The organism is Streptomyces sp. NPDC039465 (assembly GCF_055639315.1).
In genome coordinates, this window is record NZ_JBVKAP010000001.1 from 28,424 (window position 1) to 84,162 (window position 55,739).

Genomic DNA, 55,739 nt, shown 5'->3' on the forward strand with positions numbered 1-55,739 from the left:
CCTGGACCAGGTCCATCGTTTCTTATTAGCGGCGTTCGGCTCCCCTTCTCTCACTCGCGTTGGCCGCCCCGCCGCCCACCCCCCCCGCTCCCCCCCCCGCCGCTGCTCGGGCGGAACCGGGGCCGGGCAGGTCAGCGGCGTCTGCGGTTTCCTCTGACCGACGCCCACAGCATGTCGCCCACCCCGACGATGGCGACCGCACCGATGAGCTGGAGCAGATGCCGTGTCCAGTCGATCCCCTTGGTCTCGTTGACTCCGATCCAGGTCGCGACGGCGTTGCCGAGAACACTGCCGAGAATGCCGAACACGGTCGTCAGCCACAGCGGGATCTGCTGCTTGCCCGGGAGGATCGCCTTGGCGATCAGACCCAGGACCAGACCCACGATGATTGCCCACAACCAACTCATGTCGCCTCCTCATGCGGCGCGGTGTGCGCATGTGGGCCCCAGTCTCGACCCGTCGGCCATAGGACGCATGTCGGACAGCTCCGTATGCGGGACGCCGTGGGCCGTTCGCCCCGCCGGGCGGACCCCCTCTCGTCGGCGCGGGAGGAGCGGGCGTACCGTGGAACAAGGTCCGGAACGGGGAGCGTCCGGCGCGGATGTCGGGTGGTGGAGCACGATGCGCAAGCATGGCGGAAGCGAGGTCTTCCGGATCACCGGAGCCCGTCAGGGACTCGCCGACGATGTGCGTGGCCGGCAGCGCCGGTATGTGATCTCGATGTCCGTGCGGACGGTCTCGGTCGTGCTGGCCGCCGTGCTGTGGAACGTCGAGCGGCATGTGGCGATCGTGGCGCTGGCACTGGGTGTGCTGCTCCCCTACATCGCCGTGGTGATCGCGAACGCCGGCCGGGAGAACGCGCCGTCGCTCCCCTCGACGTTCGTACCGACGCCGGTACGGCCGATGCTGGGCCCCGGACCGGAGGGCACGAGCCGCCCGGCCGACGGCGACGAGAGCATCGCCGAGGAGCACCCTCGCGAGGCGCACAGCCAGCGCTGATGCCGCTCCTGGGGGCGACCCGGGGTGTCGGGAACGATCACCAGCAGTGCGCAAAGCTCAAGACAAGCTCAGATCAATCGTGAAGTTCCAGTGCACCGCACCCCGTTCCCCGTGACATACTTCGTACGCGCTCCGCATCCCCCGTCGGAGCGACGGACCGACGCCGGGCAGCTCCCCCCGTGGCTGCCCGGCGTCGCCATGTGTGGACAATGATCCAATGAGTGACGAGACCCCGATCTGCTCCGCGAAGGGCTGCCGCGTGGCCGCCGTGTGGGTGCTGGCCTGGAACAATCCGAAGCTGCACACTCCCGAGCGCCGTAAGACCTGGCTGGCCTGCGAGGAGCACCGCGAGCACCTCTCCCAGTTCCTGGGGGTGCGGGGGTTCCTCAAGGACGTCGTGACGCTCGCCGAGTGGGAGGCCCGTACGGAACCCGGCCGCTGACCGCCGGCATCGGCCCTGCGCCGGGCCCCTCAGCCGCCGATCGCCGACATCGGGCGCTCCGGCTGGAGGAAGCTCGGGTCGTCCAGGCCGGATCCGGCCTTCTTGCCCCACATGGCGACCTTCCATATACGGGCGATCTCCTCGTCCGGCGCGTCCGAGCGCAGCGCCGCCCGCAGGTCGGTCTCCTCCGTGGCGAAGAGGCACGTACGCACCTGGCCGTCGGCGGTGAGCCGGGTCCGGTCGCAGGCCCGGCAGAAGGGGCGGGTGACGGAGGCGATGACGCCGACGCGGTGCGGGCCGCCGTCCACGGTCCAGCGCTCGGCGGGGGCCGAGCCGCGGGCGTCGTCGCCTTCGGCGGTGAGGGTGAAGCGGGTGCGCAGCGACTCCAGGATGTCCCCGGCGGTGATCATGCCGTCGCGCTTCCAGCCGTGCTGGGCGTCGAGCGGCATCTGCTCGATGAAGCGGAGTTCGTAGCCGTGCTCCATGGCCCAGGCGAGCAGGTCGGGGGCCTCGTCGTCGTTGAGCCCCGGCATGAGGACGGCGTTGACCTTGACCGGGGTGAGGCCGGCGTCGCGGGCGGCGGCCATGCCGTCCAGCACGTCGTGGTGGCGGTCGCGGCGGGTGAGGGTCTTGAAGACGTCGGGCCGCAGGGTGTCGAGCGAGACGTTGACCCGGTCCAGGCCGGCGGCCTTGAGGGCGGCGGCGGTGCGCTTGAGGCCTATGCCGTTGGTCGTCAGGGACATCTTGGGGCGCGGCTCGAGCGCGGCGCAGCGCTCGACGATGCCGACGAGGCCGGGGCGGAGCAGGGGCTCACCGCCGGTGAAGCGGACCTCGGTGATGCCGAGGTCGGTGACGGCGATGCCGATGAGCCGGACGATCTCGTCGTCGGTGAGGAGGTCGGGCTTGGCCAGCCACTGCAGGCCCTCTTCCGGCATGCAGTACGTGCAGCGCAGATTGCACCGGTCGGTGAGCGAGACACGCAGGTCGGTGGCCACGCGGCCGTAGGTGTCGATGAGCACTGGGTGCCCCCTCCCCGGTAACCGGAAATCTGTATGAGGCGAGCCTACGTGAGGCCACCGACAACGACAGGGGCCCATTGCCACGAGGACCGGACCGGCCGGTTCGTAGAACTCTACGACGCGGCCGGCCGGCCGGTTTCGTACGGTGTCGGAGTCGCTGCGGTCAGTGGGCTCCGACGCCGGTGAGGGACTTGACCTCCAGCTCCGCGTACTTGCCCTTGTCGGGCTCCTCCTTGGACAGGAGCGAGCCGAGCCAGCCGAGCAGGAAGCCGAGCGGGATGGAGACGAGGCCAGGGTTCTCCAGCGGGAACCAGGCGAAGTCGACGCCCGGGAACATCGAGCTGGGCTTGGAGGAGACCACGGGCGAGAAGAGGACCAGGACGACCGAGGCGGTCAGGCCGCCGTAGATCGACCAGAGCGCGCCCTGGGTGGTGAACCTCTTCCAGAACAGGCTGTAGAGGATGGTCGGCAGATTGGCGGAGGCGGCGACGGCGAAGGCGAGGGCGACCAGGCCGGCGACGTTGAGGTCGCGGGCGAGGGCGCCGAGCGCGATGGAGACGACGCCGATGAGGACGGTCGCCCAGCGGGCGGCGCGGACCTCCTCCTTCTCGGTGGCGGCGCCCTTGCGGATGACGTTGGCGTAGATGTCGTGCGCGAAGGACGACGAGGAGGCCAGGGTCAGTCCGGCGACCACCGCGAGGATGGTGGCGAAGGCGACCGCGGAGATGACCGCGAGCAGAATCGCGCCGCCGGTGGAGCCGGCGCCGCCGCCGACTTCGAGGGCGGCGAGCGGGGCCGCGGTGTTGCCCGCCTTGTTGGAGGCGACGATGTCGCTGTTCTTGAGCAGGGCGGCGGCGCCGAAGCCCAGGACGATCGTCATCAGATAGAACGCACCGATGATCCCGATGGCCCAGTTGACGGACTTCCGGGCTGCCTTGGCGGTCGGCACGGTGTAGAAGCGGATCAGGATGTGCGGCAGACCGGCGGTGCCGAGGACCAACGCGATGCCGAGCGAGATGAAGTCGAGCTTGGAGATGCCGGTGGCCCCGTACTTGAGGCCGGGCTCCAGGAAGGCGGTGCCCTTGCCGCTGTTGGTGGCGGCGGCGCCGAGCAGGTCGGAGAGGTTGAAGTTGAACTTCAGCAGGATGAGGAAGGTGATGAGGAGGGTGCCGGCGATGAGCAGGACGGCCTTGACCATCTGCACCCAGGTGGTGCCCTTCATGCCGCCGATGGTGACGTACACGATCATCAGCACGCCGACCAGGGCGACGATGGCGATCTTGCCGCCGTCGCTGGTGATACCGAGCAGCAGGGAGACCAGGACACCGGCGCCGGCCATCTGAGCCAGCAGGTAGAAGATCGACACCACGATGGTGGAGGTGCCCGCGGCGGTACGGACGGGGCGCTGGCGCATCCGGTAGGCGAGGACGTCGCCCATGGTGAACCGGCCGGAGTTGCGCAGCGGCTCGGCCACCAGGAGCAGTGCGACGAGCCAGGCGACCAGGAATCCGATCGAGTAGAGGAAGCCGTCGTAGCCGAAGAGGGCGATGGCGCCGGCGATCCCGAGGAAGGAGGCGGCGGACATGTAGTCGCCCGAGATGGCCAGGCCGTTCTGGAAACCGGTGAACTGGCGTCCGCCGGCGTAGAAGTCGGCGGCGCTCTTGGTCTGGCGGCCGGCCCAGACGGTGATGAAGAGGGTCGCGACGACGAAGGCGCCGAAGAGGGTGATGATCAGCGGCCGGTGCTCGGAGGCGCTGCCGGCGGCCAGCAGGACGGTGGCGGGAGTGCTCATGCGTCGCCCTCCATACGGGACTTGATGGCCTCCGCCTTGGGGTCGAGCTTCTCGGCCGCGTGCCGTGAGTAGAGCCAGGCGATGAGGAAGGTGGTGAGGAACTGGCCGAGTCCGAGGACGAGGGCCACGTTGATGTTGCCGAAGAGCTTGGTGCCCATGAAGTCGCCCGCGTAGTTGGAGAGCAGGACGTACAGCAGGTACCAGGCGATGAAGGCCAGGGTCAGCGGGAAGGCGAAGGAACGGTACGTACGGCGCAGTTCGCCGAATTCCGCGCTCTCCTGCACCTCGACGAACGACTCGGTCGTCGGCTGGTCGGGGCGGGTCTCCGTACCGCCAGGGGGCGGCGGTGCATCGGTGGTCACGGAATCTCCTCGCGACGCGGGTGCGGTGGGCATGGACAAAAGGACCTCGCAGGGGGTGGGTGGCGATGCCACCTCGATGTTGCTCCTCCCCTGCGCAACGGCACGGAGGACGCGGCGAAGCGGTTCACCTTCGGCCTTTTTTCTTCACTGGGGTTTCTCAACTCATTGATGGGCCGTGATGATCGGCGATAGCTTCGCTCGTCATGCACCTGTCCACGCGCATCGGGCGTGTGGACAGCTCGTACACGGATGATGTGGAGAACCCATGGCTCATCTGGGATCCAGACGCGGTCGCGTACTCGCGCTGCCCGCAGGTCTGGCGCTCACGGCCTCGCTCGGCTTCCTTCCCTCGGGTGCGGCCTCGGCCGCCCCGGTGGACGACGTCCCGGCCGCCGTCACCACCGACGGCCCGAAGCTGTCGTACGTCGTCAACGTGAAGGGCGGTCACTCCACCGCCGCTTCCGTGAAGAAGGCGATATCCAGGGCGGGCGGCACGATCGTGATCGCCTACGACCGGATCGGCGTCATCGTCGTCCACTCCCAGAACCCGCAGTTCGCCCAGACGATCCGTCAGGTCAAGGGGGTCGAGTCGGCCGGTGCGACGCGCACCGCGCCGCTGTCGGTGCAGCGTGACACCTCGATCGGGGCGCAGGAGCAGCCGCTGACCTCCGCCGAGGCGAAGGCCGCCGCGGCGAAGGCCTCGGACGAGCAGGACCCCTTCGAGCCGCTCCAGTGGGACCTCCCGGCGATCAAGGCGGACAAGGCCCACCAGAAGTCGCTCGGCAGCGGCAAGGTCACCGTCGCGGTCATCGACACGGGCGTGGACGACACCCACCCCGACCTCGCGCCGAACTTCGACCGCGCCGCGTCCGCGAACTGCGTGACCGGCGCCCCGGACACCACCCCGGGCTCCTGGCGCCCCGGTCCGCAGGAGAGCGACCACGGCACGCATGTCGCCGGTACGGTCGCGGCCGCCAAGAACGGCGTCGGCATCACGGGCGTCGCGCCCGGTGTGAAGGTCTCCGGCATCAAGGTCTCGACCCCCGACGGCTTCTTCTACACCGAGGCCGTGGTCTGCGGGTTCATGTGGGCCGCCGAGCAGGGCGTGGAGGTGACCAACAACAGCTACTACACCGACCCGTGGCTGTACGCCTGCAAGAACGACGCCGACCAGAAGGCGCTGGTCGAGGCGGTCACCCGGGCGTCGCGGTACGCCGAGCGCAAGGGCACGGTCAACGTCGCCGCGGCCGGCAACTCCCGTACGGACCTGGCCGCGGACGAGGTGACGGACACCTCCAGCCCGAACGACACGAACCCGGTGACCCGGGTCGTCAACCCGCAGGAGTGCCCGGACTTCCCGGCCATGCTGCCGGGTGTCGTCACGGTCTCCGCCACGGGTGCCAAGGGCCTGAAGTCCTCGTACTCCAACTACGGCCTCGGGGTCGTCGACATCGCGGCGCCGGGCGGCGACTCGACCCGCTTCCAGACGCCCGACGCGCCGGCCGTCAACGGTCTCATCCTCTCGACGCTGCCCGGCGGCGGGTACGGCTACAAGGCCGGTACGTCCATGGCGGCGCCGCACGCGGCCGGTGTCGTGGCGCTCATCAAGTCCCAGCACCCGAAGGCCTCGCCCGCGCGGGTCAAGGAGATGCTGTACGACCAGGCCGACCCGAAGGCGTGCACGAACCCGTACGACATCGACGGCAACGGAACCGTCGACGCGGTCTGCGAGGGCGGGAAGTACGACAACGGCTTCTACGGCGCCGGCATGATCGACGCGCTGGACGCGGTGCGTAAGTAACACCTCGTCATGCGTAGGGCGGGGGCCCGGTGTGGTGGATCACACCGGGCCCCCGCTGCGTGGCACCCGGTGCCATAGTGCGGACCATGGAGACGACGGTACGTACGGCTACGGGAGAGTTGTGGCGGATGCTGGACGGCGACCCCGCCCTCCTGGACCGGGTGGCCTATGGGGGACCGTCCGGGCTGCTGCCCGCGCGGCTGCCCGTGATGGACCTGGCCCGGGCCACGGTCGCGGTCTGCGCGCTGGCCGCGGCCGAGCACGCGGGACGGCCGGGGAGGGTCCTGGTGGACGACGGGGCGGTGGCGACCGCCTTCGTGAGCGAGCGGCATCTGCTGGTCGACGGGCGGCAGCCGGTCAACTTCGCGCCGCTGTCGCGGTTCTGGCGGGCGGCCGACGGCTGGGTCCGTACGCACGCCAACTATCCGCACCACCGGGCGGCGCTGCTCGCCGCGCTGGGCGCGGCCGAGGACGTCGCCGCGGTGGAGGCGGCGATCGCCGGGCGGACGGCGGCGGAGGTGGAGCGGGCGGTGTACGCGGCGGGCGGCCTGGCGGTCGCCCTGCGCACGGCCGAGGAGTGGTCGGCGCACGAGCAGGGTGCGGCGGTCGCCGGGCGGCCGCTGCTGACCCGGGAGCGGCTGGACGAGGCCGCGCCGCGGGCCCGTTCGGGCCGGCCTTTGCGGGTGCTTGATCTGACCCGGGTCATCGCCGGCCCGGTCGCCACGCGGACGCTGGCGCTGCTCGGCGCGGACGTGCTGCGGGTCGATCCGCCGGACAACCCCGAGCTGCCCGACCAGCACGCCGACACGGACTTCGGGAAACGCACGGTCGCCCTCGACCTGGAGCGGCCCTCGGACCGGCGGACGTTCGAGGAGCTGCTCGCCGGTGCGGACGTCCTGGTCACCGGCTACCGCCCCGGGGCGCTGGAACGGTTCGACCTGGTCCGCCCCGGTCTGGTGGTGGCGCGGCTCTCCGCGTGGGGCGACTACGGCCCGTGGGGCGACCGGCGCGGCTTCGACTCCCTGGTCCAGGTCGCGACCGGCATCGCGGACCTCGAAGGCACCCCCGAGCGTCCGGGCGCGCTGCCGGCCCAGGCCCTGGACCACGGCACGGGCTACCTCCTGGCGGCGTCGGTACTCCGCTCCCTGACGGACCAGTCCACCCAGGGCGGCACGCACCTGATCCGCCTCGCCCTGGCCCAAACGGCCCACTGGCTCACCTCGATGCCCCGCTACACCCCCGACCCCTGGCTCCGGGAAACCCCCAGCCCGCTCGGCCGCCTGCGCCACGCCGTCTCACCGGTGATGTACGAGGACGGCCCGACGGAGTGGTCCCGTCCGCCGGGGGTGGCGGGCGGGGACGAGGCGGTGTGGCTGGGGGACTGAGGGGGTGGGGGCTGGCGGGGCGTACGAGGTGGGGCGGGCCGGTGAGCCCGGCGCGGCCGGCACCGGGCCGGGAATCCGGCCCGCGCCGGGCAGCCCGGCGACGCGGGGCCGGGCGCGGGGCGGACCCAGGGACCCGGGCGGACCGCGACGATCGGGGCCGGGCAGGCTCCCGCCGCCCGGGAGCCGTTCGGTTCGCCTGTACCGGGCCGGCACCGGGTCGTCGCCGGGCGGGCCTGCGGTTGGGCTACGGCTTGACGAGGACCTTGAGGGCCGTGCGGCCGTCCATCGCCTCGTAGCCGTACGGGACGGATTCGAGGCCGACCGTCAGGTCGAAGACCGGGGACGGGTCGATCGTCCCGGCGAGGACGTCCGTGAGCAGCTCGGGGATGTACGCGCGGACGGGCGCGACTCCGCCCCGCAGCGCGATGTTGCGGTCGAACATCGTGGTCAGGTCCAGGCCCGTGCCGCTGCCGTGCGGGACGCCGACGTAGCCGATGGAGCCGCCGTCGCGGGTGATGGCGACGGCGGTGCGCATGGACTGCTCGGTGCCGACGGCCTCGATCACGGCGTGGGCGCCCTGGCCGCCGGTGAGGTCGCGCACGGCGGCCTCGGCCTCCTCGCCGCGCTCGGCGACGACGTCCGTTGCGCCGAAGGCGCGGGCGATGTCCGTACGCGCGCGGTGGCGGCCGAGCGCGATGATCCGCTCGGCGCCGAGCCGCTTCGCGGCGAGGACGCCGCACAGGCCGACGGCGCCGTCGCCGACGACGGCGACCGTGGAGCCGGGGGCGACCCCAGCGCCGAGCGCGGCGTGGTGGCCGGTGCCCATGACGTCGGAGAGGGCGAGGAGCGCGGTCAGCAGCCGGTCGTCGGAGACGGCGTCGGCCGGCAGCTTGACGAGGGTGCCGTCGGCGAAGGGCACCCGGACGGCCTCGCCCTGGCCGCCGTCGGAGCCGACGGAGCCCCAGAAGCCGCCGCGCGGGCAGGAGGTGTGCAGGCCCTCCCGGCAGTAGTCGCAGCTGCCGTCGGACCAGACGAACGGCGCGACGACCAGGTCGCCCGGCCGGAACCCGGACACGTCCGAGCCGGCCTCCTCGACGACGCCGAGGAACTCGTGGCCGATGCGCTGTCCGGGCTGCCGGGCGGATTCACCGCGGTACGCCCACAGGTCGCTGCCGCAGATGCAGGCGCGCAGCACGCGCACCACGACGTCGGTGGCCTCCTGGACCACCGGGTCGGGCACGTCCTCCACGCGCATGTCGAACGGGCCGTGAATGGTGGTGGCGCGCATGGCGGACGGTCCTTGCTGTCAGACGGCTGATCGGCTTTCACCGTACGCCTGGCCACCGACAGCGGCGTGTCCGAGACGGCCGACGGCGCCGAGCGCGCCGTGCGTGAGCAGGACCTGCGCGGCCGTGTAGGTGAGCATGATCCAGAAGTCGGGGGCGGGGAGCTGGGGCCACTTCGCGACGCCGGTGGCGATGAGGGTGTCGGAGAGCAGGAAGAGCGCTCCGCCCGCGCCCGCGGTGATCCCGAGGGCGCTGGCCCGGTAGGCCATGGCGGTGAGGAGGAGCGAGTACCCGGCGACGGGGACGCGCAGCTCGGCGGGGAGGTCGGGCCACAGCAGCGCGACGGTGCCGACGAGCGCGGCGCCGTAGGCGAGGCCGAGGGCCGGTGAGGTTCTGCCGCGTCCGAAGAGGACGAGGTAGCAGACGTGTCCGGCGGCGAAGGACCCCATGCCGACGAGGAAGGCCCACTCCGCGCCCGAGAGCAGGAAGACGTCGCCTCCCCAGCCGAACAGCAGCGCGGCGATCAGCGGCTTGGGTGCGCCGCGGGTGGCCGCGTACGCCGCGAGCAGCGGCATGAGCAGCGGCTTGGCGATCCGGTGGCCGAGCTCGGCCCCGGCGGCGAGGGAGCCGAGGTCGACGAGGACGGCGAGCGCGAAGGCGACCAGGAGCAGCCGGGAGGCCTGGGCGCTCACGCGGCCGGCTCCGCGGCGGCCGTGCCCCCGGCGGCCCCGCCGTCGGGACCGGGCGCGGGCTGCCAGCCGGGCCCGCGGAAGACCCGCCCGGCGCGCTCGCGCCAGGTGGTGGCGGCGCGTACGTCGCGCGCGATGGCGGCGTATTCGTGGGTGGCGACGCGCAGGGGGTTGTAGGTGTTGATGTTCTTGGTGAGCCCGAAGACGGGCTTGTCGGTCTCGCCCACCCAGGACCCGAACATCCGGTCCCAGATGATCAGGATCCCGCCGAAGTTACGGTCCAGGTAGCCGCCTTGGGAGGCGTGGTGGACGCGGTGGTGGGAGGGGGTGTTGAGGACGTACTCGAAGGGCCGGGGCAGCTTTCCGACCCGCTCGGTGTGGATCCAGAACTGGTAGACGAGGTTGACCGAGTAGCAGAAGGCGATGGCCGCGGGGTGCACGCCGAGGGCGATCATCGGGAGGTAGAACGGCCAGGAGGTCAGGCTGGTCCAGGGCTGGCGCAGCGCGGTCGTGAAGTTGAACTTGCGGCTGCTGTGATGCACCACATGGCACGCCCACAGGATGCGGATGACATGGTGGCCGCGGTGCTGCCAGTAGTAGAAGAAGTCCTGGGCGAGCAGCATCAGCGGGAGTGTCCACCAGAGGATGGGCACGCGCAGGGGCGTGAGCTCGTAGACCGCCGTGTAGATGGCGACGACCGGGATCTTCCAGAGGAAGTCGAAGACGAGGCTGCCGATTCCCATGCCGAGGCTGGTGGCGGCGTCCTTGGCCTCGTATCCGGCGGCGTCCTCGTCGGGATGGAGTCGGTAACTGACGATCTCGACGACCGTGAGCAGGACGAACGCCGGTATGGACCAGAGCACGACATCGGGCAGGTTCGGCATGCGAGCACGGTAGAGGCGGGCGTCGGCGACCGCTAGACGTTGTTACCAACAAGTATGCGAGACGACTTGTCAGCAACTTTTGGCACCTTCCACCAACGACGGACGTACGATCTCCCCGCACGGCCTCGCACAGGGGGAGGAACGTCGGCGCAGGGACTGGAAGTTGCGCTCGTCCGGCTCGCGGGAACGGTCGCCAGGGCCCTCCTCACCCCCCGTCCTGGCGCGGGCCTCGTGGACCGGCCGCTGCGGCCCCCGCCCAAGCCCGCCGCCTGACTCTCGGGCGCTCGGCCCGCGAATGGCCGCTGGACACCGCGTACATCAGCCTGACGGTGAGCGGGGACGGCGGACACCCGGACGGCTTCGGACCACCCGGCGCCGACCGGGTCGCCGTCAAGACGGAGCAGCAGGTGCTGTCCGCCACCGACCGGATCGTGCTGCTCGGCCCCGCCGGCTCCGGCAAGAGCACCCTGGTCCAGTGGCTCGCCCTCAACGCCGCCCGGCGCACCTTCACCGGCGAGCTCGCCGACTGGAACCGCTGCGTCCCCTTCGTCCTGCGGCTGCGCGCCTTCACCGCCTCGGACACGCTCCCCCTGCCCGACGACTTCCTCAGGGCGGCCGGCGTCCCGCTGCACGGGACCGCGCCCACAGGCTGACAACACCCCCCTCATCGGCGAGGAGCTCTTTCCGCCCTCCCGGCTGATCAAGCAGCGCGCCGTCCCCTGACCGTCACACCCCCACCGCCCCCAGCAGCGACCCCGCCCCGTACGTCACCGCCATCGCCAGCGCCCCGCCGCCCGTGTTGCGCAGGATCGCGCGGGCGGGTGGGGCCGCGCCCAGGTGGGCGCTGGACCAGCCGGTGAGGGCGAGGGCCGACAGGACCGAGAGGACTGTGATCCAGAGGCGTACGGAGGCGGGTGGGAGGACGATCGCGAGGAGGGGGAGGAGTGCGCCCGCGGTGAAGGCGAGGAAGCTCGCGGCGGCCGCGTGCCAGGGGTTGGTGAGTTCGTCCGGGTCGATGCCGAGCTCCACGCGCGCGTGGGCCCGCAGCGCGTCGCGTTCCGTGAGTTGGACGGCGGCCTCGCGGGCGACGTCGGCGGAGAGGCCGCGGGCGGCCAGCAGGTCGGTCAGTTCCTGGAGTTCGGCCTCCGGTTGCTCGCGCAGTTCTCGCTTCTCCTGGGACAGGGCGGCCTTCTCCGAGTCGCGCTGGGTGGAGACGGAGACGTACTCCCCCGCCGCCATCGACATGGACCCGGCGAGGAGTCCGGCCAGGCCCGCCGTCAGGAGGGCCGCGCGGTCGTCGGTGGCGCCGGCGACGCCGACGACGAGGCCCGCGGTGGAGACGACGCCGTCGTTGGCGCCGAGGACCGCGGCCCGCAGCCAGTTGAGGCGGGAGCCGAGTGCTCCCCCGTGGGCCTCGTCGTGGGTGGGTTCAGTCACCCGGGGAGGGTCTCACCCCGTCTCTCACCAGACACGGACCGACCCGCCCGGTGCGAACGCTGGGCTCGTCGCCGCCGCCGGGACCTCCGTGAGCGGCTCGGCGATCTCCTCGACCGTCGGCCCGTGGACGGCCGCGAGCCGGTCCAGGAGGGCCAGGTCGAAGCCGTAGACGCGGGCCGCGTTGCCGCCGACCATCGCCGCGACCTCCTCCCGCGCGAGCCCCGCGTAGGCGATGCGGAGGCCTTCGCGGGAGTAGGGGGTGGTGCCCTCGTCGTGCGGGTAGTCGCTGCCCCACATGATCTTGTCGAGCCCGATCCGGTGCCGCAAAGGCACTTCGTGCGGGCGCATGAAGCTGGCGCCGACGAAGCAGTTGTCGCGCCAGACCTCGCTGGGGCCCCGGCCCATCGACGCGGCCAGGCCCGCGCCGAACTTGGACTCGGCGGTCGCGGCCGTCGCCGCCGCGACCAGCCGGTCGTGGTAGTAGTCCAGCATCTCGACGACCCCGGGGATCCAGCCGGATCCCTGTTCGGTCAGGACGAGTTTGAGGCCGGGATGGCGGCGGAAGGCACCGCCGAACATCAGATGCCACAGTGCACGGTGGGAGAACCACGTCGTCTCCACCATGAACACCGCCCGCGCGGCCGGTTCGTCACCGAGCGGCGGTGACGCCGATCCGCCGTGGTGGTTCACCGGGACGTCCAGCTCCTCGCAGACCGCCCAGATCGGGTCGTACGACGCCGAGTAGAGCTCGGGCACACCGGAGCCGGGCGGTGCGCCCGGCAGCAGGATTCCGCCGGTCAGGCCCTCCTCCTTCACCCGGCGGATCTCCTTCACCGCCTCGTCGACGTCGTTGAGGAGAATCTGCGCGACGCCCGCCCGGCGACCGGGGGCCAGCGAGCAGAAGTCGGCGAGCCAGCGGTTGTGGGCGCGCAGCCCCGCCCAGCGCTGTTCGAACTCCTCCCGGGTGGGCGCCGGGGCCATCAGCGAGGCCGACGGGAAGAACGGCGGGATGGTGTTGGGGAAGACGACCTCGGCGACGATCCCGTCCGCGGCGAGCTCGGCGACCCTGCGCTCGGAGTTCCAGTTGCGGTCGGCGGTGTCGGCGAGCAGGTCCTCGTACGGGTTGACGTACGTGGCCGCCCAGGCGTCGAAGTCGTCGTGGTGGCGCTTCTCCAGATACGGCTTGTAGTCGAGGAGGTCCGCGCCGGCGTGGCAGTCGGCCGAGATGACGGTGTAGCGGTCGCTCATGGGGTCACCCCCAGTACGGGGAAGTCGCGGTCGGTCAGCCAGTGCCGGCCCACCTCGCGCGAGCGCGCCCAGGACGCCTCGACGGCCGTCTGGTCGGCGCTCTGGCCGAGGTCGGCCGGGGTCGGGCCGATCCGGCGGGCGACCGGGGCCAGGGCCTGCGTGTCGAAGCCGAAGACCTCCGCGGCGGCGAGGCCGAGCATCCGCCGGGTCTCCGCCACCGGGATGTCGTGGAAGGTTTTCGCCAGCCACGCGCGCGTGTTGGGCCAGGTGCCCTCGGGGTGGGGGAAGTCGCTGCCCCACAGGATGTTGTCGACACCGATCTCGTAGCGCTGCGCCAGCTCCCGCCGCTTGGTGTTGGTGGCGCAGATGAACACCTGCCGGTCCAGGTACTCGCTCGGCGGCCGCCTCAGCTCGGCGAACGGCGACAGCTTCTTGCCGCCGTGCGCGCCGAGGTAGAGCCGGTCCATGAACCAGAGCAGGTTGGGCAGCCACCAGCAGCCGGACTCGGCGACACCGAACCTCAGCCCTGGGTGCCGTTCGAAGACCCCCGACCAGAGCAGGAACCACAGGGGCCGGGCCGGCCACCAGGTGACCTCGGAGACGTAGATCCCCAGGTGATCGCCGTACTCCTCGCGCGGCGCCGCGCCCGAGTGGGTGACCAGCGGCATCCCGGTCTCGGCGGCGGCCGCCCACACCGGGTCGTAGCGGCGGTCGTGGTACGGCTCCTTGTCCACCCACATGGAGGGGATCATCAGCGCCCCGAGCCCGGACTCCTTGGCCCGATGGATCTCGGCGACGACCTTGTCGGTGTCCGCGGTGACGGGCAGCAGGGCGACCCCGCAGTGGCGCTCGGGATGCTCGCCGACGAACTCGGCGAGCCAGCGGTTGTGCGCCTGGGCGCCCGCCATGCCGAGCTCCGGGTCCTGGTCGCCGGAGAGGCCGAGCCCGACCCCGAAGGGCGCGGCGGTCTGGCTGTCGACGGCGTCCGCGTCGGGGAAGACGACCTCGGCGGCCACCCCGTCGCCGTCGAGCTCCTTGAGCCGCTGTGCGCTGTCCCAGCCGCCGCGCAGGCCTTCCTCGTTGTCGCTGAACCACTTCTCGGCGAAGGCCTCGTTGCGTACGCCGAGCCGGGTCATCGCCTCACGGCGGGCGGCGCGGCCGGCGAGGAAGTCGTCGAAGTCGCGGTGGAAGCGGGCGTCGAGGTAGGGCCGGTACCGCTCGGTGGGCAGCCCGGCGTGGCAGTCGGAGGAGATGATCAGGTACGGATCTTCGTACGTCACGTCTTCGTGCGTTACCTCTTCGTACGTCACGGTCGTGGCCCCTCGCTCGGGTCAGTCGAGAATGAAGCTCTCCAGGTAGGACGGGTTGGTCCGGTCGAGCATCGACCGGGAGCGCGCCCGGATCTGGCGGTCGCTGTGCTCGCTCGCCGGGAGCATCCAGAAGCGGTCGGCGCGGATGCCGTCGACGACGTGCTCGGCGACCTCCTCGACCGGGGTGAAGGCGACCTCGTGCCCGGCCTCCTTCATCGCCGCCTCCCACTGGTCGAGGCTGCGGTACGGGGTCCTGCGCGGCCGCTCCTTGGCGTAGCGGGCCGGCCTGTTGCGGTGCGACTCCCACAAGCCGGTACGGAGCATGTGCGGGCCGGGGAAGAGGACGGAGGCCCCCACGCGCGCGTGCTCCGCCCTCAGATGCGCGTAGAGCGACTCGGTCATGGTGACGACGGCCGCCTTGGTGACGGCGTAGACGGAGGCGGTGGGCAGCGGGGCGATGCCGCCGTCGCCGGAGGAGGTGTTGACGACATGGCCCGGCTCTCCGCTCGCGATCATGCGGGGGACGAAGGCCTGGATGCCGTGGAAGACGCCCCAGACATTGACGGAGAACGCCCACTTCCAGTCGTTGGGCTCGTGCTCCCACATCCGTCCCTCGGCACCGGAGCCGACACCGGCGTTGTTGCACAGGACGTGCACGGCGCCGAAGGTGTCGTACGCGGCGGCCGCCAGGGCCGTGACCGCGTCCCGGTCGGAGACGTCGACCGTACGGGCGAGGACCTGCGCGCCGTCCTCGGCCAGCTCGTCCGCGGCCTGGCGCAGGGGGCCCTCCTCGACGTCCGCGAGGACGACGTTGAGGCCCTCGGCGGCGAAGCGGCGGGCCATGGCGCGGCCGATGCCGCTCGCCGCGCCGGTGACGACGGCGGTCTGCCCAGATGCCAGCTTCATCGGATGCTGCCCTGCGGCGGTCCGTCGAGGATCTGCTGCGGATCGTCGTAGCGCTGGTGGATGTAGGGCAGGAGGGCCTGGGCGCTCACCCGCTCGACGACCCTGCCCTTCTGGTCGGTGGTCTTCTCGCCGATGGTGATCTCGACGAGGCGGCGTACGGGCAGATCGGCGACCGGGTCGTACATCGACTCACGCAGTACGACGTCACCGGTGACCTTTTCGAGTGCACGCACCTTCTCGTTGCGGACGCAGTGCACGAGGACCGGATCGGCGTCGAACCCGGAGCCGTCCACGGCGGGCAGGAACTTGAAGTAGAAGTCGACCTTCTCGGTGGGCTCCGGCAGCGGCAGAGCCCCGGAGACCGCGCCGCGTACCTCCACGAAGGCGATGCCGTGGCGGGCCAGCGCGGCCCGTACGGTCAGGCCGTCGCGCTCGACGGTGACCTCGCCCAGTTTCTTCGGCTCGCCGAAGACCTCACGGCCGCCGATCAGCGCCCGCTCGTGGGTCATCGGCATCACCAGCGGATACCAGCCCCGCTGGTCGCCGTGGGCCGCGGCGACCGCGACGGATCCGGCGCCGAGCGGGTAGCCGGGCAGGTCGACCTTGCTGATGCCCACCCGCACCAGCGGCCGGTCGGTGGGCTTGAGCGGCGGCGGCAGGACCGCCGCGAGGGCATCCGGGCCGGTCTCCCAGACCGCGACGACGCCCGTGGACCAGATGTCGGGGAGCTTGGCGCTCGCAGTGCGCGCCGCTGCGATCTCGGCCTCGGTGCGCGCCCCGTACCGTACACGTGCCATATGACGTTCCACCCTTCAGGGATGCAGGGGTCGACGGCCTGTAACACAGTTACACCGGCGTCGATGAGGGGTAAAGAGCCGTGCACGCAACAGAGTTGGGGGGTCCCGCAGATGGCACGCGCCGCACTCACCCGCGAAGAGGTGCTGGAGACCGCCGCGGCGCTGGTGAAGCAGCACGGTCCGGCCGCGCTCACCATGCGCAAGCTCGCCGCCGAGCTGGGCACGGCCGTCACCTCGATCTACTGGCACGTGGGCAACCGCGAGTCGCTGCTCGACGCGCTCGTGGCGCGGACCGTCGCCGATCTCGGCACCGTCGCCCCACGCGGCCGCACCCCCGCCGAGCGGATCGTCTCGGTCGCCCGGGGGCTGCGCCGGGATCTGCGCGAGCGTCCGCATCTCGTCGCGATGGTGCACGAACGCGGCCTGACGGAGCGGATGTTCCTGCCGGTCCAGCGCTCGCTGGTGCACGAGGTGCACGCGGCCGGGCTGCGCGGCGCGCGCGCCGCCGACGCCGTCCGCGCGGTGCAGTTCCATGTCGTCGGCTACGTCCTGGTGGAGCGCAACCGGGAACGCGCGCCGGTGCAGTCCCCGGGCGAGCAGGACCTCTGGGACGCCGAGACGGCCGAGCAGGACCCGGCGCTGGCCCGCTCGCTGGGCGGGCCGGTCGACGCCGACCGGCTCTTCGCCCGGTCGACCCGGGCGCTGGTGGCCGGCCTGCTCACCGCCGACACCTCCTGACCGGGCGCCGGCCCGGGGGTCCACCCCGTGCCGGCCGGGACCGGCCCCGAGGCCCAATCCCGCCCCGACGGGGGCCGGGCGTCAACTCCCGTACCACACACGCCGCCGGGACGGTGACCGGGTCAACGGCGCGGCGGGCGGCGGGCCCGGGGCGGGCTCCGGGGGCGGCGGTGTCAGTGGCGGCCCGTATTCTCTGTGACCATGCTCGACGACCTGACGACAGCGACGTGGCCGGCCGCCTACCCACAGGGGTACGCGGTCGTCGACGTGGAGACCACCGGACTCGCTCGCGACGACCGGATAGTGTCCGCCGCCGTCTACCGGCTCGACGCCCAGGGCAATGTGGAGGACCACTGGTACACGCTGGTCAACCCGGAGCGCGACCCGGGCCCGGTGTGGATCCACGGACTGACCACGGACGTCCTGGAAGGCGCCCCCCTCTTCGGGGAGATCGCCGCCGAGTTCTCCGAGCGGCTCGACGGCCGGGTGCTCGTCGCCCACAACGCCATCTTCGACTGGTCGATGATCGCCCGGGAGTACGCCCGGGCCGAGCGGACCGCGCCGACCCGGCAGCGGCTGTGCACGATCGCCCTCTCCAAGGAACTGGCCCTGCCCCTGCCCAACCACAAGCTGGAGTCGCTCGCCGCGCACTTCGGCGTCGTGCAGCAGCGCGCGCACAACGCGCTCGACGACGCGCGCGTGCTGGCGGAGGCGTTCCGGCCGAGCCTGCACACGGCGGCCGAGCGGGGCGTACGGCTGCCGCTGCTGGAGTGCCGGCCGCTCACCGAGTGGGCGGCGGCCCCGGCCACGCCCCGGATCGGCTACCAGGCCTCGTACCGGCACAACAGCTGGCGGCCCTCACGGAAGCGGCCCGCGTGCCCGTACCCCAACCCCGGACGTTACGAAGCGGACAAACCGCTCAAGCAGGGCATGCGGGTGGCGTTTTCGGGTGACACCTCGATCGACCGCGAGCTGCTGGAGGACCGGGCCGTCGAGGCGGGTCTCCATGTCGCCACCAGCGTCTCCCGGCTGACGAGCCTGCTGGTCACCAACGACCCCGACGCCGCCACCTCCAAGACGCTCAAGGCGAGGTCGTTCGGCACGCCGGTCGTCGACGAGGCCGCCTTCACGCAGCTGCTGCGGGACGTCGCCCCGGCAGACGGGTGACCGGCCGGGCGTGCCGCCCGCCCTTCGTCCGCCGGGCATCGCACCCTGTGGCGCATGGCACGTTGCGAGGTCTGCGGAAACGACTACGGCATGTCCTTCGAGGTGCACGCGCAGGGCGCGGTGCACGTCTTCGACTGTTTCTCCTGCGCCATTCACCGCATGGCGCCCATCTGTGAGCACTGTCGCGTCCAGATCATCGGCCAGGGCGTCGAGGTCGAGGGGCAGTGGTTCTGCGGCGGGCACTGCGCCCGCGCGGAGGGAAAGGCGGGCATCGTCGACCACGTCTGACACCGGGACGGCCCCCGGCGCGATGCGGCCGAGGCCGCCGGGCGGCCCCGGCCGACGACGCCGGGCGCCCCCGGCCGGCCCCGCGGCCCCAGGCCGGCCCCCGCCCGAACCCCCCTGCGTGCACCCCGCGCCCCGAGTTGTACCGTCGTGGGGTGTACCGCTTCCTGTTGTCCCGGCAGTGGGTGATTCTCACCCTCATCGCCCTCGTGCTCATCCCGACGATGGTCGAGCTGGGCTTCTGGCAGTTCCACCGGCACGAGAAGCGGGTCGCGCAGAACGCGCTGATCGCCGGGAACCTGCGGGCCGAGCCCGTCCCGGTCACCGCCCTCACCTCCCCCGGCCACACCGTCCCCCGCGCCGACTACTGGCGCCGGATCACCGCCACCGGCACCTTCGACACCGCGCACGAAGTCGTCGTACGCCGCCGCACCTCCGCCGACGACAAGGTCGGCGTGCACGTCCTGACCCCGCTGCTGCTCAAGGACGGCCGGGCCGTCCTGGTCAACCGCGGCTGGATCCCCGCCGCCCCGAACCAGACGTCCTTCCCCGAGGTGCCGCCCGCGCCCCGCGGCGAGGTCACCGTCACCGGCCGCCTCAAGGCCGACGAGACCACCAGCGCCAGCGGCATCAAGGACCTGCGCGGTCTGCCGCCCCGCCAGATCATGCTGATCAGCAGCGGGCAGCAGGCGAAGGCGCTTGGCCGGCAGGTCCTGGGCGGATACATCGAGCAGACCGGATACCTCGAGCAGCCCTCGCCCGAACCGGCCGCCGGCGCGCCCGAGCTGATCCCCGAGCCCGACCACGACTCCATCGGCGCGCACATGGCGTACGCCGTGCAGTGGTGGCTGTTCGCCGCGGGGGTGCCCGTCGGCTGGGTGATCCTGGTCCGGCGCGAGAAGCGCGACCGCGAGGAGGCCGCCGCGGCGCCGCGTACCCCGCAGGCCCCGGAACCGGCGCCCGCCGCCCCGTAAAACGCTTCTGCTTAGTCCTCGCCCCCACCGGGAACACGCCAGAGCGTGACGCAACGCATCGAGGACTACGCCCTCATCGGGGATCTGCAGACCGCCGCGCTGGTCGGCAAGGACGGGTCGATCGACTGGCTGTGTCTGCCGCGCTTCGACTCGGCCGCCTGCTTCGCGGCGCTCCTCGGTGACGAGAACAACGGCCACTGGCGGATCGCCCCCAAGGGCGCCGGCACCTGCACCCGACGCGGCTACGTCGGCGACTCCCTCGTCCTGGAGTCGTTCTGGGAGACCCGCACCGGCACGGTGCGGGTCCTCGACTTCATGCCGCAGCGGGACGTGGCCCCCGACGTCATGCGCATCGTGGAGGGAGTCAGCGGCCGGGTGGAGATGAGCTCCGTGCTCCGGCTGCGCTTCGACTACGGATCGATCGTGCCCTGGGTGCGGCGCGCCGACGGCCGGCGGGTGGCCGTCGCCGGCCCCGACTCCGTATGGCTGCGCAGCGAGCCGGACGTGAAAACCTGGGGGCAGCAGTACGCCACCTGTTCGTCCTTCACCGTCGAGCCGGGCGACAAGGTGGCGTTCGTCCTGACCTGGCATCCCTCGCACGAGCCGCGCCCCGCGCTGCTCGACCCGTACGAGGCGCTGGAGCACTCCCTCGCCGACTGGAAGGAATGGGCGGGCCGCTGCCGCTACGAAGGGCCCTACCGGGATGCCGTGCTGCGCTCCCTGATCACGCTGAAGGCGCTGACCTACGCTCCCACCGGCGGCATCGTCGCCGCGCCCACCACCTCCCTGCCGGAGGAGATCGGCGGCGTGCGCAACTGGGACTACCGCTACTGCTGGCTGCGCGACTCCACCCTCACCCTCAACGCGCTGCTCTCCGCCGGCTACACCGACGAGGCGCGGGCCTGGCGCGACTGGCTGCTGCGGGCGGTCGCCGGGGACCCGGCCGACCTGCAGATCATGTACGGGCCCGCCGGGGAACGCCGACTGCCCGAGACGGTCCTGCCATGGCTGCGCGGCTACGCGGGATCGGGTCCCGTACGCATCGGCAACGCGGCCGTGAACCAGCTGCAGCTCGATGTGTACGGCGAGGTCATGGACTCGCTGTTCCAGGCGCGCGAGGCCGGGCTGGTGTCCGAGGCGCACGCCTGGAGCCTCCAGCTGAGCCTGCTGGGGTTCCTGGAGTCGACCTGGCGCGAGCCGGACGAAGGGCTGTGGGAGGTGCGCGGTCCACGCCGCCACTTCACCCACTCCAAGGTGATGGCCTGGGTCGCGGCGGACCGCGCCGTGCGCACCCTGGAGGCCGATCCGTCGCTCCCGGGCGACCCGGCGCGCTGGCGGACGATGCGGGAGGAGGTGCACCGGGAGGTGTGCGCGAAGGCGTACGACCCCGACCGCAACACCTTCACCCAGTTCTACGGCTCGCGGGAGCTGGACGCGGCGACCCTGCTCATCCCCCGCGTCGGGTTCCTGCCGCCGGACGACCCGAGGGTGGTGGGGACGGTCGACGCAGTACGGGACGAGCTGGGACACGGCGGGCTCGTCCGCCGCTACTCCACCGAAGGCCTGCCGGTGGACGGGCTGCCCGGTCAGGAGGCGGCCTTCCTCGCCTGCACGTTCTGGCTGGCGGACGCGCTGCTGATCACGGGGCGGGCGGACGAGGCCCGGGAGCTGTTCGAACGGCTCCTCGCGCTCCGCAACGACGTAGGGCTGCTCGCCGAGGAGTACGAGCCGGTGACGGGCCGCCAGCTGGGCAACTTCCCGCAAGCGTTCAGCCACATCGGTCTGGTGGGAACGGCCCTCGCGCTGGCGGGGCACGAGACGGCAGGATAGGTCCATGGATCTTGGACTGAAGGACCGTGTCTATGTCGTCACCGGAGCCACCCGGGGACTGGGCCGCGCCTCCGCGCAGGCGCTGACCGCCGACGGAGCGAAGGTCGCGATCACCGGCCGGGACGAGAAGTCGGTGGCCGACGCGGCGGCGGAGCTGGGCCCGAACGCCGTCGGTGTCGCGGCGGACAACGCCGACCCGACGGCGGCGGAGCGCGTGATCACGAAGGCTCGTACCGAATTCGGCCGTTTTGACGGGATTCTGGTGAGCGTGGGCGGACCGGCTCCGGGGTTCGCCGCGGACAACACCGACGACCAGTGGCAGACGGCGTTCGAGTCAGTGTTCCTGGGCGCGGTACGGATGGCCCGCATCGCGGCCGAGTCGCTCACCGAGGGCGGTGTGATCGGCTTCGTGCTGTCGGGTTCGGTGTATGAGCCGATCCCGGGGCTGACGATCTCCAATGCCCTGCGTCCGGGGCTCGCCGGCTTCGCCAAGTCCCTCGCCGACGAGCTCGGCCCGCGCGGGGTGCGCGTGGTCGGCCTGCTGCCGGCCCGGATCGACACGGACCGGGTCCGTGAACTCGACGCCCTCTCCGGCGACACGGCCGCGGCCCGCGCCGCCAACGAGGCCCGCATTCCGCTGCGCCGCTACGGCACGCCGGAGGAGTTCGGCAACACGGCGGCGTTCCTGCTCTCCCCGGCAGCGTCCTATCTGACGGGCGTCATGATCCCGGTGGACGGCGGGGCGCGACGCGGCTTCTGAGGACGGGGGCGGCTTGGGGCGGCGGGGAGCTGGCTGCCGGGTCCGCGTCAGGTCACGCGCCGTGCGTCGCGACGGCGGAACGGGGCGAGCCCGTGCCCACGGGAGCCGGTGCCGCGGGCCTGCGTCGGCTCACGCGCCGCGCGCCGCTCCGGACGGGCGGGCGGGCGAGCCGCCGGTGTCCCGGGTCCGCGTCAGGTCACGCGCCGCGCGCCGTGGCGGACCGCACGGAGTCGGGTCTCCGTCGGGAGCTCCTTCAGGCCCGCGGAGTCGCGGGCGTGGGCCAGGGCCTCGTCGGTCAGCCGGGTCAGGGTCGCGCCGGGCGACGCGTACGGTTCAAGGAGCAGGGCGATCCGGGTCCTCGGGGCCGTACGGCGGCCGGTCAGCAGGACCCGGGCGCGGGCGACGCCGTCCAGGGACTCCGCCTCCCGCTCCATGACGGTCTCCAGCGCCCGGCCCCGCAGCAGCGCGCCTTCGCCGTCACCGCTGTCGATCAGGACCTCCGCCAGCCGGGCACGGCGGAACTGCGCCAGCAGCCACCACAGCGCCAGCACGACGAGCAGCGCGAGCCCGCCGATCACCGCCGGCCACCACCAGACCTCGTCCTTCCAGCGGGTGCGGCCGGACGTGCTGAGCAGCACGTCGTCGGGGCCGGACCAGGGCCACCAGGACGGCACGCCGAGGCCGAGGCCTGCCGCGAGGACCGCGCCCCCGACGGCCAGCAGGGCCAAGCCCGCGACGCCCAGCAGTGTGCGGTCGACCCCGCGGACGACTCTCCGGACCACCGCCGTCACGTCCTCACCTCTTCTTCCTCGGGGCGCGCCCGACGCGCACCGTCAGCGACGGCTGCCGGGCCAGCCCCAGCTCCTTGATGCCGGCGCCCACGACCTCGTCCAGGTCGGCGCGTACGTCGTCGAGTTCGCGGAAGTGGGAGACCGCGCGGACACCGACCTTCCGCCGGCCCATGCCGACCCGTACGGACTGCACACCGGAGACCTCCATGGCACGGTCCCGCAGTACGAGCGCCGCCGCCTCGCGGTCGAGGCCCGCCCGGACGGCGGGCGCGTCGCACCGCATCGGGAGCACGGCCCGCAGGCCCGGCGTGACGGCGAGCACGATCAGCCAGAGGCCGACGAGCATCGCGAGCCCGGCCGCCACGAGGACCCAGATGTCGTCGAGGGGGTGGGTGGCCAGTTCGTCGGCGAGGGTCCGCCGCCACCACATGGCCTGCCGGCCGGCCCGTACGGACGCGATGTCGTAGAGCAGCAGTCCGGCCGCGCCCAGGACGACCAGCGACACCAGGACCGCCGGAATCCGCCGGGCGGCCCAGAAGCGCCGCGGCGGGGGGCTCTCCTCGCCGGCCGGGGCCGGCACCGGGCCGTGGGTCGCGCCGGAGGTGGTCTGGTCGAGTTCGGTCATCGGAGCTTCCCCCGGTCCTCGTGGCGCGTGTGCGCGGAGTGCAGGCGCTCCACCTGGACCGCTACCTCCGGCACCTCCATCCCCGCCAACGCCCTTACCCGCTCGGCGACATGGCGACGCACCCGGCCGCACTGGCGGCCGAGGTCGGACGGATAGTCGACCTCCAGACTCACCCTCACGCGTGCCATGTCACGGTGTACGTCGACCGAGGCACGCGGCGCCGCGCCGCCTTCCGGTACGCGTACCACCGCCTCGCGCGCCGCCTGTGCGGCGATCTTCGCCACCACCCGGTCGGCGATCGTGGTCGCCCCCCGGTCGGCGGCCCCGACCCGCTGCGCCGCCACGCCGGGTCACCGCCGCCGTTCGCCGCGCTCGCGCCCCTCGCGGCCTCGGAAGAGATCGCCGGGTTCAAGGTCTCCGTCGAGGAACCGACCGGCCACGAAACCGATCGCTCCCAAGGCCGCCACCAGCACGAACGCCCCGAAGCCACCGAAGTATCCGGCGAAGCCGAGCGCCATACCGGCCACCAGACCGACCGCTGCCATGCTCATGCTGTGCCCCTTCAACGCCTTCTTCGGCCCGCTTCAGCCCGCTTCAACGCCTACCCGGGCGGTCGCCCCCCAGGTCCGGCGAAGCCGGTCACTGAATCCGGGTCTCCGGTTCTTCTTCCTCTTCGTCGGGGAGCTTCACATCGCTCACGGCGATGTTCACCTCCACGACCTCCAGGCCGGTCATCCGCTCGACGGCCGTGACGACGTTCTCGCGTACGGCCCGGGCGACATCGGAGATCGCGACGCCGTACTCGACGACGATCTCCAGGTCGAGCGCGGTCTGCACCTCGCCGACCTCGGCCTTCACACCACGGGTGACACTGGACTTGGTGCTGCCGGGGACCCGGTCGCGCACGGCGCCGAAGGTACGGGACAGGCCGCTGCCCATGGCATGGACACCGACCACGTCCCGGGCGGCCAGCCCGGCGATCTTCTCCACGACCCCGTCGGCGATGGTCGTCCGCCCGCGGACGCCCGGGTCTCCCCCGCCCCGCCGGGTCGCGGACGGCTTGGACAACGTCCGTCCGGTCTCGTCGGGGGTCTGTTGCTGCCTGCTCTGTGTGGCCTCAGTCATCGCCGTTCATCCCTTCCGGGCGGATCTGGACTCCCTTGCCCACATTAGGTGCGCTTTCCCGATCCTGCGTCGGGAATGCGGCAGGCTGGAGGAATGGCAGGTGTGACGGCAGACGCGGCGGCGGGCGGTACGGGCACGGGGACGACCGGCGCCGGATGGACGGCCGCGGTGCGCAGCCGGCTCGGCCTCGGCCGGCTGCTGCCGCTGGGCGGGGCCGAGGACGGTGCCTGGCTCGCGGAACGGGCAGCCGTATCGGTCCTCCGGCGGGCGGCGAGCGAGGTACGAGGGGTGGCGCCGGGCGCAATGAGGGTGGCCCTGGCGGACCCGGACACACCCGGGAAATCGGCGTTCCCGGTGCCACCGGGGGCGCCGGGGCCGGGGCCGGTGCGGATCAACGGGGAGTTCGTGGCCTCGGGCGACTCGCCCCTGCCGGCACTCGCCGAGGAGCTGCGCACCGCGCTCTTCGCCGCGGGTGAGTGGCTCGGGCTGACCGTCGCCCGGGTGGACCTGCGGGTGACGGGCCTGGGAGACGCACCCCCGGATCCGGGCGAAGCGGCTCCGCCGACCGGGCGAACCGCCACGCCGCCGAGCCCTGCGGCCGCCGGGGCGGTGGCCGAGCCCGTGGCCACGGCGGGCGGGCCCATGGGGACTTCGGTGAGCGATGCCGTAGGCGCGGCGGCGGGTGCTCCCTTGGGGAAGGCCGTGAGCGATGCCGTGGGCGCGGCGGCAGGCACTCCCCTGCCTGCTGCGGCGGGCACTCCCCTGGGAGTGACCGATCGCATCGCCGCGGCGGTGCTCGCGGTCGACGGTGTGGACGCTCTGACGACCACCCTGGGCCCGTCCGTCCACCGCGCGCCGGACCATCTCCGCGTGGAACTGGCCATCTCCGCCGGCCACCATGTGCTGACCGTCGTCCGCGCGGTGCGCCGGGCGGCCGAGGCGGCCCAGCCCCGGCCGCTGCCCGTGACGGTGCTGATCACGCGGGTGGGCTAGGCGTCCCGACCGCGGACGGGACCTGGGAGGCCGCCCTGGCGCGAGGCAGCAGGAGCCGTCCGGCGCCAGGCCGCGTCCGGCCAGGCCGGGTACGGGCCGGCCGGCTACGGGCCCGTCCGGGCAGACCGCGTCCGGGCCGCGTCCGGATCAGTCGCCGAGGCCCGCCAGGTCGCGCAGGCGGCGGGCCTGGGCGGCGCGTTCGGCGGTGCGCTGCTCCTCGTACGTACGGTCCAGGGCCCCCCGGAGCAGGGCCTTGGTCTCGATGACGGCGTCACGCGGCGCCGCGAGCAGGGCCGCGCTCAGGTCCCGTACCGCGCCGTCGAGCTCGTCGACGGGGACAGCGAGGTTGGCGAGGCCGGTGCGCTCGGCCTCAGCCGCGCCGACGAAGCGGCCGGTGGCGCAGATCTCCAGCGCGCGGGCGTAGCCGACCAGGCCGACCAGCGGGTGCGTGCCCGTGAGGTCCGGCACCAGGCCGAGGCTTGTCTCACGCATGGCGAACTGGACGTCCTCGGCCACGACGCGCAGGTCGCAGGCGAGGGCCAGCTGGAAGCCGGCACCGATCGCATGACCCTGGACGGCCGCGATGGACACGAGGTCGTTACGGCGCCACCAGGTGAAGGCTTCTTGGTATTCGGCGATGACCGCGTCGAGGTCCGCGTCGGAGCCGCGCGCGAGGTCAAGGAGGGACGGCTCGCCGTCGAAGCCCTCGGGCGTGAACGCCTGCCGATCGAGCCCCGCGGAGAAGGATTTGCCCTCGCCGCGCAGCACCACGACCCGCACGCTGCCCGGCAGCGACCGTCCGGCCTCCGCCAACGCCCGCCACAGAGCGGGAGACTGGGCGTTGCGCTTGGCCGGGTTGGTCAGGGTCACCGTGGCAACGGCGTCCTCGACGGTGAGCCGCACACCGTCCTTGTCGAATACAACGAGCACAGAGTCGAGCGAGGTCATGGGGCTCCTCCGGTTCCGGTGCAGCACAGTCAAGTGACTGCACAGTAACCACCCGGTCGACCGCACGACCGACCGGGTGGTCACGCCGAAATCGGTGGGGCCGCACGAACCGCGCCCGGACGAGCAGCGCCCTCGGTCCCGGAGGTTCCGGGAGGGCCGGGGACGCCCCTGGGCGTCAGGCCGTGGGGGCCTTCTTGCCTCGGGTCGCTCCGCCGCGTCCCCGCAGCGTCACTCCGGACTCACTGAGCATCCGATGGACGAATCCGTAGGAGCGGCCCGTTTCCTCGGCCAGCGCCCGGATGCTCGCACCGGAGTCGTACTTCTTCTTCAGGTCTGCCGCGAGCTTGTCGCGCGCGGCGCCGGTCACCCGGCTGCCCTTCTTCAGAGTCTCGGCCACCCGTGCCTCCTCATGGGAAGTGCGCTCTGGACTCTCATGATCACCCCTCTGGAGCGGGATGGCCACCCATTCGACAAGGTCTGTGCGACGAGGTTTGGCGGACGGAACGCCGTCCTCACGACCGGAATCTCAGATTCCGGTGAACCGTTTTCCTTGCCCGGGGCCGAGATCGGTACGTATCGCCAGGTCAGCGGCGCGCCTCTGGCGCCCCGGGAACGACGGCGCGGCGTGGCCCCGGGTGGACGCGATCCACCGGAAGCCACGCCGCGGTACGAGACGCTCTCACTCAGATGATGGATCACCCATGGGCCGAATGATCCATACGGAGACGATCAGGCCAGGGCCACCAGGTCCGCGTAGTCAGCTCCCCAGAGGTCCTCGACACCGTCCGGGAGCAGGATGATCCGCTCCGGCTGGAGCGCCTCGACGGCGCCCTCGTCGTGGGTGACCAGCACGACCGCGCCCTTGTAGGTGCGCAGCGCGCCGAGGATCTCCTCGCGGCTGGCCGGGTCGAGGTTGTTCGTCGGCTCGTCGAGGAGGAGGACGTTCGCCGAGGAGACGACCAGGGTGGCCAGGGCGAGCCGGGTCTTCTCACCGCCGGAGAGCACGCCGGCCGGCTTGTCGACGTCGTCGCCGGAGAAGAGGAAGGAGCCGAGCACCTTGCGCACCTCGACGAGGTCGAGGTCGGGCGCGGCGGAGCGCATGTTCTCCAGGACCGAGCGGTCCGGGTCGAGGGTCTCGTGCTCCTGCGCGTAGTAGCCGAGCTTGAGGCCGTGACCAGGGGTGACCTCGCCGGTGTCGGGCTTCTCCACACCGCCGAGGAGCCGCAGCAGCGTGGTCTTGCCGGCGCCGTTGAGGCCGAGGATGACGACCCGCGAGCCCTTGTCGATGGCGAGGTTCACATCGGTGAAGATCTCGAGCGAGCCGTACGACTTCGACAGCCCCTCGGCCGTCAGCGGGGTCTTTCCGCACGGCGCCGGGTCCGGGAAGCGCAGCTTGGCGACCTTGTCGGCGACCCGGACCGCTTCCAGGCCGGAGAGCAGCCGCTCGGCGCGGCGGGCCATGTTCTGGGCGGCGACGGTCTTGGTGGCCTTGGCGCGCATCTTGTCGGCCTGCGAGTTGAGGGCCGCGGCCTTCTTCTCGGCGTTCTGGCGCTCGCGGCGGCGGCGCTTCTCGTCGGCCTCGCGCTGCTGCTGGTAGAGCTTCCAGCCCATGTTGTAGACGTCGATGGTGGAGCGGTTGGCGTCCAGGTAGAAGACCTTGTTGACGACGGTCTCCACGAGATCGACGTCGTGGGAGATGACGATGAAGCCGCCGCGGTAGGTCTTGAGGTAGTCGCGCAGCCAGACGATCGAGTCGGCGTCGAGGTGGTTGGTCGGCTCGTCGAGCAGGAGGGTGTCGGCGTCCGAGAAGAGGATGCGGGCGAGCTCGACGCGGCGGCGCTGACCGCCGGAGAGGGTGTGCAGCGGCTGGCCAAGGACCCGGTCGGGCAGGCCGAGGGCGGCCGCGATGGTGGCGGCCTCGGCCTCGGCGGCGTACCCGCCCTTGGTGAGGAACTCGGTCTCCTGGCGCTCGTACTGCCGCATCGCCTTGTCACGCGTGGCGCCGGTGCCGTTCGCGATGCGCTCCTCGTTCATCCGCATCTTCTTGATGAGGACGTCGAGGCCGCGGGCGGAGAGGATGCGGTCGCGGGCGAGGACGTCGAGGTCGCCGGTGCGCGGGTCCTGCGGCAGGTAGCCGACCTCGCCGGAGCGGGCGATCTGGCCGGCGGCGGGGATGCCCTCACCCGCGAGGCACTTGGTGAGGGTGGTCTTGCCGGCGCCGTTGCGGCCGACGAGACCGATGCGGTCACCCTTGGCGATACGGAAGGACGCGGATTCGATGAGGACGCGGGCGCCGGCGCGCAGCTCGATGCCGGAAGCGGTGATCACGGACAGACTCCAGGGCGGATATGGACGGCGGAAGGACGGCGGGGCGCGGGGCTTCGACGCCGCTAATGCACAGGGAGAATGGCCATGGAGGCCAGTCTAACGGGCCTGTGCAACTGGTTTTCTGCCGTGCGACGAGGGTCACTCCGGGGGCACCGGCCCCCTGGACCCTCCCGCCCCTGGTGGCCTGGGGCTACGGCTTCGGGGTGGGGATCTCGTTGCCCAGCGGCTCGCGGTCGGGCTCGATCCGGCCGAATTCGTCGACGGCGACGAGCTCGGCGGTCCAGGCGGCCGGCTCGGTGCAGGGCTGGGCGATCAGGAGCGCGCCGGGGGTGCGCAGATGGCGCTTCGGGACGTACGTACAGCCGCGGCGCGGGGGCAGGATCCAGCGCAGGTCGCCGTCGGCGACGCGGTAGGCGGCGATGCGCTCGGGGGTGACGACGGCGAGCATCTTGGCCTGCGGGTCGAGCGGCTGAAGCACGGCTCCGCTGCGGGCGTCGAAGGCGGGGATGACGCGGTGCCAGCGCACGGCGCTGCCGTCCTCGCGCACGGTGTCGGTGACCATGCCGTCGCTCCACAGGGCCAGTGCGTGGCCGGGCAGGGGCAGGACGGCGAGGGGGCGGCGGCCCTCGCGGGTGTAGGTCCAGCGGCGGTGGCCGGTGGCCGGGTCGTACGCCTCGACGGCGTGGCCGCGCACCCTCAGGGCGGGCTCCATGGCCGTGACGGCGGCGGAGGTGTGGGCGGTGAGGCGGTCGCCGTAGGGCACGGCACGGGAATGGGTGGCCGCCGCGGTCACCAGGGGCAGGGCCAGCGCGGCGATGACGGCAGCGAGCGCCAGGCGTACGCCCCGGCGTACCGTCCGGTTGACGCTTTGGTCGGCGTTCCGATCTGCGTTCCGGTCGGCGCTGCGGTCGACGCTTCCGGCGGCGGCGCTTTCCGCGATGTGGTCGGCATCGCGGCCGGCGCTGCTTTCCGCGCTGCGGTGCGGCTGAGCGGTCACCCTTCCCCCTTCGACGCCATGTGGTGGGCACGGCGTGGATTTCTTGGTGCCACGGCAGCACAGGCTAGGGAACGGGCCGTGGTTCTGGCCATTGATCCGGCGAATCAGGCGCAGAGCGTAGCGGCGCCAGGGGGACAAAAGGGGCAAGACGCACCGCAGTGATCGATACTCGGCGCAGGGCGGCGGCCACTGCCGCGGCAGTGACGCGGAGGGCGGTGGCCGTGCAGTTCGACGACGACGCAAGTCTGGACACCTCGGAAGTCCAGGACGTCCGCGGCAGCCGCATTCCCGGGGGCCGGGCCACCGTCGGCGGCGGCATCGTCGGATTCATCGCGTTGATCCTGGGGCTGTTCTTCGGGGTGGGTCCGGAGCAGCTGGGTCTGTCGACGGGCAGTGACGAGCCCGGGGCCACGGCGTCGTCGGCGGCGGAGGTCAATCGCAGCTGCCGGACGGGAGCGGACGCGAACACCCGCCAGGACTGCCGGATCGTGGCGGTCGTCAACAGCGTGCAGGACTTCTGGCGGGCGGAGTACGCGCGCCGGGGCGGCCGTTACGCGGACGCCCGTACGGTGATGTTCACCCAGCGGATCGGTACGGCGTGCGGGTCGGCGACCGCGGCGGTGGGGCCGTTCTACTGTCCGGGCGACCGGCAGGTCTATCTGGATCTGGGCTTCTTCGACGAGCTGCGGACCACGTTCGGTTCGAGCGGGGGGCCGTTCGCGCAGGCGTACGTGGTGGCGCACGAGTACGGCCACCATGTGCAGAACCTGATCGGGACGCTGGCGCGGGCGCAGGACGGGCGGACGGGCGCGGCGAGCAACGCGGTGCGGGTGGAGCTGCAGGCGGACTGCTACGCGGGGGTGTGGGCGCGGCACGCGACGACGACGCCCGACGAGAAGACGGGGCGACCGTTGTTGACGCGGCTCGACGAGACCGACATCCGGGACGGTCTGGACGCGGCGGCGGCCGTCGGAGACGACCGTATCCAGGAGAAGTTCCAGGGACGGGTGACGCCGGAGAACTGGACGCACGGCTCCGCGCAGCAGCGTCAGGAGTGGTTCTCCACCGGCTACCGGACCGGCGACATGGCCCGGTGCAACACCTTCCGCTGATCCTCCGGGCGCTTTCGGCGCGTTGTCAGTGGTGGATGCCAGACTGAGATCCAGGTCACATTCCCAGGTCCCGACCTGCGTACCGAACGTACCGACCGTACTGAGCGAGAAGGAGTGATCGGCATGTCAGAAGCACCCCACATCTGTCCCACCCTGACCTACGACGACGCCAAGGCCGCGATCAAACAGATCACGGAGGCCTTCGGCTTCACGCAGAACGCCGTGTACGAGGGCGAGAACGGCCAGGTGGTGCACGCCGAGCTGTCCTACGGCAACGGGATGGTGATGCTGGGCAGCAAGGGCACGGGAGGAGAGTTCGACAAGTTGATGCGGGACGCCGGTCCGGCGGGGGTGTTCGTCCATGTCGACGACGTGGACCAGCATCACGCGCGGGCGGTGGAGCACGGTGTGGAGATCGTGATGCCGCCGACCGACCAGGACTACGGCTCACGCGACTACATGGCCCGGGACGCCGAGGGGAACATCTGGAGTTTCGGGACGTACACCCCCGGCGCCTCGGAGTAGCGGCGGACCGGGCCCGAAGGGCAGACAGAAGCCCTTCGTGCAGGGCCCTCACGCGCCTCCGGTGTGCACCTGGAAGGCGGCTCTGCGGACCGCCTTGGCCAGGGCCGGATCGGGGTGCGCGGCGGCGAGGGCGACCAGGACCTGGACCGTGCGGGGGTGTCCGACGGCCCGGACCTCGTCGAGGAGTGCGGGGACGGTTCCCTGCACGGCCGATTCGAGGTGCCGGACCAGCAGGGAGCTCTCGCCGTGGTCAGCAACGGCGGCGGCGGTGTCCACCCAGAGCCAGGTCGCTTCCTCACGACTGAGGACGTCGGGGGCGTCGTCGGGGTCCATGCCTTCGAACTCGGCGAGCCACAGCAGCGCGTACGGGCGCAGCGAGGGCTCTTCGGCGGCGGCACGGACCTCGGCCTCGGCCGGGGCTCCCACGACGCGCAGGGCGTCGAAGGCGAGGCCGCGCAGCAGCGCGTCCTCGCCGCGGGCGACGGTGAGCAGTTCGGAGACAGCGCTGGCGAGCGGGCGGGCGGCGAGCCAGGCGCGGTATTCGGTGCGGGCGGGTCCGGGAGTGAGCCGGGTGGAGCCGCGGAGCATGTCCTCGGCGGACTGCTCGATATGGCCGGCGGGGCTCTGCGCGGCGACGCAGATCTGCTCCAGCTTGACCCAGACCGCCCAGTTGCCGAGCGGGGTGAGGGTGGCCTGGCCGTCGCCGAGGGTCAGGGCTCCGACGGCGGCGAGGCCGTCCAGGGCCCAGTCGAGGAGGGGGGAGAGCGGTACGGCGGGGGCCGCGGCCCCGCCGGGAAGCGGGACCGGCAGCGGCACGGGGATCGCGTCCGGGCCCGGAGCGGGACGGGTGTCCGGGGCGGGATCCGGGTCCGGGTCCTGGGGGCCGTAGGGGACCTCGCAGCGCTCCTCGCGCAGTTCGGCGACGCGCTGTTCCAGCAGGTCGAGCAGGGCCGGTACGTGCACGGGGCCGGCCGAGAGCTGAAGGAGGGAGAGCACCTGGGGGACGGCTTCGACGACCTCGGCGACGGCGGCGGGCGCGACGGCGGCCGGGGCGGGGTGGACCAGCGACCAGGCGTCGAAGAGCGCGACCCAGCCGCGCAGGACGGCGGTGTCGTCACGGTCCCAGGCGTGCAGGCGCCAGCCGGGGCGGGCGGTGGAGCCGTGGAGCTCGACGAGTCCGGCGAGGCGGGCGCGGTCCCAGCCCTCGCGGACCTGGTCGGGCGTCAGGTCGAGGGCGGCGGCGGCCCGTTCGCCGGTGGGCGGGGCGTCGGGGCGGTGCCCGGCGGCGGCCCAGCGGGCGACGCGGACGGCGTCGGCGAGGACGGCCCGCGCCTGGCGGGCCAGCTCCGCGGCGGGCGGGGTCCCCTCGGGCGGCCGCGACGCCGGCCGCGTGCGCCGGGTCGTCACGGCCCGTCGGGCCGTGGTGAGGGGCCGCGGACGGACGAGTCGGAGTCTGGAGTTGCGCGCCAATTGCTCATCAGGCTTTCGAGACGTCACGGGAGCAGTCTTCCCGCTGACGGCCCGAAAGCCCAAACGGAATGAGATTCACCGCGCTCGGATGAGGGGGTGCGGGACTACATGAGGGGGGTGAGGAAGCGCCGGAGCGCCTCTTCGTACCCGGCGGGGTCGGCGTTCCACATGGCCGCGTGCGGGGCGTTCCTGACGGTGTGCAGGGTGACGAGGTCGGAGCGGCGGGCGGCCAGCTCCTGGGAGGGGCCCCAGGGGGCGATGGTGTCGTCGGGGCCGTGGAAGATCAGGGCCGGGACGCGCATGACCTCCGGGTCGGCGGCTTCCTGGAGCCGGTCGCCGTGCAGGCCGGTGCGGCCCTGGGCGGCCCGGACGGCGAGCGGCAGGAGCCTGCTGGGGGTGCGGCGGGCGGCGGCGAGGGCGCGCAGGGTGGCCTCCCAGTCGAGGACGGGCGAGTCCAGGACGAGTCCGCTGATGCGGTCGCGCAGGCCGGAGTTGGCGGCGGCGTGCAGGGCCATCGCGGCGCCGGTGGACCAGCCGTGCAGGATGACGCGGTCGGCGCCGAGGCGGACGGCGTGCCGGATGGCGGCGTCCACGTCGCGCCACTCCGAGTCGCCGAGGTGCCCGAGGCCGTCCGGGGAGCGGGGGGCGCCCGGGTCGCCCCGGTAGGCGAGGTTGAGCACCGGGAACTGGTGGCGGTTGAGGAAGGCGAGGAGATTGAGGGGGTGGTGCCGGGTGGTGCCGAGGCCGTGGACGGTGATGACCCAGGTGCCGCGGGCGGCCGGTACGAGCCAGGCAGGGAGGGCGCCCAGTTCGCCGGGGACCTCCAGGTCCTCGTGGTCGAGGCCGAGGGAGTCGGCGGGGGTGCCGCTGTAGAGCTGGGGGGTGAGCCGGACGCGGCTGCCGGTGTGCGGGGTGCCGTGCTCCACGCGCTCCAGGCGGCGTACGACGGTGTCCGCGGTGTGGGCGACGCCGTCGAGGACGGGGCCGACGACGGCGTGCAGGTCGTTGCCGGCGAGGCCGTAGGTGCCGGGGCGCAGGGCGGCGAGGCTGCGGGTCAGGGTGATCCGGCCGGGCGCCGTGTCGTGGACGGTGAGCCGGGGGTCGCCGGGCAGGGGCCGGCCGGGCGGTGTTCGCAGGGCCGCGTCGCTGGCGTACCGGCCGGCCGCGACCGCGGCCGCGCCGATGCCTATCAGGGTGGTGACGGCTGCTGCCGTCGCTGTAGCCGGGCGCACGCTCCCAGTGTCGGCACGACCGTCGCGCCGTGCCAGTGGGCGGCCCGCGCCCGGCGCCGGGCGCGGGCCGGGCCGGGTCAGGCCGGGCGGCCGTAGCCGTGGAGCTTCTCGGCGGCCTCGTCGAGCTGGGCAGGGGTGAGCAGGGAGGGGGTGCGGCCGGGGAGCGTGCTCGCGGTGAGCCAGACGTGGCACATCCATTCGAGCTGGGCCGTGCGGTCGTAGGCCTGGGCGAGGGTGTCGCCGTAGGTGAGGGTGCCGTGGTTGCGCAGGAGGCAGCCGGTGCGGCCGTCGAGGGCGTCGAGCACGTGGCCGGCGAGCTCCTCGGTGCCGTAGAGGGCGTACGGGGCGACGCGGACGGGGCCGCCGAGGGCGCCGGTCATGTAGTGCACGGCGGGGAGCTCGGGGACGAGGGTGGAGACGGCGGTGGCGTGGACGGCGTGGGTGTGGACGACGGCGGCGGCGGAGGTGTTCCGGTAGACGGCCAGGTGCATGGGCAGCTCGCTGGTGGGCGGGAGCGTGCCGCGCACGGGCCGCCCGTCGAGGCCGACGGCGAGGAGGTCCTCGTCGGCGAGACGGTCGTAGGGCACCGCGCTCGGGGTCACCAGGACGAGGTCCCCGACGCGGACGGAGACATTGCCCGACGTGCCGACGACGAGTCCGTCGGTGACGGTCCTGCGGGCCGTGGCCACGAGCTCCCGCCAGGCCTCTTCGAGAGTCTGTTCCATGGGGTCCATGGGGTGATCGTGCCAGCCGGGGGGTGCGGCCGCGGCAACGTGATCAGTATCTCTTCCGGGGTGCGGGGCAGACCGGCCGAAGAGACCCGCAAGAGCCCGAAAGCCGCGTCCTGCCCCGAAACCACGGGCCGGAGGGCCGCTTCGAACGGGAAGCGGAGGGACATGCACCCGAATGGGGACACCACCACAACCCTCCCAGTTCACCTTCCGTTCACTCAGGTTGCCTACGTTCATCCAGCCACTGACGTCAAACGATTGCCTGGGTAAATGGAACACATCACGCTGCTGCTCGCGATTGTGGTCGTGACAGCTCTCGTGTTCGATTTCACGAACGGTTTCCACGACACCGCCAACGCGATGGCGACGACCATCTCGACCGGTGCCCTCAAGCCCAAGACGGCGGTGGCCATGTCCGCCGTGCTCAACCTGGTCGGCGCGTTCCTGTCGGTGGAGGTTGCCAAGACGATCTCCAAGGGGCTCGTCAACGAGGAGGGCATCCAGCCCGAAGTCATCCTCGCCGCGCTCGTCGGCGCGATCCTCTGGAACCTGGTGACCTGGCTGGTCGGTCTGCCGTCCAGCTCCTCCCACGCCCTGATGGGCGGCCTCATCGGCGCGACCATCGCCGCGATCGGCGTCAGTGGCGTCAACGGCGGGATCGTCGTGACCAAGGTGCTCATCCCGGCGATCGCCGCGCCGCTGGTCGCCGGCCTGGCCGCGATGTTCGCCGCCCGCCTGACCTACCGCCTCGACAAGAACGCGGACCGCAAGACGACCGAGAAGGGCTACCGGGCCGGTCAGATCGCGTCCGCCGGTCTCGTCTCCCTCGCCCACGGCACGAACGACGCCCAGAAGACCATGGGCATCATCACCCTCGCCCTGGTCGCCGGCGGCGTCCTCGTCCCCGGCTCCAACCCGCCCGTCTGGGTCATCGTCTCCGCCGGTGTGGCGATCGCGCTCGGCACCTACCTCGGCGGCTGGCGCATCATCCGCACGATGGGCAAGGGCCTCACGGACCTCCAGCCGCAGCAGGGCTTCGCCGCCCAGACCAGCGCGGCCACCGTCATCCTGGCCTCCTCCAGCCTGGGCTTCTCCCTGTCGACCACGCACTCCTGCTCCGGCGCCGTCATGGGCGCGGGTCTGGGCCGCAAGGGCGGTGTCGTCCGCTGGTCGACCGCCACCCGGATGTTCGTCGCCTGGGGCCTGACCCTTCCGGCCGCGGGCCTGGTCGGGGCCGGAGCCGAGTACGTCGCCAGCCAGGGCGAGTGGGGCGTCTACGCCGTCGCGGCCTTCCTGGTCGCCTCCTGCGTCGCCATCTGGCTCGTCTCCCGCCGCCAGGTGGTCGACCACACCAACGTCAACGACGTCAGCCCCGACGCCGAGCCCGCGGGTGTCGTGACCACCGCCATCGCGGCTGTCACCCCGCCGCCGGCCGGCTCTGTCGCCGCCGTCGCGGACGAGGACCTGAAGACCACCATCCCCACGCCGGCCCCCACGGACCCGGCCGCTCCCACGGCCCCCGCCGCCGCGCTGTAAGGAACGAACCACATGAAGATCGACTGGGCAGCTCTCGGCTCCGTCTTCGGAGTCAGCCTCGTGGCGACCGTCGCCCTCGTGGGCCTGTTCACCCTCGGCATCGTCGGCCTCTCCAAGCAGGAGTCGGCCGCCGCCCAGGGAGGCTCCGCCACCCTGGCCCGTACCGGCGCCTACGCCTGCTTCGCGCTCTGCGCGGCGGCCGTGGCGTACGGCATCTATCTGATCGTCGTCTGACCACGGCGCTCCACGGCATACGGAAGGGCGGGCCGCACCACAAGGTGCGGCCCGCCCTTCCGTATGCGCAGGTCAAGGGTGAGTTGACGGGCCTTCGGGCAGCGTGGTGGACTGCCGGGGCCATTACGGCGGCAGTAGAGGAAGTCCGGTGCGAATCCGGCGCGGTCCCGCCACTGTGACCGGGGAGCTGATCCCCGGGAGCCAGGAACTCTCACCGCCGGTCACGTCGAGCCAGGGCGCGGACCCTGAGTGAGGACATTGCGCCATGCCTGGCCGCAGCAGAGCGACCGCTGTCTACGCGTACGGGGCCACCGCAGGCCTGGTGGCCGATCTCGTCCTGGGGGACCCCCGCCGGGGCCATCCCGTCGCCGCCTTCGGCCGGGCCGCCGGAGCCGTCGAGCGCGCGCTCTGGCGCGACCATCGCGGCTGGGGCGCACTGCACACCGCCGTCTGCGCCGGAGGAGCCGCCGCCGCGGGCGCGCTCGCGGCCCGCGCCGTACGCGGCCACGGCGCCGCGTCCGTCGCCCTGACCGCGGCCTGCGTCTGGTCCGTCGTGGGCGGTACGTCCCTGGGCCGCGAGGCCCGCGCCATCGGCGGGGCGCTCGCCGCCGCGGACCTGGAGGTCGCCCGGGAGCGGCTGCCGCATCTGTGCGGCCGGGACCCGCAGGCCCTGGACGGTCCCGGGATCGCCCGCGCGGTGGTGGAGTCCGTCGCCGAGAACACCTCCGACGCCGTCGTGGGCGCGCTGGTGTGGGGCGCGGTGGCCGGGGTGCCCGGTCTGGTCGGGTTCCGGGCCGTGAACACCCTGGACGCCATGGTGGGCCACAAGTCGCCGCGCCACCGCCGCTTCGGCTGGGCCTCGGCCCGCCTCGACGACCTCGCCGGCTGGCCCGGAGCCCGGCTCACCGCCGCCCTGGCCACGGCCGCCGGCGGCGACCCGCGCGGCGCGCTGCGGGCCTGGCGGGCCGACGCGGACCGGCACCCGAGCCCCAACGCCGGCCCGGTGGAGGCCTCGTTCGCGGGCGCCCTCGGCGTACGGCTCGGCGGCACCCTCTCGTACGGCGGCCGGGTCGAGCACCGGCCCGTCCTCAACGGCGACGGCCGGGACGTCGAGGTGGCGGACATCGAACGCGCGGTGCGGCTGTCGCGCCGGGTGAGCGCGCTGGCCCTGGCCGCGTGCGTGGGCGGGCGGCTGGCCGTGACGGCCATGAAGCGGAGGCGTACATGAGGGGCGGGAGCGGGGGCGGCCTCGGCGGCGGGCTGATGGTCGCCGGGACCACGTCGGACGCGGGCAAGAGCGTCGTGACCGCCGGCATCTGCCGCTGGCTGGTCCGCAAGGGCGTCAAGGTCGCGCCGTTCAAGGGGCAGAACATGTCCCTGAACTCCTTCGTCACCCGTGAGGGCGCGGAGATCGGCCGGGCGCAGGCCATGCAGGCGCAGGCCGCGCGCGTGGAGCCGACGGCGCTGATGAACCCGGTCCTGCTGAAGCCCGGCAGCGACCGCTCCAGCCAGGTGGTGCTCATGGGCAAGCCGGTCGGCGAGATGAGCGCCCGCGGCTACCACGGCGGACGGCAGCGCGAGCTGTACGAGCCGGTGGTGGCGTGCCTGGAGGAGCTGCGGGGCACGTATGACGCCGTGATCTGCGAGGGGGCCGGAAGTCCGGCGGAGATCAATCTACGCCGCACCGACATCGTGAACATGGGCATCGCGCGCGCCGCGCGCTTCCCCGTCGTGGTGGTCGGGGACATCGACCGCGGCGGGGTGTTCGCCCAGTTCTTCGGTACGACGGCGCTGCTCGCGCCCGAGGACCAGGAGCTGGTCGCCGGCTATCTCGTGAACAAGTTCCGGGGCGATGTGACGCTCCTGACGCCGGGGCTCGACATGCTGAAGGGGCTCACGGGACGGCCGACGTTCGGGGTCCTGCCGTACGCCCACGGGCTCGGCATCGACGAGGAGGACGGGCTGCGGGTGCCCCTGCGGGGCGCGGTCCGCGAGTCGGTGGTGGCGCCGCCGGTCGGTGCGGACGTGCTGCGGGTCGCCGTGTGCGCGGTCCCCCTGATGTCCAACTTCACCGACGTGGACGCGCTCGCCGCGGAGCCCGGTGTGGTGGTGCGGTTCGTGGACCGGGCCGAGGAGCTCGTCGACGCGGACCTGGTCGTCGTCCCCGGCACCCGCGGGACGGTGAAGGCGCTGGCCTGGCTGCGCGAGCGCGGCCTCGCCGACGCGATCGGGCGCCGGGCGGCCGAGGGCCGGCCGGTGCTGGGCATCTGCGGCGGCTTCCAGGCCCTGGCGGAGCGGATCGTGGACGACGTCGAGTCCCGGGCCGGTGAGGTCGAGGGGCTCGGGCTGCTGCCCGTGGACGTACGGTTCGCCCGCGAGAAGACCCTCGCCCGGCCGGTGGGCGAGGCGCTCGGGGAGCGGGTCGAGGGGTACGAGATCCACCACGGCGTCGCCGACGTGCGCGGTGGCGAGCCGTTCCTGGACGGCTGCCGGGTGGGCGCGGTGTGGGGCACGCACTGGCACGGGTCGCTGGAGAGCGACGGCTTCCGGCGGGCGTTCCTGCGGGAGGTCGCGGCCGCGGCGGGCCGCCGTTTCGTACCCGCGCCGGACACGTCCTTCGGCGCGCTGCGCGAGGAGCAGCTGGACCGCCTCGGCGACCTGATCGAGGAACACGCCGACACGGACGCGCTGCTGCGGCTGATCGAGCAGGGCCCGTCGGCGGGACTGCCGTTCGTGCCGCCGGGGGCGCCGTGAACGGCCCGGGCAGAACCCCCGCATGCGCGGGGAGCACACCAGAACTTCGCCCACAGCCGGGCTGACCGCGGGACCATCCCCGCGTGCGCGGGGAACACCGCACCATGATGACCCGACACGGCCGCACAGACATCGTCACTCGCAGCAGTTCCCTCGAAAGGGGTATCGATTCAATGGCCTCGGTTCCCTATCCGTTCACGGCTGTCGTCGGCATGGACGACATGCGGCTGAGCCTGCTGCTCAACGCCGTCTCACCAGGCATCGGCGGCGTGCTCGTCCGGGGTGAGAAGGGCACGGCCAAGTCGACGATCGTGCGCGGCTTGACGGCGCTGTTGCCCGCCATGGACGTCGTCGAGGGCTGCCGCTTCTCGTGCGTGCCCGAGACCCCCGACCCGCAGTGTCCTGACGGGCCGCACGAGCCCGCGCCGGGCGTCACGCGTGCGACGCGGCTCGTCGAGCTGCCCGTCGGGGCGTCCGAGGACCGGCTCGTCGGGGCGCTGGACATCGAGCGGGCCCTCGCCGAAGGCGTGAAGGCCTTCGAGCCGGGGCTGCTCGCGCAGGCCCACCGCGGCATCCTCTACGTCGACGAGGTCAATCTCCTCCACGACCACCTCGTGGACCTTCTCCTGGACGCAGCCGCCATGGGCGCCTCCCACGTCGAGCGCGAGGGCGTCTCCGTACGGCATGCCGCGCGCTTCCTGCTCGTCGGGACCATGAATCCCGAGGAGGGCGAGCTCAGGCCCCAGCTTCTCGACCGGTTCGGCCTGACCGTGGAGGTCGCCGCCTCCCGCGAGCCCGAGCAGCGGGTCGAGGTCGTGCGGCGGCGGCTGGCGTTCGAGGACGACCCGGCCGCCTTCGCCGCCCGCTGGGCGGACGAGGAGGTCGCGCTGCGGGAGCGGATCGTCGCCGCGCGCGCCCTGCTGCCGCAGGTCGTCCTCGGGGACGCGGCCCTGCTCCAGATCGCCGCGACCTGCGCCGCGTTCGAGGTGGACGGCATGCGCGCCGACATCGTGATGGCGCGTACGGCGACGGCGCTGGCCGCGTGGGCGGGACGTACGGAGGTCACCTCCGACGACGTACGGCAGGCCGCGCTGCTCGCGCTTCCGCACCGCCGGCGACGCAATCCGTTCGATGCGCCGGGACTGGACCAGGACAAGCTCGACGAGACCCTGGAGCAGTTCAAGGGCGACGACGCGCCCGACGACGACCCGGACCCGCAGGGCCCGGGCGACGGCGGTCCGGGCGGAGGGGGCGGGGGCGTGCCGCCTCAGGGCGTTGGGCCTGACGCCGCCCCGGAGAGCCCCGCGCCCGAGGAGTCCCCCGAGCCCGCGCCGTCCACCGGCGGTCCCGGTGCCGGTGAGCGGGCCGCCGTCAAGGCCGGTGAGCCGTTCCGTACGAAGGTGCTCAGCGTGCCCGGGCTCGGCGAGGGCGCGGCCGGCCGCCGCTCCCGGGCCCGTACCGACGCCGGCCGGACCACCGGCTCGACCCGCCCGCGCGGCGCGCTGACCAAGCTGCACCTGACCGCGACGGTGGCCGCGGCCGCCCCGCACCAGAAGGCGCGCGGCCGCTCAGGACCGGGCCTGGTGGTCCGCCGGGACGACCTGCGGCAGGCCACCCGCGAGGGCCGGGAGGGCAATCTCGTGCTGTTCGCCGTCGACGCCTCCGGCTCGATGGCGGCACGGCAGCGGATGGGCGCGGTGAAGGGCGCGGTGCTGTCGCTGCTCCTCGACGCCTATCAGCGGCGCGACAAGGTCGGTCTGGTGACCTTCCGAGGCAAGGGCGCCGAGGTGGCGCTGCCGCCGACGTCGTCGGTGGACGCCGCCGCCGCCCGGCTGGAAGGGCTGCCGACCGGGGGCCGCACCCCGCTGGCGGCGGGCCTGCTGAAGGCACATGACGTACTGCGCGTGGAGCGGTTGCGTGATCCCTCGCGCCGCCCGCTGCTGGTCGTGGTGACGGACGGCCGGGCGACCGGCGGCCCCGATCCCGTGGCGCTGGCCGCCCGGGCCGCGCGGCTGCACGCCGCCGAGGGGACGGCGTCCGTCGTCGTGGACTGCGAGACGGGGATGGTGCGGCTCGGCCTCGCCGGGGACCTCGCCCGTGAGCTCGGCGGCACCGCCGTGACGCTGGACGAGCTGCGGGCCGACAGCATCGCCGGTCTCGTGAGGGACGTACAGGAAACGCACAGGACGACATCGCTCAAGACAACGAGGAGGGCCGCGTAATGCCGCAGGGACAGCCGACCGTCGTACCCGACGACGGGCTCACCACCCGTCAGCGCCGCAACCGTGCACTGGTGATGGTGCACACGGGCGTCGGCAAGGGGAAGTCGACGGCCGCGTTCGGGATGGCGCTGCGCGCCTGGAACCAGGGCTGGCCCGTCGGGGTGTTCCAGTTCGTCAAGTCGGCGAAGTGGAAGGTCGGCGAGGAGAACGCGCTCAAGGCCCTCGGCGAGACCGGCAAGGGTGGCACGGTCACCTGGAACAAGATGGGCGAGGGCTGGTCGTGGATCCAGCGCGAGGTCGCCGAGGGCGAGCAGTCCCACGAGGACAAGGCCCGTGAGGGCTGGGAGCAGGTCAAGCGCGACCTCGCGGCCGAGACGTACAAGTTCTACGTCCTCGACGAGTTCGCGTATCTGCTGCACTGGGGCTGGGTCGACACCGCCGAGGTCGTCGAGGTGCTGCGCAACCGCCCGGGTCAGCAGCACGTGGTGATCACCGGGCGCAACGCGCCGCAGGAACTGATGGACTTCGCGGATCTGGTGACCGACATGTCGAAGGTGAAGCACCCGATGGACGCCGGTCAGAAGGGGCAGCGGGGCATCGAGTGGTAGCACGTCTCGTCATCGCCGCGCCGTCCTCCGGCGCGGGCAAGACCACGGTCGCGACCGGCCTGATGGCCGCGTTCGCCGGCCGTGGTCTGGCGGTCTCGCCGCACAAGGTCGGCCCGGACTACATCGATCCCGGCTACCACGCGCTGGCCACCGGCCGGCCGGGCCGCAACCTCGACGCGTTCATGTGCGGTACGGAGCTGGTCGCGCCGCTCTTCGCGCACGGCGCGCGCGGCTGCGACCTGGCCGTCGTGGAGGGGGTGATGGGTCTGTACGACGGCGCCGCCGACCAGGGCGAGCTGGCGTCGACCGCGCAGGTCGCCAAGTTGCTGAAGGCGCCGGTGGTGCTGGTGGTGGACGCGTCGTCGCAGTCCCGCTCGGTGGCGGCGCTGGTGCACGGCTTCGCGTCCTGGGACCCGGAGGTGCGGATCGGCGGGGTGATCCTCAACAAGGTTGCCACCGACCGCCATGAGCATCTGCTGCGGGAGGCGCTCGGCGAGTCCGGGGTGCCGGTGCTCGGCGTACTGCGGCGGGCGCCCGCGGTGGCGACGCCGTCGCGGCACCTGGGGCTGGTGCCGGTGGCCGAGCGGCAGGCGGCGGCGGTGGCCGCCGTGGCGGCGCAGGCGGAGCAGGTCCTCCAGGGATGCGACCTGGAGGGGCTGCTGGCGCTTGCCCGGTCGGCTCCGGAGCTGCGCGTCGAGCCGTGGTCGGCTGAGGTCGAGGGGCGACCGTCCGCCGGTGGGTCGGCTGTGCCCACCCTCCCCCAGAGCTCCGCCTGGGAGGGACCCCCAGCCCTGCGCGACGATTGCCCACAACCTCGCGTAGCGGTCGCCGGCGGGGCCGCGTTCACGTTCTCGTACGCCGAGCACGCCGAGCTGCTCACCGCCGCCGGGGCCGAGGTCGTCACGTTCGATCCGCTCAGGGACGAGGCGCTGCCTGAGGGGACGAGTGGGCTCGTCATCGGGGGCGGGTTTCCCGAGATGTACGGGGCGGAGCTGTCCGCCAACGAGCCGTTGCGGAAGGCCGTCGCCGAGCTGGCGCGCTCCGGTGCGCCGATCGCCGCGGAGTGTGCCGGGCTGCTGTATCTGGCGCGGTCGCTGGACGGCAAGCCGATGTGCGGGGTGCTGGACGCCGATGCGCGGATGTCGGAGCGGCTGACGCTGGGCTACCGCGACGCGGTCGCGGTGAGCGACAGCCCGCTGGCCGTGGCGGGGACCCGGATGCGGGGGCACGAATTCCACCGGACCGTCGTGGAGCCGGGCGCGGGCCCCGTTCCGGCGTGGGGGCTTCGGCAGCCGGAGCGGCGCGTGGAGGGGTTCGTACAGGGCGGTGTCCACGCGAGTTATCTGCACACGCACTGGGCGGCGGCGCCGGGGACGGCGTGGCGCCTGGTCGAGCACTGCCGCGCGGGCACGCGTCCATGACCTGCGTAACCTCCGTGCGCCGGGCCGTCGTCTCAGTGCGAGAGGCCCACCACGAGCCAGATGAACGCCACCCCCGCGACCGTGCACGCCAGCGTGGAGCGCGCGGGGTGGTCGTGGTGTGCCTCGGGCAGGATCTCGGCCGCGGCGAGGTAGAGCAGCGCGCCGCCGAAGAAGCCGAGGTAGCTGCCGAGCAGCTCCTCGGGGAGGCTGAAGAAGAGCGTCGAGGCGGCGCCCACGATCGGGGCGAGGGCGTCGGCGACGAGCATGGCCACGGCCTTGTGGCGGGCGTTTCCGTAGAGGCTGGTGATGGTGTACGTGTTGAAGCCGTCGGCGAAGTCGTGGGTGATGACGGCGAGCGCGACGGTGGCGCCCATGCCGCCGCCGATCTGGAAGGCGGCGCCCAGCGCGATGCCGTCCATGAGGCTGTGTCCGACCATGGCCGCGGCGGCGGTCAGGCCGACCTGGGGCACCCGCCCTCCCGTCGCCCGACCACCACCCCCCATCGAAGCGCTTCGCGCTGCTCCCCAATCCGCGTCGGCGCCGTGCGCGGCCTGACGGACCGCCAGGAGGCGTTCCACCAAGTGCGCGAGGAGGAATCCGCCGACGAAGAGCAGCAGGGCCCGCGGAACTCCGAACACCTCTGCCCCGGCGGCCTCGACCGCCTCGGGGAGGAGGTCGAGGCCCACGACGCCGAGCATCAGACCGCCGGCGAGGCCGAGGACGAGGTGGCGCCGGTCGGTGACACGGCCGGCGACCCAGCCGCCGAACAGCGTCATCAGGAACGCGCCGAGCGCGACGAATACGGCCATGGGCTCTTGCTATCCGATCGGGCGGCCACCGCGCACATCCGGCCGTGTCGTGTCCCCCTGCGGCCCGGTGCCCGGTGAGCGGGCTCGTGGTCGGCGTCGGGGCCGGTCGGGGGGTGTCGGTGGACGAGGTGTGCGCCCTGGTGGAGGAGACGCTGCGGAGCGCGGGCCTGGCGTTGACGCGGGTACGGGCGCTGGCCACGGTCGAGGCGAAGGCGGCGGAGCCGGGGATCGTCGGCGCGGCGGCGCGGCTGGGGCTCCCGCTGGTGGCGTACCCGCCGGGCGACCTGGCGTCGGTGCCCGTCCCGCACCCGTCCGCCCTGGTCCGGGCGCGGGCGGGCACGCCCTCGGTGGCGGAGGCGGCGGCACTGGCCTTCGCGGGCGGCGGCGAACTGCTCGTACCGAAACGGAAGTCGTCCCCGCCGGCGCGGGTGACGTGCGCGGTGGCCCGGGTGACGGGCCCGGCCGGAGCGTCGGCGGCGGCCGGGGAGAACGGGACCGCCACGGGGTCCCGGCGGGACGGAACGAGTGCGGGGTCCGGGCGGGAAGGGCCCCCCACGGGGTCCGGGCGAGGCGGAACGGCCAAGGAATCCGGGCGGGACGGAACGGCCGAGGTGGGGTGCTCGACCGACCCCAAGCACCCGTTATGTACCGACTCGTCCGTCGCGAACCTGGCTCATCTGCGCGGTTGTTGACGGAGGGACCCGGGTACACCCGTGGGGAAACGGCTTTCGCCGCTCCCTTCACCCCGGTCGTCCCCACCGGGGTACCCCGAAACCGGGCGCGGTCCGCCGATGTCGTCGGATCCACCCTGGAGTTGTCCCCTCGGCAGGCCGTTCCCCGCGGCGTGCCGTCCACCCCCCACCCACACCACGGCGGCCATGCATAGACACCCTGACATCCCCGACGTTCACCAGGTCGTCCACGATCTTCGTCACCACGGTGACGCGGAGGTACGGGACGAGAAGCTGACCGATCTCGCGGTCAATGTGCGGACGAACACTCCCCCGCCGTGGCTGCGCGAGCGGATCGCCGACTCACTCATGGGCCTGGCGGCCTATCCGGACGGGCGGGCCGCCCGCTCGGCGGTCGCGGCCCGCCATGACCTGCAACCCGACCGCGTGCTGCTGACCGCGGGCGCCGCCGAGGCGTTCGTGCTGATCGCGCGGGCGCTGCCGGTGCGCCACGCGGTGGTCGTGCATCCGCAGTTCACGGAGCCGGAGGCGGCGCTGCGAGACGCGGGGCACGAGGTGACCCGAGTGCTGCTGCGGGAGGAGGACGGGTTCCGGCTCGATCCGGCCGCGGTGCCAGAGGACGCGGATCTGGTGGTGGTCGGCAATCCGACCAACCCGACGTCCGTCCTGCACCCGGCGGCGGCGCTGGCCGCGCTGGCCCGTCCCGGGCGGACGCTGGTGGTGGACGAGGCGTTCATGGACGCGGTGCCGGGCGAGCGTGAGGCGCTGGCCGGGCGGACGGACGTACCGGGTCTGGTGGTGCTGCGCAGTCTCACCAAGACGTGGGGGCTCGCGGGGCTGCGGATCGGTTACGTCCTCGCGGATCCGGCGACGGTGACGGCCCTGGAGCGGGCGCAGCCGCTGTGGCCGGTGTCGACGCCGGCGCTTGCGGCGGCCGAGGCGTGCATGTCGGCGGCGGCGCTGGCGGAGGCGGAGGAGGCGGCGCACAAGATCGCCGTCGAACGGGCGCATCTGCTGGCGGGGCTGGCGGAGTTCGACGAGGTACGGGCCGTGGAGACGGCCGAGGGACCGTTCGTGCTGGTGCGGATGGAGCGGGCGGACGAGGTCCGCGAGCGCCTGCGAAGCCTGGGCTTCGCGGCGCGCCGCGGCGACACGTTTCCGGGCCTTGGGCGCCAGTGGCTCCGCCTCGCGGTCCGGGACCGGGTGACCACCAACCGTTTCCTGCAGGCGTTGGACCAGGCGCTGGTGATGGTCGGCTGCGCGATCCGCTGACGCGGGGCCTCGTCCCTTTGTCCGGTCGCGTCAGGCCCTGCCTCGCCGTCCGGGCGGGGCCATCGGCTCTGGGGCGGCCCCGGGTGTGGCCCGGGTCCTGCCCGGGGGCGGCCCGAGCGAGGGCGGGGCTGTCCCCGAGCGCGGCCCGGGACGACTCGCGGTCTGTCCGAGCGCGGTCCGAGCGGGGGCGGCCTGAGGCCGACCGGTCGGGGCGTGGCCTGAGCGAGCGGCTCCGGGACGCCCCGGGGGCGCGCGTCCTGCCCAGTGGCCGCCCGAGCGAAGGGCGCTCCTGGCCGGGCGCGGCCTGAGCGGCTCCGGGGTTGCCTGAGGGCCAGCCCGGGCCACTCCGGGCGCGGCCCGGGCACCGCCAGGCAGTCCGAGCACGGCTCCGGACGGCTCGCGGTCTGCCCGAGCGCGGCCCGGGACGACTCGCGGCCCGTCCGAGCGCGGCCTGAGCGCGGCGCGTTGTCCGCTCAGGCCGGCTCGGTGGCCGTGTCAGCCCCGGGCGCGGGCGCGGCGGTTGAGGGTGAGGGCTCCGGCGCCCGCGCCGACGAGGAGGAGGGCGCCACCGGCCACGTACGGCGTGGCGGAGCTGCCGCCGGTCTCGGCGAGGTTGGCGGTGGGTTCGCCGCCCTGTGCCGTGATGCCGGTGTCACGGCTGCCGTTCGTGCCGCTGGCGTCGTCGGGCCGCTGCGAGGGGGGCTCGGAAGGCTGCTCGGTGGGCTTGCCTCCGGGCCTGGGCGCCGTGCACGTGGCCTCGGCGAGGGTGACCACGCCCTCGACCTCGGCGACGTTGAGGTTGAGCGGGTTGACGGACACCTTCAGTTCGAGCGCGGTGGCGGCGGCAGTGGTCGAGGTGGTCCGCGTACGGGAGAGGTCGAGGGTCACCTCGCCCACGCCGGGGACGGTGACCTTGGTCTGTCCGCCGGCGGTGAGCTTCACCTTCTTGCCCAGGACCGTGACATGGCCGAGGACGTTCGACTCGGCGACCGGCTGCCTGCCCTTCTCGCAGACGGCCTTGGAGGTGACCTTCTCGACCTCGATCAGGGAGAGCAGCGGCAGTCCGGGCAGGTGGACGCGGGCCTTGGCGAGGTTGGTGAAGCCCTCCGCCCTGGTCGGCGTGACCGTCGCACTGGCCGTGGCGACATCGGCGCGCAGCACGCTGAAGGGCTTGCCCTGGTCGACGCCGTCCAGTCGCACGCTCAGCGCGGTCTTCCGGGCGCTCGCGGGCGCCTTGACCTCGTTGAGCGAGGCCTTGAGGGGGACGCTGACGGTCTTGTTGAGCAGGTTCACGTCGAGCCCGGTCCGCAGGACCACGGCGCCGGCCTGCCCCTGGGCACCGGAGCCGGTGGCGTGCGCCGCGGGGGCGGTGAGCAGCACGGGGCCGGCGGCGAGCGCCACGGCGGCCGCGAGGGCGGCCGGGCGGCGTGCGGGCATGCGGAAGGTGTTGCTGTTCAAGGTGGTGGAACCCCCACAAGAGACATGGCGTCGCCCGGCGGCCCACGGGGACACGTGGCCACGAGCGACTTGAGACACCGGAATCTTTACGCACTGAGGGTGAACTGGCAGACACCTGAAGTGAGTTCACCCCAAAGGGGGGTTTCCGCGCTCACATTCGAATATTCCGGCACAGGCGTTCCAGGGAGTCCCGTCAGCCCCGCCGCTCCAGGACTCAGGGCGGGGCGTGCGGCTGTACGCGCCGGAGCATGCGAAGAGTGCCATAACGAGCCAGCTCGACCATCGGTCACGGAGCGTCAACTGCGCGCCTGTCGCAGGCGGCGGCGGACCGAGTGGAGGCGCGGATTGATTCTCGGACGCCCGTGCCATAAGTTAGGGCAGCCTAACCTAAAGAGATCGGGATCACTGTGACTATCGAGGCCATCCGGGACAGCTGGGGGATCCCGCATCTGAGGGCCGCCGACCCGGCCGAACTCGCCTTCGCGCAGGGCCGCCACACCGCGCTCGACCGCGCGTGGCAGCTGGAGGTCGAGCGGCACCGCGCCCAGGGCACCTCCGCGTCCTTCCTCGGCGCGGCCGAGACCGGCTGGGACACGTTCGTCCGCCAGGTCCGCCTCGCCGACACCGCCCGGCGCTGCTTCCAGCGGCTGGACCCCGCCACCGCCGCGTGGGTCACCTCGTACGTCGACGGCGTCAACGACGGTCTGGCCGAAGGGGCGGACCGTACGGCCGAGTTCACCGCCACCGGGCTCACGCCCGGCCGCTGGGAGCCGTGGACGCCGCTGGCGGTCTGGCTCTCCACGCACATCCTGTTCGCCGGGTTCCCCACCAAGCTGTGGCGCGAGGAGGTCGCGCGGCGGCTCGGCGAGGAGTGGACCGAGCTGTTCGCCACCGACGGCCCCGGCACCTCCGGCAGCAACGGCTGGCTCGTCGCCCCCGGGCGGACCGCCACCGGCGCCGCGCTGATCGCGGGCGACCCGCACCGCTTCATCGAGGCGCCCGGCGTCTACCAGCAGATCCATCTGGCCTGCCCCGAATACGACGTGGTCGGGTTCGCGGTGCCGGGCGTACCGGGCCTGGCCCACTTCGGGCACACCGGGCACGTCGCCTGGGCCATCACCAACGCCATGGCCGACTACCAGGACCTGTACCGCGAGCGGCTGCGGCGGGTCGAGGGACGGCTGGAGGCGCTCGGCCCCGGCGGCTGGGAGCCCGTCCACACGCACACCGAGACGATCGAGGTCGCGGGCGGGGACCCGGTCACCGTCGAGGTGGCCGAGACCGAGCGTGGGCCGCTGATCCTCACCGCGCCCGACGGCGCGAGCGGGATCAGCCTGCGCCATCCGCCGCGCGTCACCGGCGACCTGGGGTTCTCCGCCCTCCCGGCGCTGCTCGCCGCCCGTACCGTCGACGACGTGGACCGGGCGTTCGACCGGTGGGTGGAGCCGGTCAACGTCGTCCAGGCCGCGGACACCGCGGGCGGGGTGCTGCACCGGGTCGCCGGGCGGGTCCCGCTGCGCCACCGCGACAACACGCTGCGGATCGTCCCCGCCTGGGAAGCCGCCCACGCCTGGCAGGGCTGGCAAGACCCGCTCCCCCGGGCGCAGGTCGACGGCGTCGCCGTGATGGCCAACGCGCGCGGCCTGGCGACGCCGGTCGGCATCGAGTTCGCGGCCCCGCACCGCGCGCGCCGTGTCGCCGAGCTCCTGGCGTCGTCGACGGCCTGGTCGGCCACGGACATGCGCGCGATCCACACGGACACGTATCTCGCCTCGGCGGGCGGGCTGCTGGCGGTGGTGGAGGCCCTGGCGACGCCGGAGAGCCCACTTTCCGCGGACGGCTCGGACGCCTGCGGCACGCTTTCCGCCGACGGCGAGGCGCTGCGGGCGCGGCTGCTCGGCTGGGACCGGCGGATGGACGCCGCCTCCGCCGACGCCGGGGCGTACGCGGCCGTACGCGCGGCCGTCGTACGGCGGATCGCGGCGCACCCCGCGCTCGCCCCGCTCGCCGAACCTCCCGCCTACCCCGCGCTGTTCCAGCCGTGGCTGGGGCTCGTGCCGCGGGTCGCCTACGCGCTGGAGACGCTGCTGACCCGTGGGCCCGTACCGGCCGCCGACATCGCCCTGGCCGTACGCGACGCGCTGGAGGAGGTCGCCGCCGGCGATCCGCCGCGGGCGTGGGGGGAGACGCACCGGCTCGCGCCGTGGAGCGCGCTGCCCGACCAGGACGACGCGCGGTGGCCGGGTCTGGACGGCGACCACGACTGCGTCATGTCCACCTCCAGCGTGCCCGGTGTCACCGACCGCAGCGCCCGCGCGTCGGCCGCCCGCTACGTGTGGGACCTCGCCGACCGCGACAACAGCCTGTGGGTCGTGCCGTTCGGCGCGTCCGGTGTCGCGGGCGACCCGCACCGGACCGACCAGCTGCCGCTGTGGCTGCGCGGGGAACTCGCCCCCGTGATCACCGACTGGGACCGCCTGGCCCGCGAGCACGGGTCCGCGCGCGGCTCCGAGGAGCGTCAGACGTTGCCGCAGCCCCTGTTCGAGCAGACAGTCGAGGGGTTCGGCACGGTCCGGGTCGCCCCCGTCGATCCCGCGCGGGACGCCGCCCTGATCCACTCGTGGGTGAGCCAGGAGCGGGCCAGGTTCTGGGGCATGGGCGAGACGACCGTGGAGCAGGTCCGGGAGATCTACGCCCACCTGGACTCGCTCACCACCCACCACGGCTTCCTCGTCACCCTCGACGACGTACCGGTCGCGCTGTTCCAGACGTACGAGCCGGACGCCGACCGGGTCAGCGAGTGTTACGACGCCGCCCCGGGCGACCTCGGCGTCCACCTGATGCTCGCCCCGGCCACCGGCCCCGCGCGCCCCGGCTTCTCCGGCAAGGTCCTTGGCGTGCTGCTGGACTTCGCCCTCCAGGGCCGCGACCGCCTGGTCGCGGAACCGGACGCGTCCAACGACAAGGCGATCGCCCGCCTGGTCCGACTGGGCTTCGAGCTGGGCCCTGAGGTCGTACTGCCGGAGGTGGACCTCCCGGAGGTCTTCATCCCCGAGAAGCGGGCCCGGCTGGCGTTCTTCACACGCTGAGCCACCGGCGGGGGGCGGGGACCCCGGCTCGGGGGCGGCGACGGGCGCCGCCGCCGGGCCGGGCGCACGGCGTTGACCACGCCGACGCCTGCCTGTCGGCCAGGGACCACCAAGCCCCGCCCCCGCGCCCGGACGCACGGCGCGACCCGGCGAGGGCCGCAGGGCCCGCGCGCCGGGCGGCGCAAGGGCGGCGCTCCGAAGACCTGCCGGCCAAGGACCGCCCCTGCGCCGGCACGGCGCGAACGCGCCAACGGCCGCGCACCGGGCCGCCCTGGGCGGACGGCGGGGACACGCCGGCAGCCGCCTACCGGCCGAGGGCCGCAGGCCCCGCCCGCGCGCGGACGCGCGGCGGAAGGACACCAACCGGCCCACCAGCCGGCCGCAGGGCGCGCCGGGCCCAGGGCCCGGCGTCGGATCCCGCCTGCGGCCGTGAGCACGCGATGGGCGCTCACGGACCGCCAGACACCGCCCCTGCGCCCGACGCACCGGGTGGCCAAGCCAACGGCCGCCCACCGGCCGGGCCGCAGGCCCCGCCCCGCCCCCGCCCGCCCTCGCGGCGACCCGCCCCCTCAGCCCACAACCTGCCCAGCGATAACAATCCCCCGCGGCGCCGCCAAGACGCGGACGTCCGCCCGTGGGTCGTCGTCGTAGACGACGAGGTCCGCCGGGGCGCCCTCCTCCAGGGACGGGCGGCCGAGCCAGCGGCGGGCTGCCCAGGTGGTCGCCGACAGGGCCTCCAGTGGTGGGATGCCCGCCTTCACCAGTTCCTCGACCTCGGCCGCGACCAGGCCGTGCGGCAGTGAGCCGCCCGCGTCCGTGCCGACGAAGACCGGTACACCGGCGTCGTACGCCGACCGGACCGTGTCGTAGCGGCTCTCGTACAGCCTGCGCATGTGGGCCGACCAGCGCGGGAACTTCGCCTCGCCGCCGTCCGCGAGGTGCGGGAACGTGGCGATGTTGACCAGGGTCGGCACGATCGCGACGCCCCGCTCCGCGAAGAGCGGGATCGTGTCCTCCGTCAGGCCCGTCGCGTGCTCGATGCAGTCGATGCCCGCCTCGACGAGGTCCCGCAGGGAGTCCTCCGCGAAGCAGTGCGCCGTGACCCGCGCGCCCAGCCGGTGCGCCTCGGCGATCGCCGCCTCCACCTCGGGGCGCGGCCAGCAGGCCGTCAGGTCGCCCGCCTCGCGGTCTATCCAGTCGCCGACGAGCTTCACCCAGCCGTCACCGCGCCGCGCCTCCCGGCCGACGTAGGCGACGAGGTCCTCCGGCTCGATCTCGTGCGCGTAGTTGCGGATGTAGCGGCGGGTGCGGGCGATGTGCCGGCCCGCACGGATGATCTTGGGGAGGTCGTCGCGGTCGTCGATCCAGCGGGTGTCCGCGGCGGACCCGGCGTCCCGGATGAGCAGCGTGCCCGCGTCCCGGTCCGTCAGCGCCTGCTTCTCGCTCGTGGCCTCGTCCACCGCGCCGTGCCGGTCGAGCCCGACATGGCAGTGCGCGTCGACCAGCCCCGGCAGCGCCCAGCCCCGTACGGTGTGCGCCTCGGCGGCCGGGCGGTCGTACGTGATCCGCCCGTCGACGACCCACAGTTCGTCCCGTACGTCCTCCGGGCCGACGAGCACCCGCCCCTTCACATGCAGCACCACGCGATCGCTCATGTCTGCACTGTACGAGCACGCCCACAGGGCCCGGATACGCTCGGGTGCAGACGTTCGAGAAAGGCACCGCCGTGACCGTGACACACCCGCTCCTGGACCTGGCCCCGCTGACCGCCGCGCGCTTCGCGGAGATCGAGCGGCGCGTCGCCGCCCTGCTCTCCACCGAACAGGACGTGGTGATCACCCAGGGCGAGGCGCTGCTGCCCCTGGAGGGATGCATCCGCAGCGGCGCACGGGCCGGTTCGACCGCGCTGAACGTCGTCACCGGCCCGTACGGGCAGACCTTCGGCAACTGGCTGCGGGACTGCGGGGCGCACGTCGTCGACCTGGAGGTGCCGTTCCACACGGCGGTCACCGCCGAGCAGATCGAGCGGGCCCTGGCCGAGCACCCTGAGACCGACTTCGTGTCGCTGGTGCACGCCGAGGCGGCGACCGGCAACACCAACCCGGTCGCCGAGATCGGCGAGGTCGTACGGGCCCACGGCGCGCTGTTCTACCTGGACGCGGTCGCCTCGGTCGGCGCCGAACCGGTGCTGCCGGACGCCTGGGGCGTCGACATGTGCATCATCGGCGCGCAGAAGGCGATGGGCGGCCCGGCGGGGGTGTCGGCGGTGTCGGTCAGCGCGCGGGCGTGGGAGCGGTTCGCCGCCAACCCGGCCGCGCCGCGGCGCTCGTACCTCTCCCTGCTGGACTGGAAGGAGCGCTGGATCGACGGCGGCCGCCGGGCGCTGCTGCACGCTCCGGCGCAGCTGGAGATGCTGGCCCTGGAGGCGTGCCTGGAGCGGATCGAGACGGAGGGCCTGGACGCGCTGATGGGCCGGCACGCCTCGGCCGCGGCGGCCACCCGCGCGGGCGCCCTGGCGCTGGGCGGGGGTCTGGAGCCCTACGTGTATGAGGCGTCCGAGGCGGCCCCGGTGGCGACGACGCTGCGGGCCCCGGCCGGGACCGACGCCTCGGAACTGGTGGCGAAGGCGCTCGCCGCCGACCCGTCCCTGCCGCTGGCCGCTGGTGGCGGCGCGCTCGCCAAGGAGATGATCCGGGTCAACCACTACGGCGTGGACGCCACGCCCGAGGTGGTACGCGGCTCGCTGTCGGCGCTCGGCGCGGCGCTGGGCGGGAACGGCACGGTGGTGGACCTGGCGGCGGCGGAGCGGGCCGTCACCGAGGCGTGGCGCTGACGGCGAGCGCGTCGAGCCAGGCGGCGCTGGGGCTGAGCGTCGCGGCCGCGGTTGGCGCTGACCGCGAGCGCGTCCAGCAAGGCGGCGCTCCGGTGGATCCGGCCGTCACCTAGGCGCCGCGCTGACGGCGAGCGCGTCGAGCAGGGCGGCGACCGGCGGGGCCGCGGGGCCCGCCGGGACCGCGAGGGAGACCGGGACCGTCAGGTCCGGGAGTGTGCGGAAGACGATCCGGTCGGTCGGCGGGAGCGGGCCGACCGGGTAGAAGACGGTCCAGGACGGCTCAGGGTCGGCGGCCAGGTCGGTCAGGGTCTCCTGGAGGGTGGTGAACTCCGGCCCGGGCACCCAGCCGGGCAGCGCGCCGGTGACCAGGTCGTGGAAGGCGGGGTTGGCCTCGCGCGGCGCGAGCCGCAGGGGCAGCCGCACCAGCCGTTCAAGGTCGAGCCCGGCGCCGGGCCCCGCGGCGGGGGCCGGCCGACCACCCGTACCGGCGCCCACCCCGGCAGGCACGGCCGCGGGGTCGTATGACGCCGGGAGCGCGGCGATCAGCGGGTCCGACCACAGGTGGTGCAGGGTGAGGCCCTCGGCCTGGCGCAGCGTGCGCACCAGAGCCGCGTCGAAGAGCCCTGAGCGTACGGCGGCGAGGCGGGCGTCCTGCGGGGCCCGTTCGAGGCGTACCCGCAGGCCCGGCCGGCCGGCCGCGAGGGTGTCCAGGGCGCGGTAGACCCGGTCCGCGAAGGCCCGGCTGGTGCCGAGCCGTACGAGCCCGTCGGTGCCGGCGGCGATCCCCGCGGCGGTCTCGCGCAGCCGGGCGCTCGCCGCGAGCGCGGCCCTCGCCTCCGGCAGCAGCCGCTCCCCGGCCGAGGTGAGCCGTACGTGCCGGGTGGAGCGGTCGAAGAGGCGCAGGCCCAGCTCACGCTCCAGGCGGGCGATCTGCTGGCTGACCGCCCCTTGGACGATGTGCAGCCGCTCGGCGGCCCGGCCGAAGCCGAGCTCCTCCGCGACCGCGACGAAGTACTCCAGCTGACGCAGCTCCACGGGACCGCCCCCCATCCATCGCCGTTCGTGTCGTACCCGACCCGTTGCATCCACGTAGGTCATCTACGTTCGTGATCACTGTGCTGCTCAACTGCTTCTTGGTCGCGCCAGGTTCCCGGGATGGACTGGTTCTCGCGGCATTCGGGCCGGCGAAGGAGGACAGGGTGCGCCATCTGGTCGTACGAGGGAGCGCGGCGGAGCGTGTGGAGCTGCCGTCGGGGGCGGTGTTCCGGCTGCTGGCGGACGGGGACGCCACGGGCGGGGCGCTGGGCGCGAACCGGCTGACGCTGCCGACCGGGGCGGACGGCGCGAAGCCGCACCGGCATCTGCGGTCCACGGAGGTCTTCCATGTCCTGGACGGCGCCCTGGACATGCTGCTGGGCACGGAGCGAGTACGGGTGGCCGCCGGCGATCTGGTCGTCGTACCGCCGGGCCTGCCCCACGCCTTCGGGGCGGCGCCGCACGCGCCGGCGGATCTGCTGGTGGTGCTCACGCCGGGGGTGGAGCGGTTCGGCTACTTCCGGCGGCTGGGGCGGATCGCGCGGGGCGAGGAGCCCGCGGAGAGCCTCCTTCCCCACCAGGAGACGTACGACGTGCACTTCTGCGAGCAGAAATCGTGGCGCTGATTTCCGAATGGTGAAAACCCGAAGAGAGCCGGGCAACGAAATTCTCCCGCCCCATCAACCAGAAACGAAAGAATCGCCGTGGCAATTCATCCGTGAATAGGTCCCCGCATTCTTCTGCCCGGTTCCTCCGGCCTCAAACACCAAGATTTCCAGGGGAACGAC

Annotated in this window: 53 protein-coding genes, 1 pseudogene and 1 riboswitch; of the genes and pseudogenes, 26 read left to right on the forward strand and 28 right to left on the reverse strand. The window is 73.2% G+C overall.

Annotated elements, in window-relative coordinates; genetic code table 11:
* Positions 1-131: 131 nt before the first annotated feature.
* Positions 132-407, reverse strand: a complete 276-nt coding sequence (locus ACZ7LT_RS00150) for a GlsB/YeaQ/YmgE family stress response membrane protein (protein WP_471232361.1) — start codon at positions 405-407, stop codon at positions 132-134.
* Positions 408-621: 214 nt separating this feature from the next.
* Between ACZ7LT_RS00150 and ACZ7LT_RS00155 the strand changes: the two genes are divergently transcribed.
* On the forward strand, positions 622-999 hold the full coding sequence (locus tag ACZ7LT_RS00155) for a DUF3099 domain-containing protein (RefSeq protein WP_471232363.1): 378 nt from the start codon (positions 622-624) through the stop codon (positions 997-999).
* A 217-nt stretch (positions 1,000-1,216) separates the two neighbouring features.
* A complete protein-coding gene (locus ACZ7LT_RS00160; RefSeq protein WP_471232365.1) occupies positions 1,217-1,441 on the forward strand; it encodes a hypothetical protein in 225 nt (74 codons plus the stop codon).
* 29 nt (positions 1,442-1,470) lie between these two features.
* Here the strand turns inward: ACZ7LT_RS00160 and moaA are convergent, their stop codons facing one another.
* The 3 genes from moaA to ACZ7LT_RS00175 all read right to left on the reverse strand — a co-directional run bounded on the left by moaA (position 1,471) and on the right by ACZ7LT_RS00175 (position 4,614).
* On the reverse strand, positions 1,471-2,460 hold the full coding sequence (gene moaA, locus ACZ7LT_RS00165; protein WP_471232367.1) for a GTP 3',8-cyclase MoaA: 990 nt from the start codon (positions 2,458-2,460) through the stop codon (positions 1,471-1,473).
* Positions 2,461-2,623: 163 nt separating this feature from the next.
* Complete coding sequence (locus tag ACZ7LT_RS00170) at positions 2,624-4,252, reverse strand: solute symporter family protein (protein ID WP_471232369.1); 1,629 nt, start codon at positions 4,250-4,252, stop codon at positions 2,624-2,626.
* Positions 4,249-4,614, reverse strand: coding sequence for a DUF485 domain-containing protein (locus ACZ7LT_RS00175; RefSeq protein WP_471232370.1), 366 nt, complete (start codon positions 4,612-4,614; stop codon positions 4,249-4,251). Before ACZ7LT_RS00175 ends, ACZ7LT_RS00170 begins: the two co-directional genes overlap by 4 nt.
* 265 nt (positions 4,615-4,879) lie before the next feature.
* On the opposite strand from ACZ7LT_RS00175, the gene ACZ7LT_RS00180 reads away from it, so the two are divergent.
* Positions 4,880-6,415 carry a S8 family peptidase gene (locus ACZ7LT_RS00180; RefSeq protein ID WP_471232371.1) on the forward strand — a complete coding sequence of 512 codons (1,536 nt, stop codon included), beginning with the start codon at positions 4,880-4,882 and terminating at the stop codon, positions 6,413-6,415.
* Positions 6,416-6,501: 86 nt separating this feature from the next.
* A complete protein-coding gene (locus tag ACZ7LT_RS00185; RefSeq protein ID WP_471232373.1) occupies positions 6,502-7,800 on the forward strand; it encodes a CoA transferase in 1,299 nt (432 codons plus the stop codon).
* A 244-nt stretch (positions 7,801-8,044) separates the two neighbouring features.
* On the opposite strand, the gene ACZ7LT_RS00190 is transcribed toward ACZ7LT_RS00185, so the two are convergent.
* The 3 genes from ACZ7LT_RS00190 to ACZ7LT_RS00200 are packed head-to-tail and all read right to left on the reverse strand — an operon-like array spanning position 8,045 to position 10,659.
* Positions 8,045-9,088 (reverse strand): zinc-dependent alcohol dehydrogenase family protein, encoded by a 1,044-nt coding sequence (locus tag ACZ7LT_RS00190; RefSeq protein WP_471232374.1) that lies wholly within the window; start codon positions 9,086-9,088, stop codon positions 8,045-8,047.
* Between the two features lie 18 nt (positions 9,089-9,106).
* On the reverse strand, positions 9,107-9,778 hold the full coding sequence (locus tag ACZ7LT_RS00195) for a lysoplasmalogenase (protein ID WP_471232376.1): 672 nt from the start codon (positions 9,776-9,778) through the stop codon (positions 9,107-9,109).
* Positions 9,775-10,659, reverse strand: a complete 885-nt coding sequence (locus tag ACZ7LT_RS00200) for a sterol desaturase family protein (protein ID WP_471232378.1) — start codon at positions 10,657-10,659, stop codon at positions 9,775-9,777. Before ACZ7LT_RS00200 ends, ACZ7LT_RS00195 begins: the two co-directional genes overlap by 4 nt.
* 269 nt (positions 10,660-10,928) lie before the next feature.
* On the opposite strand from ACZ7LT_RS00200, the pseudogene ACZ7LT_RS00205 reads away from it, so the two are divergent.
* Positions 10,929-11,309: pseudogene (locus tag ACZ7LT_RS00205) on the forward strand (NACHT domain-containing protein); the annotation flags it as partial.
* 76 nt (positions 11,310-11,385) lie between these two features.
* Here ACZ7LT_RS00205 and ACZ7LT_RS00210 read toward each other — a convergent pair.
* From ACZ7LT_RS00210 to ACZ7LT_RS00230, 5 genes are read right to left on the reverse strand one after another with little or no spacing between them, the layout of a single operon-like run.
* Complete coding sequence (locus ACZ7LT_RS00210) at positions 11,386-12,096, reverse strand: VIT1/CCC1 transporter family protein (protein WP_471232380.1); 711 nt, start codon at positions 12,094-12,096, stop codon at positions 11,386-11,388.
* 24 nt (positions 12,097-12,120) lie between these two features.
* Complete coding sequence (locus ACZ7LT_RS00215) at positions 12,121-13,344, reverse strand: amidohydrolase family protein (RefSeq protein WP_471232382.1); 1,224 nt, start codon at positions 13,342-13,344, stop codon at positions 12,121-12,123.
* Positions 13,341-14,624 carry an amidohydrolase family protein gene (locus ACZ7LT_RS00220; protein WP_471232384.1) on the reverse strand — a complete coding sequence of 428 codons (1,284 nt, stop codon included), beginning with the start codon at positions 14,622-14,624 and terminating at the stop codon, positions 13,341-13,343. The genes ACZ7LT_RS00215 and ACZ7LT_RS00220 overlap by 4 nt, the downstream gene beginning before the upstream one ends.
* Positions 14,625-14,675: 51 nt before the next feature.
* The gene (locus ACZ7LT_RS00225; protein ID WP_471232386.1) at positions 14,676-15,560 is read right to left on the reverse strand and encodes an SDR family NAD(P)-dependent oxidoreductase; all 885 of its coding nucleotides are present in this window, start codon (positions 15,558-15,560) and stop codon (positions 14,676-14,678) included.
* Positions 15,557-16,357 (reverse strand): acetoacetate decarboxylase family protein, encoded by an 801-nt coding sequence (locus tag ACZ7LT_RS00230; RefSeq protein ID WP_471232387.1) that lies wholly within the window; start codon positions 16,355-16,357, stop codon positions 15,557-15,559. Before ACZ7LT_RS00230 ends, ACZ7LT_RS00225 begins: the two co-directional genes overlap by 4 nt.
* A 111-nt stretch (positions 16,358-16,468) precedes the next feature.
* On the opposite strand from ACZ7LT_RS00230, the gene ACZ7LT_RS00235 reads away from it, so the two are divergent.
* From ACZ7LT_RS00235 to ACZ7LT_RS00260, 6 genes are all read left to right on the forward strand, one after another.
* Positions 16,469-17,095, forward strand: a complete 627-nt coding sequence (locus ACZ7LT_RS00235) for a TetR/AcrR family transcriptional regulator (RefSeq protein WP_471232389.1) — start codon at positions 16,469-16,471, stop codon at positions 17,093-17,095.
* A 195-nt stretch (positions 17,096-17,290) separates the two neighbouring features.
* Complete coding sequence (locus ACZ7LT_RS00240) at positions 17,291-18,262, forward strand: DEDDh family exonuclease (protein ID WP_471232391.1); 972 nt, start codon at positions 17,291-17,293, stop codon at positions 18,260-18,262.
* 54 nt (positions 18,263-18,316) lie between these two features.
* The gene (locus tag ACZ7LT_RS00245; RefSeq protein WP_078513263.1) at positions 18,317-18,550 is read left to right on the forward strand and encodes a hypothetical protein; all 234 of its coding nucleotides are present in this window, start codon (positions 18,317-18,319) and stop codon (positions 18,548-18,550) included.
* Between the two features lie 152 nt (positions 18,551-18,702).
* The gene (locus tag ACZ7LT_RS00250; RefSeq protein WP_471232392.1) at positions 18,703-19,521 is read left to right on the forward strand and encodes an SURF1 family cytochrome oxidase biogenesis protein; all 819 of its coding nucleotides are present in this window, start codon (positions 18,703-18,705) and stop codon (positions 19,519-19,521) included.
* Between the two features lie 45 nt (positions 19,522-19,566).
* Positions 19,567-21,351 (forward strand): glycoside hydrolase family 15 protein, encoded by a 1,785-nt coding sequence (locus ACZ7LT_RS00255; protein WP_471232394.1) that lies wholly within the window; start codon positions 19,567-19,569, stop codon positions 21,349-21,351.
* 4 nt (positions 21,352-21,355) lie between these two features.
* The gene (locus ACZ7LT_RS00260) at positions 21,356-22,111 is read left to right on the forward strand and encodes an SDR family oxidoreductase (RefSeq protein ID WP_471232395.1); all 756 of its coding nucleotides are present in this window, start codon (positions 21,356-21,358) and stop codon (positions 22,109-22,111) included.
* Positions 22,112-22,302: 191 nt separating this feature from the next.
* On the opposite strand, the gene amaP is transcribed toward ACZ7LT_RS00260, so the two are convergent.
* From amaP to ACZ7LT_RS00285, 5 genes are all read right to left on the reverse strand, one after another.
* Positions 22,303-22,902 (reverse strand): alkaline shock response membrane anchor protein AmaP, encoded by a 600-nt coding sequence (gene amaP / locus ACZ7LT_RS00265; RefSeq protein ID WP_471232396.1) that lies wholly within the window; start codon positions 22,900-22,902, stop codon positions 22,303-22,305.
* Positions 22,903-22,906: 4 nt separating this feature from the next.
* The gene (locus ACZ7LT_RS00270; protein WP_471232398.1) at positions 22,907-23,527 is read right to left on the reverse strand and encodes a DUF6286 domain-containing protein; all 621 of its coding nucleotides are present in this window, start codon (positions 23,525-23,527) and stop codon (positions 22,907-22,909) included.
* Positions 23,524-23,871 (reverse strand): Asp23/Gls24 family envelope stress response protein, encoded by a 348-nt coding sequence (locus ACZ7LT_RS00275; RefSeq protein ID WP_471232399.1) that lies wholly within the window; start codon positions 23,869-23,871, stop codon positions 23,524-23,526. Before ACZ7LT_RS00275 ends, ACZ7LT_RS00270 begins: the two co-directional genes overlap by 4 nt.
* A gap of 6 nt (positions 23,872-23,877) precedes the next feature.
* Positions 23,878-24,078: a hypothetical protein gene (locus ACZ7LT_RS00280; protein ID WP_471232400.1), complete on the reverse strand. Its 201-nt coding sequence runs from the start codon at positions 24,076-24,078 to the stop codon at positions 23,878-23,880.
* Positions 24,079-24,166: 88 nt separating this feature from the next.
* The gene (locus ACZ7LT_RS00285) at positions 24,167-24,652 is read right to left on the reverse strand and encodes an Asp23/Gls24 family envelope stress response protein (RefSeq protein WP_471232401.1); all 486 of its coding nucleotides are present in this window, start codon (positions 24,650-24,652) and stop codon (positions 24,167-24,169) included.
* 102 nt (positions 24,653-24,754) lie between these two features.
* On the opposite strand from ACZ7LT_RS00285, the gene ACZ7LT_RS00290 reads away from it, so the two are divergent.
* The gene (locus ACZ7LT_RS00290) at positions 24,755-25,645 is read left to right on the forward strand and encodes a hypothetical protein (protein ID WP_471232402.1); all 891 of its coding nucleotides are present in this window, start codon (positions 24,755-24,757) and stop codon (positions 25,643-25,645) included.
* 147 nt (positions 25,646-25,792) lie between these two features.
* On the opposite strand, the gene ACZ7LT_RS00295 is transcribed toward ACZ7LT_RS00290, so the two are convergent.
* The 4 genes from ACZ7LT_RS00295 to ACZ7LT_RS00310 form a co-directional block, all read right to left on the reverse strand.
* The gene (locus tag ACZ7LT_RS00295) at positions 25,793-26,593 is read right to left on the reverse strand and encodes an enoyl-CoA hydratase/isomerase family protein (RefSeq protein ID WP_471232404.1); all 801 of its coding nucleotides are present in this window, start codon (positions 26,591-26,593) and stop codon (positions 25,793-25,795) included.
* A 175-nt stretch (positions 26,594-26,768) separates the two neighbouring features.
* Positions 26,769-26,990, reverse strand: a complete 222-nt coding sequence (locus tag ACZ7LT_RS00300) for a helix-turn-helix domain-containing protein (RefSeq protein WP_019885249.1) — start codon at positions 26,988-26,990, stop codon at positions 26,769-26,771.
* Between the two features lie 332 nt (positions 26,991-27,322).
* Positions 27,323-28,921 (reverse strand): ribosomal protection-like ABC-F family protein, encoded by a 1,599-nt coding sequence (gene abc-f, locus ACZ7LT_RS00305; RefSeq protein ID WP_471232406.1) that lies wholly within the window; start codon positions 28,919-28,921, stop codon positions 27,323-27,325.
* A 190-nt stretch (positions 28,922-29,111) separates the two neighbouring features.
* Positions 29,112-29,918: a hypothetical protein gene (locus ACZ7LT_RS00310; protein WP_471232408.1), complete on the reverse strand. Its 807-nt coding sequence runs from the start codon at positions 29,916-29,918 to the stop codon at positions 29,112-29,114.
* Between the two features lie 221 nt (positions 29,919-30,139).
* Between ACZ7LT_RS00310 and ypfJ the strand changes: the two genes are divergently transcribed.
* Complete coding sequence (gene ypfJ / locus ACZ7LT_RS00315; protein ID WP_471234742.1) at positions 30,140-31,030, forward strand: KPN_02809 family neutral zinc metallopeptidase; 891 nt, start codon at positions 30,140-30,142, stop codon at positions 31,028-31,030.
* A gap of 123 nt (positions 31,031-31,153) precedes the next feature.
* The gene (locus ACZ7LT_RS00320) at positions 31,154-31,555 is read left to right on the forward strand and encodes a VOC family protein (RefSeq protein ID WP_471232409.1); all 402 of its coding nucleotides are present in this window, start codon (positions 31,154-31,156) and stop codon (positions 31,553-31,555) included.
* A 48-nt stretch (positions 31,556-31,603) separates the two neighbouring features.
* Here ACZ7LT_RS00320 and ACZ7LT_RS00325 read toward each other — a convergent pair whose 3' ends face one another.
* From ACZ7LT_RS00325 to ACZ7LT_RS00335, 3 genes are all read right to left on the reverse strand, one after another.
* Positions 31,604-33,052, reverse strand: coding sequence for a hypothetical protein (locus tag ACZ7LT_RS00325; RefSeq protein ID WP_471232411.1), 1,449 nt, complete (start codon positions 33,050-33,052; stop codon positions 31,604-31,606).
* A 77-nt stretch (positions 33,053-33,129) separates the two neighbouring features.
* Entirely contained in the window at positions 33,130-34,257 is a 1,128-nt protein-coding gene (locus tag ACZ7LT_RS00330) for an alpha/beta hydrolase family protein (RefSeq protein WP_471232413.1), read from the reverse strand.
* Between the two features lie 77 nt (positions 34,258-34,334).
* Positions 34,335-34,991 (reverse strand): class II aldolase/adducin family protein, encoded by a 657-nt coding sequence (locus ACZ7LT_RS00335; protein WP_471232415.1) that lies wholly within the window; start codon positions 34,989-34,991, stop codon positions 34,335-34,337.
* Positions 34,992-35,258: 267 nt separating this feature from the next.
* Here ACZ7LT_RS00335 and ACZ7LT_RS00340 point away from each other — a divergent pair, with 267 nt between their 5' ends.
* The 7 genes from ACZ7LT_RS00340 to ACZ7LT_RS00370 all read left to right on the forward strand — a co-directional run bounded on the left by ACZ7LT_RS00340 (position 35,259) and on the right by ACZ7LT_RS00370 (position 43,763).
* Positions 35,259-36,524 carry an inorganic phosphate transporter gene (locus ACZ7LT_RS00340; protein ID WP_471232417.1) on the forward strand — a complete coding sequence of 422 codons (1,266 nt, stop codon included), beginning with the start codon at positions 35,259-35,261 and terminating at the stop codon, positions 36,522-36,524.
* A gap of 12 nt (positions 36,525-36,536) precedes the next feature.
* Positions 36,537-36,758, forward strand: coding sequence for a hypothetical protein (locus tag ACZ7LT_RS00345; protein ID WP_471232418.1), 222 nt, complete (start codon positions 36,537-36,539; stop codon positions 36,756-36,758).
* A 90-nt stretch (positions 36,759-36,848) separates the two neighbouring features.
* Positions 36,849-36,988, forward strand: a riboswitch (cobalamin riboswitch).
* A gap of 35 nt (positions 36,989-37,023) precedes the next feature.
* Complete coding sequence (locus tag ACZ7LT_RS00350; RefSeq protein ID WP_471232420.1) at positions 37,024-37,986, forward strand: cobalamin biosynthesis protein; 963 nt, start codon at positions 37,024-37,026, stop codon at positions 37,984-37,986.
* On the forward strand, positions 37,983-39,512 hold the full coding sequence (locus tag ACZ7LT_RS00355; protein WP_471232421.1) for a cobyric acid synthase: 1,530 nt from the start codon (positions 37,983-37,985) through the stop codon (positions 39,510-39,512). The genes ACZ7LT_RS00350 and ACZ7LT_RS00355 overlap by 4 nt, the downstream gene beginning before the upstream one ends.
* A 173-nt stretch (positions 39,513-39,685) precedes the next feature.
* A complete protein-coding gene (locus ACZ7LT_RS00360) occupies positions 39,686-41,734 on the forward strand; it encodes a putative cobaltochelatase (RefSeq protein ID WP_471232422.1) in 2,049 nt (682 codons plus the stop codon).
* Entirely contained in the window at positions 41,734-42,342 is a 609-nt protein-coding gene (cobO, locus tag ACZ7LT_RS00365; protein ID WP_471232424.1) for a cob(I)yrinic acid a,c-diamide adenosyltransferase, read from the forward strand. The genes ACZ7LT_RS00360 and cobO overlap by 1 nt, the downstream gene beginning before the upstream one ends.
* Complete coding sequence (locus ACZ7LT_RS00370; protein WP_471232426.1) at positions 42,336-43,763, forward strand: cobyrinate a,c-diamide synthase; 1,428 nt, start codon at positions 42,336-42,338, stop codon at positions 43,761-43,763. The genes cobO and ACZ7LT_RS00370 overlap by 7 nt, the downstream gene beginning before the upstream one ends.
* A gap of 32 nt (positions 43,764-43,795) precedes the next feature.
* Here ACZ7LT_RS00370 and ACZ7LT_RS00375 read toward each other — a convergent pair whose 3' ends face one another.
* Positions 43,796-44,572 (reverse strand): ZIP family metal transporter, encoded by a 777-nt coding sequence (locus ACZ7LT_RS00375; RefSeq protein ID WP_471232427.1) that lies wholly within the window; start codon positions 44,570-44,572, stop codon positions 43,796-43,798.
* 74 nt (positions 44,573-44,646) lie between these two features.
* On the opposite strand from ACZ7LT_RS00375, the gene ACZ7LT_RS00380 reads away from it, so the two are divergent.
* Together ACZ7LT_RS00380 and cobC are read left to right on the forward strand one after the other, a co-directional pair.
* Entirely contained in the window at positions 44,647-45,264 is a 618-nt protein-coding gene (locus ACZ7LT_RS00380; protein ID WP_471232429.1) for a cobalamin biosynthesis protein, read from the forward strand.
* A 186-nt stretch (positions 45,265-45,450) separates the two neighbouring features.
* Positions 45,451-46,536: an Rv2231c family pyridoxal phosphate-dependent protein CobC gene (gene cobC, locus ACZ7LT_RS00385; protein ID WP_471232431.1), complete on the forward strand. Its 1,086-nt coding sequence runs from the start codon at positions 45,451-45,453 to the stop codon at positions 46,534-46,536.
* Between the two features lie 495 nt (positions 46,537-47,031).
* On the opposite strand, the gene ACZ7LT_RS00390 is transcribed toward cobC, so the two are convergent.
* A complete protein-coding gene (locus tag ACZ7LT_RS00390) occupies positions 47,032-47,994 on the reverse strand; it encodes an SCO1860 family LAETG-anchored protein (RefSeq protein WP_471232433.1) in 963 nt (320 codons plus the stop codon).
* A 407-nt stretch (positions 47,995-48,401) separates the two neighbouring features.
* Here ACZ7LT_RS00390 and ACZ7LT_RS00395 point away from each other — a divergent pair, with 407 nt between their 5' ends.
* Complete coding sequence (locus ACZ7LT_RS00395) at positions 48,402-51,083, forward strand: GNAT family N-acetyltransferase (RefSeq protein WP_471232434.1); 2,682 nt, start codon at positions 48,402-48,404, stop codon at positions 51,081-51,083.
* A gap of 569 nt (positions 51,084-51,652) precedes the next feature.
* Here ACZ7LT_RS00395 and ACZ7LT_RS00400 read toward each other — a convergent pair.
* The gene (locus tag ACZ7LT_RS00400) at positions 51,653-52,738 is read right to left on the reverse strand and encodes an amidohydrolase family protein (RefSeq protein WP_471232435.1); all 1,086 of its coding nucleotides are present in this window, start codon (positions 52,736-52,738) and stop codon (positions 51,653-51,655) included.
* Positions 52,739-52,815: 77 nt separating this feature from the next.
* Here ACZ7LT_RS00400 and ACZ7LT_RS00405 point away from each other — a divergent pair, with 77 nt between their 5' ends.
* A complete protein-coding gene (locus ACZ7LT_RS00405) occupies positions 52,816-53,916 on the forward strand; it encodes a pyridoxal-phosphate-dependent aminotransferase family protein (protein ID WP_471234743.1) in 1,101 nt (366 codons plus the stop codon).
* A 105-nt stretch (positions 53,917-54,021) separates the two neighbouring features.
* Here ACZ7LT_RS00405 and ACZ7LT_RS00410 read toward each other — a convergent pair whose 3' ends face one another.
* The gene (locus tag ACZ7LT_RS00410; protein WP_471232436.1) at positions 54,022-54,951 is read right to left on the reverse strand and encodes a LysR family transcriptional regulator; all 930 of its coding nucleotides are present in this window, start codon (positions 54,949-54,951) and stop codon (positions 54,022-54,024) included.
* A gap of 164 nt (positions 54,952-55,115) precedes the next feature.
* Between ACZ7LT_RS00410 and ACZ7LT_RS00415 the strand changes: the two genes are divergently transcribed.
* Positions 55,116-55,577, forward strand: a complete 462-nt coding sequence (locus ACZ7LT_RS00415; protein WP_471232437.1) for a cupin domain-containing protein — start codon at positions 55,116-55,118, stop codon at positions 55,575-55,577.
* The last annotated feature ends 162 nt before the right edge of the window (positions 55,578-55,739 follow it).

Excerpts from the sequence above, each read along its gene's own strand:
- ACZ7LT_RS00150 (WP_471232361.1), bottom strand. The coding sequence starts at position 407 with ATGAGTTGGTTGTGGGCAATCATCGTGGGTCTGGTCCTGGGTCTGATC.
- ACZ7LT_RS00155 (WP_471232363.1), top strand. The coding sequence starts at position 622 with ATGCGCAAGCATGGCGGAAGCGAGGTCTTCCGGATCACCGGAGCCCGT.
- ACZ7LT_RS00160 (WP_471232365.1), top strand. The coding sequence starts at position 1,217 with ATGAGTGACGAGACCCCGATCTGCTCCGCGAAGGGCTGCCGCGTGGCC.
- ACZ7LT_RS00170 (WP_471232369.1), bottom strand. The coding sequence starts at position 4,252 with ATGAGCACTCCCGCCACCGTCCTGCTGGCCGCCGGCAGCGCCTCCGAG.
- ACZ7LT_RS00180 (WP_471232371.1), top strand. The coding sequence starts at position 4,880 with ATGGCTCATCTGGGATCCAGACGCGGTCGCGTACTCGCGCTGCCCGCA.
- ACZ7LT_RS00185 (WP_471232373.1), top strand. The coding sequence starts at position 6,502 with ATGGAGACGACGGTACGTACGGCTACGGGAGAGTTGTGGCGGATGCTG.
- ACZ7LT_RS00190 (WP_471232374.1), bottom strand. The coding sequence starts at position 9,088 with ATGCGCGCCACCACCATTCACGGCCCGTTCGACATGCGCGTGGAGGAC.
- ACZ7LT_RS00200 (WP_471232378.1), bottom strand. The coding sequence starts at position 10,659 with ATGCCGAACCTGCCCGATGTCGTGCTCTGGTCCATACCGGCGTTCGTC.
- ACZ7LT_RS00215 (WP_471232382.1), bottom strand. The coding sequence starts at position 13,344 with ATGAGCGACCGCTACACCGTCATCTCGGCCGACTGCCACGCCGGCGCG.
- ACZ7LT_RS00225 (WP_471232386.1), bottom strand. The coding sequence starts at position 15,560 with ATGAAGCTGGCATCTGGGCAGACCGCCGTCGTCACCGGCGCGGCGAGC.
- ACZ7LT_RS00230 (WP_471232387.1), bottom strand. The coding sequence starts at position 16,357 with ATGGCACGTGTACGGTACGGGGCGCGCACCGAGGCCGAGATCGCAGCG.
- ACZ7LT_RS00235 (WP_471232389.1), top strand. The coding sequence starts at position 16,469 with ATGGCACGCGCCGCACTCACCCGCGAAGAGGTGCTGGAGACCGCCGCG.
- ACZ7LT_RS00245 (WP_078513263.1), top strand. The coding sequence starts at position 18,317 with ATGGCACGTTGCGAGGTCTGCGGAAACGACTACGGCATGTCCTTCGAG.
- ACZ7LT_RS00260 (WP_471232395.1), top strand. The coding sequence starts at position 21,356 with ATGGATCTTGGACTGAAGGACCGTGTCTATGTCGTCACCGGAGCCACC.
- ACZ7LT_RS00270 (WP_471232398.1), bottom strand. The coding sequence starts at position 23,527 with ATGACCGAACTCGACCAGACCACCTCCGGCGCGACCCACGGCCCGGTG.
- ACZ7LT_RS00280 (WP_471232400.1), bottom strand. The coding sequence starts at position 24,078 with ATGAGCATGGCAGCGGTCGGTCTGGTGGCCGGTATGGCGCTCGGCTTC.
- ACZ7LT_RS00285 (WP_471232401.1), bottom strand. The coding sequence starts at position 24,652 with ATGACTGAGGCCACACAGAGCAGGCAGCAACAGACCCCCGACGAGACC.
- ACZ7LT_RS00295 (WP_471232404.1), bottom strand. The coding sequence starts at position 26,593 with ATGACCTCGCTCGACTCTGTGCTCGTTGTATTCGACAAGGACGGTGTG.
- ACZ7LT_RS00320 (WP_471232409.1), top strand. The coding sequence starts at position 31,154 with ATGTCAGAAGCACCCCACATCTGTCCCACCCTGACCTACGACGACGCC.
- ACZ7LT_RS00335 (WP_471232415.1), bottom strand. The coding sequence starts at position 34,991 with ATGGACCCCATGGAACAGACTCTCGAAGAGGCCTGGCGGGAGCTCGTG.
- ACZ7LT_RS00340 (WP_471232417.1), top strand. The coding sequence starts at position 35,259 with ATGGAACACATCACGCTGCTGCTCGCGATTGTGGTCGTGACAGCTCTC.
- ACZ7LT_RS00345 (WP_471232418.1), top strand. The coding sequence starts at position 36,537 with ATGAAGATCGACTGGGCAGCTCTCGGCTCCGTCTTCGGAGTCAGCCTC.
- ACZ7LT_RS00350 (WP_471232420.1), top strand. The coding sequence starts at position 37,024 with ATGCCTGGCCGCAGCAGAGCGACCGCTGTCTACGCGTACGGGGCCACC.
- ACZ7LT_RS00355 (WP_471232421.1), top strand. The coding sequence starts at position 37,983 with ATGAGGGGCGGGAGCGGGGGCGGCCTCGGCGGCGGGCTGATGGTCGCC.
- ACZ7LT_RS00360 (WP_471232422.1), top strand. The coding sequence starts at position 39,686 with ATGGCCTCGGTTCCCTATCCGTTCACGGCTGTCGTCGGCATGGACGAC.
- cobO (WP_471232424.1), top strand. The coding sequence starts at position 41,734 with ATGCCGCAGGGACAGCCGACCGTCGTACCCGACGACGGGCTCACCACC.
- ACZ7LT_RS00375 (WP_471232427.1), bottom strand. The coding sequence starts at position 44,572 with ATGGCCGTATTCGTCGCGCTCGGCGCGTTCCTGATGACGCTGTTCGGC.
- cobC (WP_471232431.1), top strand. The coding sequence starts at position 45,451 with ATGCATAGACACCCTGACATCCCCGACGTTCACCAGGTCGTCCACGAT.
- ACZ7LT_RS00400 (WP_471232435.1), bottom strand. The coding sequence starts at position 52,738 with ATGAGCGATCGCGTGGTGCTGCATGTGAAGGGGCGGGTGCTCGTCGGC.